Here is a 50574-nt window from a genome sequence, read left to right as displayed (position 1 = left end):
TGTCTCCCAGTTGTAGTGTCCTCTAATCCCACTGTTACGTCTTATTTCACGTGACACTGTACTTGGACTTACATTTATCGCTTTGGCAATGTCTTTTTGTTTCATTCCGTTTTGGAGTAGCACAGAAATTGTGTACCTTTGCTCCGAGGTTAATTGTTTGTACATAGCAATGCAAATTTAATTAATCTTTGGGAGACAGAGGTCTCCCTTTTTCATTTTTATGCATTGCTTGCTGATTTTTCCACTCATGGGGGCTGCTCGCCCCCCACCCCCTCGGTGTTTTCAGGTATAGATTATTAAGCTACACCCGTACTTGGGATTGCAGTTCTATGTTGAACTTGCGATTAACACATGACCAAAGGTCATCTTTCGAAGTGCAATAGGTGAGCTTTTAACTGACAAAAGATAAGCTTTTGAATAAGAATACATAACATCTTCATTTTCAATTCAAAAATATTATATCAATAAAGTAAATTTGTAAAGGATTTTCCTGTAAGTTAAAGGTTATATTAGTCTATCCGAAAAATCCAAATCCCCTTCTCTCCAAAGCGATAATTTATCACTGTTTTCATTTTCTCTACTTGCCGACGAGACCGACAACCCCAAAAGGCGAATGGAGCGTTTCTTATAATCAGTCTCTTGTAACAATTTTTTCGCTAACGGCAGAATTTCCTCTTTTGTACAGATTGACTGGTCAACCGTTACGCTTCGTGTAATTTGAGAATCAGCACTCCATTTAATCTTCAAGGTCAATGTCCTACCCTCGAAATCACTCTTCTTAATCCGTTCGGCCAGTTCAAGTGCGATATGATATAATTCTATGATAATCTGCGAAAAACGATGAATATCCTCTTTAAAGGTCTGTTCACATCCTACAGATTTTCTTTCCCTGCCAACAGCTACTGGTCGGTCGTCAACACCGCGTGCAAACGAATAGTAAATGTTACCTGTTTTGCCAAATACCTGAGTGAGATGTTCCAATGAAACCTGTCGCAGTTGTTCACCTTTAAAAATACCCATCTTATGCATCTGAAGTGCCGTTTTTGGTCCTACACCCCAAAATCTCTCAATAGGCAGACTACCTATAAAATCCATTGCCTTAGCTGGATGCACCGTAAAAATACCGTCTGGTTTCCTGTAGTCAGAAGCTATCTTCGCCAAAAATTTATTATAACTGATGCCAGCCGAAGCCGTCAGTTGGATTCTCTCGGATATTTTCCTCTTGATTTCCTTGGCAATATTGACTGCAAATTTCACTCCCACATTATTTTCAGTAACGTCAAGGAAAGCTTCGTCCAATGACAAAGGCTCTATGACATCCGTATATTCCGAAAATATATCATGGATTTGCGATGAGACCTCTTTATATTTCTCAAAATGAGGTTCCACTATCTGCAAATGTGGGCAACAGCGTTTAGCCTGAAAAACTGGCATCGCAGAATGAACGCCGAAAGACCGCGCCTCGTAACTGGCAGTTGTTACCACACTACGCAAGTCATCATAGCATACGGCTATGGGCAACCCTTTCAACCGTGGATTGTCTCGCTGCTCAACAGATGCATAAAAAGCATCCATGTCAATATGAATTATCTTCCGCATTTACCCGTTAACATCAACTTCGCACAAGAATATACCAAAAGGAACGCTCTCTCGAGGTTCTGTATCACTTTAGTATGCAAAGATAGCTAAAAAAAATCATAAGAATTAAATAAAATATAGTATCTTTGCAACAAATTACGAACTACTGAGTTATTATAAAAAACGAAGAGAGAATATTTGACAATGGAGCAAGCTAATACTTATGATGGCATGGGGATTTTCCAACGAATATGCAAAAGAGCCTTGGATATCTTCTTCGCATTATCAGGTTTAGTTCTCTTGTCTCCTGTGTTCCTCATTATTGCCATAATGCTGAAAAGGCAAGATAATGGACCAGTCTTTTTCCGGCAGATACGACTCGGATATAAGGGTAAGCCATTTGTCATTTTCAAGTTTCGGACTATGAGCAGTATCGTTGAGGAATATGGGCCCCAGTTAGTTGCAACCTGTGATGATTCGAACTCAACCAAACTTGAGCAATTCCTTAGAAGTCATCATATGGATGAGCTGCCTCAGCTTTGGAATGTGTTGATTGGTACTATGTCGTTTGTTGGGCCAAGGCCAGAACGCAAGTATTTCATTGACCAAATCATGCAACATACTGACCAATATCCACTTATATTCCAAATGCGACCAGGTTTGACATCCGAGGCAACCCTATACAACGGATATACAGATACAATGGGAAAAATGCTGAAGCGTATGGAAATGGATATTCGATATCTTGAGAAGCGTTCATTATGGTTGGACTTTAAAATTGTCATGAAAACTTTTACTTCAATTATTAGCGGAAAGAAATTTTAAGATAAAATGAAAAAATACATACTTTTATTCTTGATGGTTATAACGGGATTCCAAGTTACCTATGGACAGTCTTCAATGACAGACACACAGGTAATGGAATTTGTTGTAAAAGAACAAGGGAAAGGAACGTCCCAGGCACAGATAGTAACCAAATTGATGCAAAACGGTGTGGATATTTCCCAAATCAGACGCGTGAGAAATACCTACGAGAAGATGAAAAAAGGTAATGCCACATTGGGAGAGACCACCACTAAAGAATACGACCGCGGCAGAAAGAATAATGGGCAAAAAAGACCTGGGGTAAGCAAGCGACAGATTGCCGACGAGACGCTAGAGGATTACAAGGATGCGCAAGATGAAGCTGCCAGATATTCCAACCAACGCATAAATTCAAAATCCACAAACAAGAACACTTACGATGAGGAGGATGGAGAATACCTGATGATGCAAGAGGAGTTAGACAATTGGATGCCACAAGATACGGCAACGATGTATAAGAACCTCCTGAAGAAATTGAAGAAAAACAAAAAGGAGGTTTGGGGTAGAGACATTTTCAACAACCGCAATCTCTCTTTCGAGCCTAACATGAACATGGCTCTTCCAGCCAATTACAGACTAGGACCAGGAGATGCCGTTTTCATTGACATCTATGGGGCTTCACAGAAATCGTATGAAACGACAGTAGCTCCAGATGGCATCGTCACCATTGAGGGATTCGGCCCAATACAAGTCAGCGGACTTACCGTTAAGCAAGCTAACAATAAGATTCGGCGGATACTGGGTAAAAGATACAGCAGTTCCAACATTCGTCTGTCAGTTGGGCAGACACACACCATTATGGTGAATGTTGTAGGAGAAGTGAAGACACCCGGCACCTATACCTTGTCAGCCTTTGCTACAGTGTTCAACGCACTATATATGGCTGGAGGAATAGGAGAATTGGGAACTCTGAGGAACATCAAAGTCTATAGAAGGGGCTCACTGATAAGCACTGTTGACATTTACGATTTTTTAAGACGAGGACATCTGAGTGGCAATGTGCGACTTACCGACAACGACGTCATTGTTGTCGGTGCTTACGATATGTTAGTCAATGTCAGCGGTAAGGTTAAACGGCCGATGTACTATGAAATGAAACGCAATGAGAGTCTCGGCGCCCTGATTGGCTATGCCGGCGGTTTCTCAGGCGATGCCTACACAAAATCGGTAAGGGTTAGACGCAAGACCGGCAGACAATATTCTATTTTCAATGTAAACGAATTTGACATGAATCGGTTCACCCTTTCGGATGAGGATTCTGTTAGCGTTGACTCAGTAATTCCCCGTTACGAGAACATGGTAGAAATCAAAGGTGCCGTATTCCGTCCAGGCATGTATGAGGTCGGAGGCCAAATCAACAGCGTCAGGGCCCTTGTCGAGGCAGCGGAAGGCCTCACCGAAGTAGCTTTTGCTCCCCATGCAGTCATGCATAGGATGAAGGCGGACAGGACATTGGAGGTAATTTCTGTTGATATCGAAGGTATTTTGCTCGGCAGAGTGGCCGATATACCGCTTCAAAATGAAGATGTACTGTTCGTTCCGACAAGGAGTGACGTTCAGGAAGAGCGAACCATCGCTATTCACGGTGAAGTACAATTTCCTGGCACATATAAATATGCAGATAATGAAACATTAGAAGACTTTATCCTTCAGGCTGGAGGTTTGAAACAGACCGCCTCAACGGTAAGAGTCGATGTATCAAGAAGAATCATCAATCCAGAGGCATTGGCAACCGATTCTATTATCGCACACAGCTATTCATTTGCATTGAAAGATGGTTTTGTAATCAACGGCGAGGCTGGCTTTACGTTAGCTCCGTTCGATGAGGTTTTTATCAGAAAGAGTCCTGGTACAACAAAACAACAGAACATTACTATTGAAGGTGAGGTTTTATTTGCTGGAAACTATGCCTTAACAGGCCGCAACACCCGCCTAAGCGATATTTTCAAAGCTGCTGGCGGAGCCACGGAATTAGCTTACATCAAGGGGGCCAGACTTGAGAGGAAGCCAACAGAAGTTGAGCGGATGCGTATGGAAGCCGCTTACAAAATGCAAATGGAGCAAGAAAGCAAAAACATGCTCGACCTTGCAGCCAAGAGTTCCAACGCTGCTGGTATTATACAAGCTTCGCAACAAACTCAGAATACCCGTCTTAAGAAATTCCAACTTCCTGAGACCTACCCCGTTGGTATAGAGTTAGATAAAGCATTAGAGATGCCTGGCAGCGATGCCGACCTGATTCTTCGAGAGGGCGATCGCATCATCGTGCCCCAATACAACGGAACCGTAAGAATCAATGGAGCCGTGATGTATCCTAATGCCGTAAGCTATCGAGAGGGCAAAAACGTAGCTTACTACATCGATCAAGCCGGTGGTTTCTCGTCCGATGCAAAAAAGAGTCGCACCTACATCATGTACATGAACGGCACCCTCGCGAAAGTGGGACATAACGCGAAAGTACGTCCCGGGTGCGAGATTATCGTCCCAACAAAATCACGCGCCAAGATGAGTTTGGCAGAGCTTGTTACTATTGGCTCAAGTGCAGCAAGTATGGCAGCGGTGATCGCTACTATCGCAAATATTTTGAAATAACAAAAAATGTCATTGGGAATTTTCAGAATGATAATCAACAAGGGTATAAATCAATTTATAAGTACAGATGGCAGAAGTAAAATGCTCAAAAGCAACATCTTATATTCTGCTATTTTAAAAGTTATTGGATTAATAACCTCGCTCCTTGTTGTAACAATCACGCTAAACTATCTTAATTCTGAACTTTATGGAGTTTGGCTGACAATAACCTCTATCTTATATTGGTTTTCATTCTTTGATATAGGATTAGGAAATGGCATGCGCAACTATCTTACCGAAGCCGTTTCAAAAGGCAATTATAAAGAAGCCCAATCCTATTTAAGTACAACAATTATAGCATTGACAATGATAGCAAGTATCATTGCGATTGTAGGATTTATTTTATTAAAGCTATTAAATCTTAATAGTGTTTTTAACACAAATACGATAAGCAATACAGAACTACAAAACGTATTATTCGTTGCAATCGGATTTACCCTTATTTTATTTGTACTCAAGAATATTGGTTATGTTTTTGTAGCTCTGCAAAAATATGCTTTGTGGGATTTCATAAATACTTTGGGAAATATAATAGGGTTATTAATTATTTTTTTATTAACGAAGTTTACAAACGGAAAATTAATCTATGTTGTATTTGCATTCACTTGTACGCCTGCAATAATTTATATCCTCGCAGCAATACCAATCTTCAGCAAGTACCCAGAGTTTCGTCCTACAATTCAATCATTTAGAAAAGATTTTTTATCAACTATAGTAGGCAAAGGATTAGGATTCTTTTTAATTCAAATAACAAGCTGCTTGGTTATTTATGGAAGCTCAAACCTTTTTATCACCCAATTTTGCGGACCAGAATCAGTAACAACTTACAATATAGCCTATAAATTTTTTAATTTACTTGCTATCGGATATTTAGTCTTTATTTCTCCAATGTGGAATGCCTACACCGATGCGTATGTAAAACAAGACTTCAATTGGATAGAAAAAGCATTTAAATCAGCACTAAAGATTTGGTTGTTCACAGAATTTGCAGGAATTATTATGCTGATAGTTTCACAATACTTTTACCTTTTTTGGGTAGGCAAAGCGGTTCATGTACCTTTTATGGTATCACTATCTGTTTTCCTATATATTTCTTTTTTTAATCTTAATAATTGTGTAACCTATTTGCTAAATGGATTAAATAAGATTTATATTCAAATAATTACTTCCATAACTGCAACATTCATTTATTTAACAATAATGTTTGTTTGGGGGAAAAATATGAATATACAAGAAATTGTATTCTATATGTCAGCAGCCTATGGGACAATGACAGCAATACATTTTTACCAATGCAGGAAATTAATAAAACAAAAAGCAACAGGAATTTGGAATAAATAAAATATGGCAAATAAAGTTAGCGTCATAACAGTCGTTTTCAATGATGTTGCTCACATCAGAGAAACTATTGAAAGTTATCTCTCACAAACATGGGAGGATAAGGAATATATTGTCATTGACGGAGGAAGCACAGACGGAACATTAGATGTTATCAAAGAATATGCTGATAATATAAATTATTGGATTTCAGAAAAGGACAATGGTATGTATGATGCCATGAATAAAGGCATTCTTCATTCAACAGGAGATTGGATTAATATACTTAACAGCGGGGACACTTTTGCCAGTCCAACAGCCATAGAATATGCCTTAAAAAGCATTGATTTAAATAAAATAGACATTATTTACGGAGATAGCATAGAGATTGACAAAGGAAGCAAGAGAATTATAACAGCTCCGAACACTCCCAAATTATTGGAATATTATCCCATTTACAGGCATGGTTCATCATTCGTAAGGAGCAATGTTCACAAAAAATATCTTTACGACATAAATCGCAAAAAAGATCTAGGATTTGCCTTAGATTGGCACATGATATTTTCAGTATATAAAGCAGGATATAAATTCCAAAAAACAAAAACTATCATACAAACTTACGAAAGAGAAGGAATATCAAACAAGCCTTTTCAAAGTTTAATTTATAATTATAAAATAACCTCACAAGGAAAATTTAGTTACAAGAAAGCATTATTCTTCATCAAATCACTGATTTTATTTTCCTTCAAACAAAGTTCATTGTATAAGTGGATTTACGCTTTTGCAATGGAATATGTTGTAAACGACATTCTTCCCCATATTCCTTTTTGGAATATTCGCAAGAAGTACTTACAAGCTGTAAGAATGCAGATTGGCAAGCAATCGTTTATCATGAAAAAATGCTATATAAATAATGCAAATAAAATTATCATAGGTAATTATTCGCATATAAATCGCAATTGCCTTTTGGATGGACGAGGAGGCATCACAATAGGAAACAATGTTTCCATTTCGCATAATGTTCAAATTATTACGGGCAGTCATGACGTTAATAGCAAAACTTTTGATGCCTCGTATCTTCCTATCCTGATTAACGATTTTGCATGGATTGGTATAGGTGCAACTATTTTGCAAGGAATTGAAATTGGAGAGGGAGCAGTTGTCTGTGCTAATGCAGTCGTCACTAAGGGTGTAGCCCCTTACACTATTGTTGGTGGAGTTCCTGCAAAACAAATTGGAAATAGAAATAAGGATTTAGACTATCATTGCATTTGGGAGTCCCCTTTTACATAAAACCCATATAGAAAACCAGAATTATAAAGAAAGAATGATAAAGATATGAAAGATAATGAGAAATCAAATGAATTTGATATTATTTTAGCGATGAAGCAAATATTAAGAAGAAAATATCTACTGGTTTCCTTCTTAACCGTTTTCTCAGTTTTGGGTATTGTCATTGCATTAAATAGTCCGAAGGAATATACAGCCGAATCCATTTTAGCCCCTGAAATACAAAGCACAGGCTTATCAGGAAGCCTTTCTGATATGGCCGCAAATTTTGGTTTGGATTTAGACACAAAAAAATCTGTGGACGCTATATACCCTGAATTGTATCCAATAGTGGTGGGCTCAAATGATTTTATCAGAAATTTATTTGACATAAAAGTTAGAACAACAAAAAGTGATTCAGTAACAACTTATTTTAACCACTTAAAGTATCAAACCAAAGTTCCATTTTGGCAAACATGGAAACTAAAGTTGATACATGCATTAATAAAGAAAAATGACACAGCAAATTTAGTTGGCAACGTTGACAAATTTCAAATGCCTAAAAAAGAATTTGAAACTTGTGAAGGCATTAGAAACAATATTGCTTGTTTGGTTGATAACAAAACAAGCATCATTACTATAACCTGCACGGATCAAGACCCACTGGTGGCAGCCATTTTAGTGGATACTGTTCAAAATCGTCTTCAGGAGTATATCAACAAATATAAGACAAAAAAGAATAAAAATGATGTCTTTTATTATAACAAATTAAAGAATGAGGCACTCAATAATTATAAGACAGCTCAAAAGAAATACGCAAAATTTGCTGATGCCAACATTGATTTATCATTGCAAAGCCTACAATCAAAACAGGAAGAATTAGAAAACGATATGCAATTGAAATACAACACATATACCCAAATGACAGCTCAATACCAAGCATCATTGGCAAAATTACAAGAATCAACTCCAGCATACACCATACTTCAGCGTCCCATTATGCCTTATAAGGCATCAAGTACCCCACGTTTCGTCATTGTTTTGTTATTTGTTACTATAGGATTTTTCTTAGACGCAGTATGGGTTTTACTTATTTCTCCAAATCGAAGAAGGTTAGAGAATAACCAAGAGCGAGACAAAAGCGAAGATAAGAATCAGGAGGAATAACAAGCCTGATAATCTTATTGATAAAAAGCAAAGATGATATTTCCAATTCCATACCTCGTTGAAGTTGCCATCTTAGAAATTTGTGCCTGTATTTGTGCAGCACCAAGTGCGACAGAAACTAATCGAAAATATAGCATATTTGTCGCAATTACAACTTTCTTTGTATTCTTTGCATTTAGAGGATTCATTTTCAGTGATTGGATTATTTATTATCAATATTTTTATCATTGCGAATGGAGCGATATTTTCAAGTATAAGATTGGTTCCGTAGTATCCTTTGAACCCGGATTTACCATTTTAAACCTTTTATGCAAAAATATCGCCAATAATTACTTTTTCTTCCAAGCTGTTATTTGTTTTATTAATTTAATTCTACTTTTAAACTTCTTCAAACAACGCACCAACAATATTCCTTTAGGATTAACCCTTTATTTTGTATTTGGAGGGGTAGAAATAAGTACCAATTTACTTAGAAATTCTATTTCAATAATGCTCTTCTTAAATGCTTTACCATATCTTAAAAACAGAAAAATCATTCCTTATTTTTCATTGTGCCTCTTGGGAGCTTCTTTCCACTCATCGGCATTAATATATTTACCGCTTTATTTCTTCTTCCACAAGAAGTTGAATAAATGGATTTTTTTAGTAGTCGTTATAATATGCAATCTCATTTTCCTGCTCAAAATTTCAGTTGTATTGAGCGTTGTAAACATCATAGGATTGGATCAACAATTTGCTGAAAAATTAAAAGCCTATACCGAACTTTTCAATAAGGCCACCCCACTCTCTATAGGTTATATTGAAAGATTGTTTACCAGCATATTGGTTTTTACCTATTATAAGAAAATACAAAGTGAAGAATTTACGAAAGATGGCGCAATTATTATCAATGCTTTTTTGGCTTACCTCATTGCTTTCTTTTTCTTCAGTGAATTTGATACATTAAGTAAGCGAATCGGCATGCTCTTTATTTTCTCTTATTGGATTATATGGAAATCCCTTATGGATTGTTTCAATAATCACAATAACAGAGAACTCTTTAAAGCCTTTGTCTATTTTTATTGTCTCATCAAGATATGGTCAATGACCCAACTCCCAAGCATGGAATACGATAACATCTTATTTGGTCATAAATCTTATCAAGAAAGATTGATGATTTTCAATAGAACTTTTAAAGAACCGTAACAATTTGAAACCATAAGAGAAGTACGGATAGTATCTTTACTTATAAGTTCGTTGTATAATATCTAAACCATTCCTAAATGTTGGTTCTGTTCTTTATGGTAGATATTTAGAGTAGCCAATTCATTTTCACAGAACAATAATACATCTTAATCAGCTAAAGACTGATAAACTTTTAGGTGTTCATTGGCACATCGCTCCCAAGAAAACTTCTTCAGGCGTTCAGTTCCCCTTTGCCTCAAAGTTTCTTTTAAAGCATCATCTTCTATAACTTTCATAATTTGTGAAAACATTTCATCTACTGAATCAGGAGCAAAATACAATCCAGCGTCAGCTGCAATTTCAGGAAAACAACTTGCTGTTGATAAAACTACCGGACAATTACAACTCCAAGATTCTAAAATAGGCATTCCAAAGCCTTCGTAAAAGCTAGGGAAAACAAAAGCTATCGCATCTCTATATAATCTCACCATGTCTGCCTCGTCACAGCAGATTGCCTTCATATTATCTTCGATCCCCAAAGACTTAAACTTTGAATACTCTTTGTTTGAAAAACATGATGACGTGCAAACGACTTGAATATCTGGGAATGTACTGATTACTAAAGAACATGCTTTTACAAAATTATCAAAATTCTTATAGAATGTTCGCCTTCCGACATACAAAATATAAGGACGTTCTACTATTCTTTCGTGATTGAGTTTTGACAAATCTGGTATTTCAATCCCATGATAAATCACCGAAACCTTAGTCTCATCTACCTTAAAAAGCTGCAATAAATCTTTTTTAGTATTCTCACTTACAACAATAACGGAATCAGCACGTTCAAGCGATACTCTCTGCTGTTCTACTAATTCGGGATGTGGATCAATAGTTGATAGGTTGGCGTCATGATAAGTTGTTACCATAGGTTTACTACCTATTTTATCTAAACAATATGTTCCAAAATTGGTTTGATGAAAGATATCATAACATTTCTTTTTTATCATGAAATTACTATATGGTCTGTTTAAATATTCTTGCAAGACCGTCTGCCCCCTAAAATATTTTTTAAGAGTAAATGGCATTAACTTTTCAGCCCGTACATATTCATTACTTGTTAATAGCGTTGTCGTATCCCAGCACTCACGAGGTAGATACTTTAGAAGCATTGTAAAATATTTAGATGCGCCACCATAAACATAGCTAAAAATTTGATGGTCAAAAAGTACTTTCATATATTATATTCCACTATCGACAAAAATAACTAACCACGCAGCTGCAAAGATAAAACTTTTAATTGGAAATCTCAAAATAATGATTAACTTTGCAGTTGTTTATCAACAATATATTCAAAATGTCATCAACAGATAACATCGCTATTGCATTTGTACTCTTCAATCCTGAAGAAAACGAGTTGATACATATTCAAAGAATTGCCAATATTTATAAAGGAAGTATAGTTGATAACTCTTCACAAAGCAACTTTTCTGGTAATACAGTCGGGAAAATGAGCTATATAAGCCTCCATAAGAACACCGGCATTGCCAAAGCGCAAAACATAGCAATAAAAAGCATTCTTTTAGATCACACCATAGAACATATCATCTTCTTTGACCAAGATAGCTGTTTTGGAGAAAATTATCCAAAACAAATACTCAACGAGTTTGTACAAATAAAAAAAACTTATCCGAATTTAGCCATTTTAGGTCCCACTATCATCAATAAAGACAACAAAAAAGAATACAAATCCATCATCCACAAAGATATAAAAGGAGACAACGGATTTATTTTTAAAAAAGAAATAATATCTTCAGGCTCATGTGTTTGCATAAAAACCTTCTATGACGTGGGCTTCTTTGAAGAAAAATTATTTATTGATTTTGTAGATTGTGAGTGGTGTTTCAGAGCCATTTCTAAAGGATACCTATGTGGAATTACCTCACATTTGAAAATTGAACATCAAGTAGGCAAAAACCAGAAAAACATAGGAGGCCACACTATAATATTTTCTGCTCCGCCAAGATATTATTATCAATATCGAAACTTTTTAATATTATTGACAAGAAACTACACTCCACTTGCCTTCAAATTAGGAAAAGGAACTAAATTTTTATTACGTCTTATCTATTTCCCATTCATCAAAGGTGGCTTCCAAAGATGGAAATATATGTGGAAAGGTATATTTGCATGGTTTAAATTAAAACTTTAGGACTATGATTTCAGTATGCATTGCAACTTATAATGGTGAGAAATATATAGAAGAACAAATTGCTTCTATACTTCCACAACTAAAAGAAAATGATGAAATTATTATTTCAGACGATTATTCCACAGATAATACTATCCAAGTACTGACCAAAATAAATAGCGAAAAGATAAAAATTTTCAAAAACCAAGGCGAAAAAGGTTATACAAGCAACTTTGAAAATGCCATAAAACAGGCTAAAGGCAATTATATATTTCTTTGCGACCAAGACGATGTATGGTTACCTAACAAAATAGAAGTGTGCATGCAATATCTGTTGAAATACGACATGGTGATTTCCGATGCAATAGTGGTAGATCACAATATGAATACGATAGAACCATCGTTTTTTGCAATCAGAAATACAAAACATGGATTTATAAATAATCTCATTAAATTCAGCTACTTAGGTTGTTGTCTTTCATTTAGAAAAGAACTTTTAAAAAAAATTCTCCCCTTTCCACCCAATCATACATTATGCACTCATGATAATTGGATTTCAATAGTTGCATTAGCCTTCTACAAAGTGAAAGTTTTGAATATACCTTTAATAAAATACAGAAGACATTCTAATAATACATCTTCAGGAGGCATAAAAAAAACCACCACCTTATTCTTTAAAATCAAATATAGATGTTATTTAATCTATTTCCTCTTAAAAAAAATATAATATCAAAAAACTACAAACAACATTTCAATAAGTATGCCTACGTACTAGGATATGAAAACACCTATAAAAAATATCGAGGACGATTATGCAGGCAATTAAGAATATCAGTCATATCGGTTCTGGCGATTTAATAAATTGTTCAGCTGTTTCGTTTTCACTTACATTCATACCTGTAGCCTTGAGAAAAGCTTTTAATTCTGTCAGACTTCCGTCATTAACCGATTTCCATGGATCGCGTTTAACTGATAAATATAGTATTTGAGCATAAAGTTCTTCCACACGAAACAACAATGTTTCGTCGTCTTTAACACTTTCTTTTGCTTTCTTAAGAATATGTCTTCCGGCTTTTATAAAGTCTTTTGTGTAAATGTCGCTATCATAGTGGGTATCAAACATAAGATGTTTTCCCTCATCCTTGAGAAGGTTGGCAGTGAGGTCGTAATACTCACGCACATACGGTGCAGCTGCTCCATAAAAATCGGTTATAAATGTAGTTATCAAATTGTCAAGGTTAGCATTGGGATTCCACAATAATTTAGAAAACACCCATTGCTTCAATTCATAAAATTCACCTCCATAATTTTGATATTGACCTTGGTTCATTACACCAATAACATTATTTTCCTTGAAAGTTTTTAAGTTTTCAGACACTGCATATATATTGGGAAAAGGTGCAAGGTATTGAAAAAATCCAGTTGCATAGTCCCAAATATAAATATTATCGGTTAATTTCTTCCATTGTTTCAAATCATTGAGAAACAAACGATTATGTCCTTGTTCGTATGCTATTGGGTGTCCGAAACAACATTCAACATCGCATAAACGGATAACAACATTCTCTCTCGGTGTTATATGCTTTGGAGGTGTTTGCGTTTTATGGTAAGCAAACGTTCCTATCTTTACATTGGGATATGTTTTTTTTACTTCATCAGCAACTTGATTAATTGCCCAAATCAATATTCCTGAATAGCCTCCATATTTCTGCATCAATATTTGACAGTTATCACACTCGCAAAACATGTCATTGTCTTTCTGTGAAACACTATAACACCAATGACTAGGATTTTCCATTATCATTTTCAAGGTTTCTCTTTTCAACAAATCTATAACTTCTTTGTTAGATAAGCATAATTGCCCCTCTTTGTTTCGTTCTCCATTTATTAAAGCAAAATATTCTGGGTGTGTTGAAAACATTTCCTGCGTTACCATGTTTTGCATTGTATGAATACCCCAATAAGATGTTAAACCGCCATATTTATTTTTAATATTCAACCCCATAGTTGTATTCAACTTATTGTGTGCATTCCAATCATGATTGATACGCGATGTGTAAAAGAATACATGTCGATATTTAAAAGCTGGCTTTTCAGTAACACTGAGCGTTGAAGGCAATATCCATTGTGTTAACTTTGGTATTTTTACATAATCTTTTGTGTACCAATGAATGCCCAATTGGTCTTCTAAAAAAGAGAAAACACCATACATAGTTCCTAATTGTTTTCCTCCAAAAATATATAAATCCTCTCCAATAGTTTTATAAACAAATCCTTCGTTAGAATCAGAGGGTTGCTTTATCCCTAATTTCCTTAATTCTTTGTTATATCCTATGTAGATATGTTTTCTATTAGTCTGCTCTTTGGGATTGATTGGAAGCATTACTCCATTTATCTTCTGTATATAAGCTTGCATTTCCATTGCTGACGTATATTCAGAAGAGCCCTTAGGAGCATTACAAATGATAATATAATCAGACTTGCCATCTTTAAAAAGATAGTTGTCAGCCAATAAAGACAAGGGAAACAGTGTCAAAAGTAAAGCTGTCAATAGTCTTAATTCTTTGATATTCAATAGATGCAATATCATAATTTAAATTCAAAAACTTTGTATATATATTTCAACAAAACAAACAAAGGGTGGGTGTATATACCGTTTGATTTACAAGCTCTTGTGTCTTCCTTCAACAATAGGAAATGACTCCCTACCCCATTTGTACTTGCTCCCCCCATGCGCATCGTAACAACGTCTTTATGAATATACTTATAGCTTATGTGATGATTTTTGAATAATCGCACCATCATTTCAAAATCTGACCCTATTTTATAATCTAAACTATAAAAACCAGCCTTTTGGTAAACCTCACGACGAAGATAAAAAGAGGGATGAGCAGGCATAAATCCAAAACGCAACAACGAAGGACGAAATATTTTTGATGAGTAATAGCGTGCTACCTTGTTAGGTTCACCTTCGCGAATAAAGTGTACATCTCCAAAGACAGCGTCAACGTCTGATTCCTTAAAAGCCTTAACATATGTAGAGAGCACATCGCTACTCGTATAATAATCATCTGAATTGAGAATACCCACTACATCGCCTGTTGACATCATAATCCCTTTGTTCATAGCATCATAGATTCCTTTATCTTTTTCGGAGATCCATTTCAGTCTGCCGTCAAAACGAAGTGCGTATTCTTTTATAATATCTAATGTCTCATCTGTTGACCCACCATCAACTATAATGTATTCAATATTCTTATAATCTTGCCCTAAAACCGATTTAATGGTGTCAACGAGGGTTGCTGCACTATTATATGTTGCTGTGATAATGGATAATTTCATGTTTGTTGTATAATATTTCTCCTTGAGTAATATAACTCAAAAAAATAATTTTTATTTTAATTATACAGTGCAAATATTTTGCAAAAGGGCTGAATCATAAACTTTTGGAGAAAGTTCAGCATTGGGCTTGCGATAGATGACCTTTTATGACACAAAGTCTGACCTTTCGCATTGTGAAAGCTCACCCTTTGATATTCATTCGGTATATCACTGTAATTCAGATGGTTACTGCATAAGATTCTAACCATTGCTTATCTGGTTAGATTTCATGGTAGCCAAACCGGAATGATTCATCAAAGTCACTACCTATTTTACGGATTGACGTTCAGAAATATTGATTGATTAATCGAATGCGATGCAAACTAAGTAGGAAGTAAGACGTTTGACGTAATTTTTGTTTATTCAAACACAATAAAACAACTGTATTTGTTGTTTTAATTTATAAAAAACAAATTATGTCAGTATATATCATCATCTGCTTGTTGGCCTTTCTTCTAAGTTGTATTTGTGGCTTCCTCATTATACCACAGATAATGAACTTTTGTAAAGAAAAGCAACTATATGATATTCCTAATATGCGTAAAGTACACAAAAATGCCATTCCAAGATTGGGAGGAATCTCGTTTCTTCCAAGTATTTTGGCTTCAACGATTGTGGCATTGCTCGTCTGGGCCTATGCCTATAACGGAAAAAAGATTGACATTAGCCCATGGACCATATTCTTTGCCATCGGATTAGGAATCATTTATGCGATGGGGCTCATTGACGATGTTTTTGGAATGAAGGCAAGAGTGAAATTCTTTATTCAAATCATCGCTTCCTGTCTGTTGCCCTTGTCATGGCTATATATAAACAATTTATATGGATTTTTTGGGATATATGAGATCCCATATTGGATAGGTGCTCCTCTAACTGTTTTTCTGTTGGTGTTCATCATGAATGCGATGAACCTTATAGATGGTATTGACGGCCTGTCTGCCAGCCTGTCTTTTATTGCTCTATGTGGTTTTTTACACAGCTTCTTTCTTGAGCAGCTATGGGTATATTGCATTTTGATTGCAGGTCTCATCGGAGTTTTGATACCTTTTCTCTATTATAACATATTTGGTAAAATTGAAAATAATAGAAAAATATTCATGGGAGATTCTGGTTCTCTGACCATTGGCTATATACTTGGGGTTCTCTTTGTGAAATTCTGCATGTATAACCCTAACGTCATGGGGTATCGAAGGGAATCGATGTTTCTCTCCTTCACGCTACTGATTGTACCAACATTCGACGTTTGCAGGATTATCATTACAAGAATTTTGCATGGTCATAAGATTTTCCAACCTGATAAAAATCATATCCACCACAAACTCATGAGGGCTGGACTCTCCCAGCACCAAACTTTGTTGGCAATAATCTCATTGGCGATATTCTATATCGTATTCAATGCTGTTTTCTATGATTTTATCAGCATAACTCTTTTGGTCTTGATAGATATTATTCTCTATATTTGCTTACACCTATTCGTCATAAATAGATACATAAAGAAGAAGAACGAACAACCGTTTCAAGAGTTTTAAAACTTCTCAAACGTCATTTTAGTCTGACCGTTCTCTAAAATAAGTTGATTGCCATCCAACCTATAAGTAAATGTTTCTGACAGGGAATTAATCCCATAAAATGTCAAAAGTGAGGTATCTGTCAACAACTCATCGCCATTTTCTCTGTCATACCTAAAAGGTTTCTCTAATATCAATTGTGATCCGTCTTTCAAATAGTGATAAATAATTCTATGATGACGAGCAGTCTTGTCTTCAATTTGCAACAACTTGGCCTGAAAAGACCAAAAGACACGTTTATCGGCATAATTTGCTATGGAGTCATTATCAATTCTAATTGATGTGAGATGCCACATTCCCTCCAATTCCTGAGGTGCGTTGTCGGTCTCAAATGAGCAGCTGAACAACATGAATGCCATTATAGGCAGAATTGCTATAAGTATAAAATGATGATTTATGCTTTTCATATCCTTATAAATTAAATAGCCCGACCTTGCTTATTGTCAATTGGAATCCATAATTTATTCCCCCCAAAATAGATCCAAAATCCATTCCATAGCCACCTTTCACATTTATGCCTTTCATCCATTTGTGCTTTCTGCTATGTAGATTGTAAGTAGTTTCGGCCAACAAGCTTACATTGTGACGCATCTTAGTGAACGGGTTAGAGTATGTTCCCCACCCTTTTTGATAAGTGGCCAAAAATCGCCAGTTGGCAAATTCATTCGGGTGACCACCGATTCCCAAATGAAAGGCTACAAATCGATTGTTGTTGACTGAGATTTTACCGTCCGTATTGTAAATGGGTGAACGATATAAAGGATTTCCCATAACCTGCCCCCAATGCTGATAGCCTGTGTAAATATAGTGGTTGTAGTAATCATCTTGTCCTCCGATGTGGTCAGCTATTGTCTTCGTGTGGTCGTGATAGATTGGACCACTTTGATATTTTGAATAAACATATTCAAAAACAACATCGTTAATCCAATGGTCAGGATGATAATTATACTCAAAGCCCAACAACCAGTCTTTCAAGTCATAAACCAAATATTTTCTTTCCTTTTTATCCTGCCAATCGTCGCCCGTGCCATATCCATCATAATCTAACTGCAACATCGAGGAATGGTCTTCAAAGAATTTGTCAGCATAGATAGAGAAACTCTGTGAGTCACCTGTATATTTAATTTTCATGAGCCAACTGCCAAGTTGGTCTCCCTGAACATTTTGATATGTCGTTTCTTCCACATCTGCTCCACCAGGAATGAAGGCATTCCAAAAGTCCTTTATTCCCGTCCCTCCTTTCAATTCACGCATCGTTCCATCGCCATCAGGTACATAAGAAGTACCACCGAAGAGTGCAACCATCTCCAATCCCATCTCAACTGACCAAGGGCTGAAAACTTCTTCGTTACCAATCTTAAGATATCCAGCCTTCGAATGATAAAGAACCTTGTCGGAATACTTGCTGTTCTTATTGGTAAAGCCGTGCTGCCAGCTATCATCAGTCATCATTCCGTACGCAATATGTCCCTTCAGGTGTAACCAACCATTAACAAAAGGAAGTGTCCAATATTCTGGTAAAGCGATACGAACCTGTGGAACGGGGCGCGCATTGATGCCTAATGTCTGAGCACCGGTACTGAGACTCATGTTCTTCAACTCCATTGGTTGTTCTTTAGCACCGATGGTCAGTGATCCATTCCACCATCTTCCTTCTACGTATGCCTGTTGAATTACAACATTACTGGTATAGTTTACAGGAAATGCCACGTCAACACCATATCCCAATCCCCACTTCCGACCATCGTCTGTGGACAAAGGGCGCTCCAAAGTACCTCGAATATATCCATTAACCTTCTCCAATGAACTAAGTCCGTACCTATTAGCATTGAGCCACAAAGGAGTCTTGTTACCGGAAAAAGAGCTTTGCATCTCCACTTTATATTGAATATTCCTCAAAACTCTTAACTTTGTTGTATCGCTTTCTTGAGGCATTAAGGGCGAAGCCTCTGATGACAGAATGAGCAAACCTAAGACAAGGGCAAATAAATATCGTTTCATATTATATAATAATGATGCCACAAAGTTAATAAAAAAAAATGTAAAATCAAATATTTTGAATGATGATATAACCTGCTTTACCGAGCCAAAATTGATTAGCAATGCTATCATCAGTAAGCAAGAACACAAAAATAGAATTGAGATAATCAACAAGAAACCAACGTATAAACGAAGCATGGAATCAAGAATGACAAAGCTTTTGCCAGGCATGGAATATGACTATTGACAAACGATAATTGGTCTTTAGGGAAATTCCTCATCGGTTTAGGGAAAATCCTTTTTATATGCTATCTTTTATTCGTTCCTTTGTACCGTGAACAAAAAAGAAAACGTCACAAACTAGATAAAGAAGAAAGGAAATACTATTATGAAGAAGTTACTTTTCACTTTCATTGCATTATTCACAATAGTGATGTCGTCAAGTGCTATGAGTTACGAACAAGCACGCAATCAAGCGTTATTCTTGACTGACAAGATGGCATACGAATTAAACCTCACTGAAGAACAGTACGAGGCTGCATACGAAATCAACTTGGACTACCTGATGAGTGTCAACACAATAGATGACCTCTATGGAGCTTACTGGAATCAACGGAATATGGATTTAAGCTATATTCTTCTTGATTGGCAGTATCGTTCATTTGTTGATGCAGTTTATTTCTATCGCCCTCTTAGGTGGGATGCAGGCTATTGGCATTTCGGCATTTATGCCCGCTATCCCTGTCGTGACTATTTCTATTTCGGCAGACCACGTTTCTACACAGTTTATCGTGGCGGACACAGTTGGAGGATGAATGGTGGCCGCAGTTGGTATAATGGCCGTCGCTTCTCAAGTCCGCGAAACAATGGCAGACAATTCGGTATGCGTGATGGGTTCCAACGCGGAGATTATAGCAATGGGGGCATTAATAGAGTACAAAACTACGGACCACGTTCCTTTGGGAATCAGCAGAGTCGTAATTTCGGAGTCAACCGTGGTTTCGGAAGCAATGACTCGCCTCGCAGAAGCTCGACCCGAACAACTGTGAGAAGAGGATCTGGCCTATTTGGAAATGGTTCCACAACCAATAACAGATTCGGTGGAAGCCGCAGCTTTGGAGGGAATACTACCCGCCAGGTGCCAAACAGGTCTTTCTCACCGTCGAATGGCAATAGGTCATTCAATACACCAAGTCGCAGTTTCGTCGGAAACTCTCGTTCTATGGCAGGCTCAAGCAACTCGCGGTTCGGCGGACACAGATAATAAAGCTTGTTTTGAAAACAAATATTATAAATAAGATAAAGCCACTTAGACTACTACATATAATACAAAAATGGCCAAAGTTTGACCAGGTCATGCCATAAAAATGACAATTTAGAGAGTTATTAAGATGATAGAGAGGAGCAGTATGCGATGTACAGCTCCTCTTATTTTTTATAATTCCAATATTCTGATTTCCGCATTGGCCATTACCTTAATTTCATTCATAGGTTTTTTGTAATAAACACTCTGAATCGCCTTGTTGATAATACCGTGACCGACAGCCAAGATTCTCTGTTCTGGATAAGATTCCCTGACCCATTGCAGAAACATCGCAGCTCGTTTCTTCAGCTCGTCCAGCGTTTCGATGTCAACTGGCCATTTGGAAGGATCGTTTAAATGAGCAAGGGAAGGTATGTATTGCCCTGTGAAACTTCCCCAATCACGTTCGCGTAGCAACTGTGTGGTAACGATTTCTTTGTGGTGTGGAGCTGCTATTATCCTACAGGTTTCAATGCTTCTGTGTAAATCGCTTGAAACAAAATTGTCTATTGGTTCTCCTTTCAACTCACCAGCAACCACTTTTGCCTGTTCGATTCCCTTGTCATTTAACTTTCCTGGAGTAATACCTTGCATTACTTTCCTCTCGTTGTCAAATGTTTCCCCATGCCTGACCAAATATAATACCGTCATACTTCTATTTTTAGACAAAAGTAATAAAATATAAAGAGTTTAGGCACATAGTTGAGATTATTTTGTATTTTTGTATCGATATTGGTAATAGCAAAGTTCCTCACAAACAAAAATATTATTATGAAAGTATTACAGATTTCAATTATTCGAGCCATTTTTGCCATGGTCGTTGGTGTTTTACTGATAAAGTACAGAGAAGAGACAATGTGGTGGATGACCATAACGGTCGGGGTGCTATTTTTCCTTTCAGGAATCATCTCCTGTATTATCTATTATTTTGAAAAAAACAAGTTTGAAAAGGCAGCCTCTCAGATAGACGACTCTGAGAATGCCTCGCCAGTAAAGAGACCCATGCTCCCGATCGTCGGTATTGGCTCTGCCATCTTGGGCATAATTCTTGCCATGATGCCAGGAGACTTCATCAAATGGGTCGTCTATATATTGGCAGCCATCCTTATACTTGGCGCCATCAATCAGTTCATGAATTTAGCATATGCAAAAAGGTATGCCCATGTACCTGTCTTGTTTTGGTTTTTCCCTATCATCACTCTTGGCATAGGCATTCTTATCATTTCAAAGCCGATAGAGGCAGCCACCCTCCCACTAAAGATTATAGGCTGGTGTCTCATTTTCTACGGTGTTGTTGAGATGCTAAATGCCATCAAAATATCCCAGATGAAACGTGCTTTTGATAAGAATGAACAGAGTAAAATCGTCACAGGCACAAGATTACAGGAGGTTAATGATATTGAAGATGCAGTAATTGTTGAGGATGACAATAAAGAAAGTAAATGACCGTTGATGAGCGGTGAAAGAATAGTTACATAAAGGATATATCAGACAACTGCAATTGGAAGAAGACTTCTGATTTCCGCCATGTAAAATCTGCCTTCAAGCCTCTGTCATTTCCAACTGATTATCGAGCAGATTATTTGACAGTTGTCATACAGACCAGAGCAATCCTTTATGAAAGCTCATCAATCGCACTGCAATAGATGAGCTTTCACACCGTAAAAGGTGACCTTTTGCACGATGAAGTCAAACCTTTAGAATTACATTCGCTAACACATTGATAACAAATAAATTACAGTAGTATATTCAGATTGTAGTTTATATGTTTATAGATTCATAAAGACTACCATATTTCAACACAAACGGAGTCGCCCTATCGATGACAAGCGACTCCGTTTATGATGAATAGGATTTCAATGATTACACTTGTGGAACCAGCCCCTGGATATACTTGCATAAGATACCTATTCCCTTGGCATTCTCACCACCTTGAGGGATAATCAAATCGGCAAAGCGTTTGGTTGGCTCAATGAATTGCTCATGCATGGGCTTGAGCACCTTCAGGTAACGATCAACCACCATTGAGACGGTTCGCCCCCTATCAATTGTGTCACGTTCAATATTTCTGATGAGACGTTCGTCAGAGTCGCAATCCACAAATATCTTCAAATCCATTATCTCCCTCAACTTTTTGTTGATAAGAGTCATGATACCTTCAATGATAATAACAGGTTTGGGTTCTACATGAATTGTTTCGGGTAAACGATTGCACAACAGATAGCTATAAGTGGGTTGCTCTACCGGCAGACCATTGCGTAAGTCGTTTACTTGCGTTGTCAAGAGCTTCCAATCAAAAGCATCGGGATGGTCGAAATTTATGTCCTTGCGTTCATCATCTGTCATCCCCGTTGTGTCATTATAATATGAATCAAGTGGTACTACAGCAACAAAGTGTGGTGGCAAGGCTTCAACGATTTTCTTTACGACCGTTGTCTTTCCTGACCCTGTTCCTCCTGCTATACCAATAATTGTTACATTATCATCCATACTAAAAATTCCTAAAATTTCATACTGAAACAGGCAAATCAAAGAATATTGATTTCCTCAAACATTGTTTGGTAATAATCGGCTTTAGTTTCAATTTTCATCGGATATGCACGGCTGCTGCTCGGCTGACGGTAAAGACGGATAATGCGTCCCTCAAAGTTGAAATCTACATGATCACCCATCTTTATCCGCTTGGCATCTACATGATAATGCTCCGAGAATATCTGTGTAGCCAGCTGCCCAGCCGTCAAAACAGCTTCGCAGTCGGGCAGTTTTCTTAGCATCACATCCAAATCAGCAACCTCTATTATCTTCAAATCCTTGTCAGATGCAGTCCCTGTCGTACGGCAAATACGAAGTGCCGTGTCGAAAATGGCAATTCCCTTCTCCCTTAGAAAGGGCTTCAACAAATCCAATTTGTAGGTTTTGTTTTCTTCATCTACAAAATGAGACTTGTCTTTGAAAAAGATAAGTCCAAATATTCGCCACATGTCATTGGTAAAATTCGGATAATACCACTCTATACACCACCGTTTCGATGCAGGTGGGAATGTTCCCAACATCAACAGCTTAGCATTGGAAGGCAACCAAGGCTCGAAGGGATGGGTCTCTATCTTCATCTATTTCTGTTCCTTCACAAAATAGGTTACCACTGGTAAGTGGTCAGAATATCCATTCAACCATACGCCACCAGCTGTTGTTCGCTTAGTGTTGCCTTTATATTTTCCGCTCTCTTGGAAAAGATAGTCACGACGGAAAATTTGATTCTTCCAATATTTCAACTCTGAAAAGTCCTTGCTGCCTGTTTTATCCAGCAAATTAGGTGTCATGACTATCTGGTCAAAAAGATTCCATTTCCCTTGGTATTGTAATGTTCCTCGACCCTCTTTTACAAGGATATTATACCATGGATTATACATATCGCCTTCGCCAACCTCATCAATATTGGCTTTCGCAGACAGACATTCTTTCATACTCTTGTTGGTTGGATCGTCATTCATATCGCCCATAACGAGGACTTTAATGCTTGGGTTCACACGCAGCAAAGAGTCTTTAACGGCTTTTACCTGTTTGCCACCAAGCTCACGATAATATGAGCCAGCAGCACGGCTTGGCCAGTGGCAAACGATGACAGCCACTGGCTCATCGGCGAGTGTGCCAGTTACGGTCAAGAAACCACGGGTTGCCCTATTGCTGTCTGATGGAAGTTCGTAAACATAAGGCACAAGTTTGGTGTCATTTACAGTAAACAACTTTGGATTATAGAGCAAAGCACAGTCAATTCCACGATGGTCTGGACCTTCAATGTGTACATATTTATATCTTCGTGCGGCTAAGGCTGGCTGGGCAGTCAAATCTTCTAATACATGGGCATTCTCCACCTCACTCAAACCAATAATAGCACACCCAACATTAGGCAATACGTCAGTTCCCATCTCCGAAAGCACTTTTGACATATTCTGAAGCTTATGATTATATTTCATTTCGTTCCATCTGTACGAGCCGTTTGGAAGGAAATCGTAGTCATTCTTGCCCTCATCGTGGGTATAATCGAAGAGATTCTCTTGATTATAAAATCCAATTGCATAAACTGAATACTTCCTTTGAGCAAATGTTGTATTGGAGAACAAAATTGCACTTAATAGGAAAAACAAATATTTTTTCATTCTCTTTAAAATTGATTAATTCACGTTACTTCGCCCAATAATAAGGTTGTCTTGTATCAAAACAACTTAAAAAAGGCTTTGCAAATATCGGCATTTAATCTGGAAATAAAGCAAAAATGATAAATTTTTTATCAAAAATTACTTCATTGTTTAAAATATATTTCGTTACTTTGCATCTACAAATAATTATTTTAATAAAATTTCAACTATGCAGAAAAAGCTGAAACTTACTATCCTCGCAATTTGCAGCTCTTCTATGGTGTTCGCACAAAATACGAACACCAAGGTTGACAAACAGGGCGAAGTAGCAAATGCAATGAACGAATCAGCCTTCACATTCACAGAGGCACAATTAGGAGAGGATAACGACAGAAGTGAAAACATTACAATTCTGAACTCAAACAGCAATGTATATGCATCGGAAGTTGGTTATTTATACTCACCTATGCGTTTCCGTTATCGTGCTCTTAATCAAAAGTTCAACGAAGTTTACATCAATGGTGCACCGATGAACGACATGGAGACAGGTCAATTTCGCTATTCGTTAGTTGGCGGTCTGAATCAACAGACACGAAACGTTGACTTTGCCTTGCCATTCGAGAACAATAATTTCTCTATGACAGGTATGGCGGGTAGTAACAATTACGACTTCCGTGCAGGTTCGATGGCCGGTGGACATCGTATAACTCTTTCGGCAGCCAATCGCAACTACTTATTGCGTGGGATGTACACTTATGCAAGTGGTTTCAATAGTAAAGGTTGGGCTTTTGCAGCCAATGTGACTTACCGTTGGGCCAACCGCGGATATGTAGAGGGAACATTCTATAATGCCCTTTCATATTTCTTCGGTGTTCAGAAAAAATGGAACAATGGTCACTCTTTGAGCGTCTCCACCTGGGGTAACCCAACTGAACGAGCATCACAAGGAGCAAGTACCGATGAAGCATATTGGCTTGCCAACGACTATCAGTACAATCCATATTGGGGATATCAGAACGGACATAAGCGAAACAGTCGCGTAGTAAATGATTTTACCCCAGCAGCTATTGTGACATGGGATTGGGACATCAACGACAAGATGAAACTGACAACCAGTGTATTCGGCAAACACTCAATGTATAAAAGTACAAAACTGAATTACAACAACAGCGACAACCCACATCCGGACTACTGGAAGAATCTACCCAGCAGCTATTATGACGTATGGGACGAGACCGACTTAAGATATAGAACAGCACAGGCTTTTACAGATTGGAATTCGGCTGTCAGCTGGTGGGGCAAGAAAGAAAACAGACAGATTCAATGGGATCGCCTGTATTACGCAAACCGTCAGGCAGCAAAGAACGGACAAGATGCCCTGTATTACATTCAGGCAAAGCATAATGACAATACCATGCTCTCATTCTCGTCATCGTTTACAAACCACATTGGAAAGGACAAGCTCTTGAATCTGGGCATAATGCTGGGACAAAATTTCGGGCACCATTATCAGACAATGGAAGATTTGTTAGGAGCCAAGAGTTTTCATAATATAAACACGTATGCTATCGGCACTTATGCAAGCAACGATCCGCGCATACAGTATGACTTAAACACAATGGGTACACAAAGATTGGGCGCTCTTGTCTATGAAGGGGATAAGTTTGGTTACGACTACAACCTCAATGTGCGCAGGGGAACATTATGGAGTAACTTTGCCCAAACCATCGGAAGCATTCATTACATCATTGCTGGTAAGATTGCATACGATAACATGTATCGTAAAGGATTTATGCGCAACGGAATGTTCGCCGATAACTCATACGGAAAGAGCAAGCATGCAGACTTCGTATCTGGCGGTGGCAAATTTAGTGGCATTTGGACTATCGGCCGTGGCAACACCGTTTCCCTCGGTTTAGGCTACGAGCATCGTGCCCCACAAGTCAGCACAGCTTTCGTTTCACCAGAGATGAACAACAACTTCATTCAGAATCTACGAAACGAGCGCATCTTCTCAAGCGAATTTAGTTATCAATACGCAGGAAGCTGGTTACATGCAAACCTGAGTGCGTATTACAACCACCTCACCCATGTAACAGAATGGCAAAACTTTTACTTTGATGATGCCAACTCATTCACATATGTGAGTATGACAGGAATGAAGAAAAATTATTACGGTGTTGAATTGGGACTTGACTTCAAGCTGACGAGCTTCTTGAATTTCAAAGCTCTTGGTACTTGGAGTGATGCCAAAAATATCAATAATGCAGATGTCATTTATATGAATTCTACAAAGAGTACATATTATAAGGATGTTGTATATAACAAGGGTATGCGCGAAAGTGGTACGCCACTCTCAGCCTACAGCGGCATTTTGAGCTTCCATCAAAGAGGATGGTTCATAGATATTAGCGGAAATTATTATGACCGCATTTATCTTTCATACGCTCCAAGCCTCCGTTACAAGAGCACATTGGAAACAATGGGTACTAAATTTGGTGGCATTGATGCAGATGGAAACTACACACCTTATGCCCAAAGCAAAGGTCATGGAGGATTTATGCTCGATGCTTCAATCGGAAAAAGCATTTACTTGCGACATGGAAGTCTCTCTATCAACCTCATGATAACCAATCTACTGAATAACCAAAAGATTGTAAGTGGTGGTTACGAACAAAGCAGAAGTAGCTATACGGTAAACAAAAATACTGGCGAAGCTACTGCACGAGCTTATGACTTTTTTAGAAACACCAAGAAATATTATGTCAATGGTATTAATGGTATGTTAAATCTTGCATATAAATTCTAAATGCACTAACTAAATATATGATGAAAATAAAATATTTAATCATGGTTGCTATCTGTGCTCTCTTTGCATCTTGCATGGGAGACAGCTACGCAGAAACCGACGAAAATAGTCCGGCTCCATTTGGCAACAATGAGATTCAGGAAACAAATGTAGTCTCTATTGCCCAATTAAAGGATATGTATTCTAGCGTTATATCGACTGATTATCGTAATGGAATAAGCTATAAGCAAGTAACAGAAGCACTTCAAATCAAAGGTGTTGTAACCAGTACTGACATACAAGGCAATATCTATAATGAAATTGCCTTGCAGGACAAGACAGGCGCTATCATCGTATCTGTGGCCCAAGGAGGTCTATACAGTTTCTTGCCTATCGGCACAGAAATCATTCTTGATTTGAAAGATTTATATGTTGGTAACTATGGCCTTCAGGCACAAATTGGTGTACCCTCAATGAATGCAAAGGGACAGACTTCTATTGGCCGTATAAGCAGGGCTACATGGGATCAGCATTTCAAAATCTTATCGACTGGAAACGTCGTGGAACCTGAAGAATTTGCTAATGGCAACGCTGCCACAACATGGGATATCAATAAAGACGGTGGCAAGTTGGGGATTATTCGCAACGTAAGTTTCAAAAGCAACAACTCCACTGTTGACTCTACTTATGCAAATGCAAATGGTGGCGCAGGAAGTGTAAGCTGGACTTTAAATGAGCAAGACGGGAAACGGGTCATTGTTTATAATAGCAACTTTGCTGACTTTGCCAATGCGAAAATACCAACAGGCAAGGTGAACATCACTGGTATCTTCAAGAGATTCAACAATCAGTGGGAAATCATTATCCGAACCCTCAATGATGTACAGCCAGCGTCAGCTGAAAGTAAATCTTACTATTCTAATGATTTAACTACTGAGCCAACAGACTGGACTTACGAACAAGGAACACTTCCAGAAGGTATCAGCTATGTTTGGAAATGGGCATCACCAGCATATGGTATGAAGGGCACGGCTTATGTTGCGGGAACCAGCTATGAGACACATGCTCGTGCTATTACTCCACAGATCGACCTCACTTCGGCAACGAAGGCAACACTTACATTCGACCATGCTGCGCGTTTCTTCTCCGACTTTGACAATGAGCTGAAAGTTCAGGTTTCAACAGACAAGAAGAATTGGACCACCGTCGGAATCACAGAAAAACCATCGGGTGCCGATTGGAAATTTGTGAGCACAAAGGCTGATCTGAAAGCGTTCTGTGGGAAGAAAATCTATATCGCATTCTTCTACAACAGCTCATCGAAAGCTGCTGCTACATGGGAAATTAAGAATTTAGTAGTAAAATAATAATCAACGAAAAAAAACAAGCAACAATATGAAAAAGTTATTTTATTCAATAATAGCATTAGCTATAGCGGGACTTAGTTTCACAAGCTGTGAAGACGTGCCAATGCCATACGACATGACTATCGAAGAGCATGGAGGTACAAATCCAGCAGAAATGGTTGCAAAAGGTTCTGGGACTGCTGCCGATCCGTTCAATATCGTAGCAGCACAGAATTTCATCAATGCAGGCCAAAATCTTGACCAAGTTGTTTATGTCAAAGGTATCATCAGTAGCATCAAGGAGATAGACTCTTCCAACTTTGGCAATGCTACCTATTACATATCAGATGATGGTTCAAGCAAAAATCAGTTCTATGTTTACCGTGGTTATTCACTTGGGAACAAGAAGTTTAAATCGGCTGATGAAATCAAGAAAGGAGACGAAGTTATTGTTTGTGGAAAACTCGTTAACTTCAATGGAACCAAAGAGTTTACTCAAGGCAACTACATTTATTCGCTCAATGGCAAGACAGAAGGCGGTACAGGTGGAACCACCACAGTCACCCCAACTGGTGAAGGAACTGAAGCATCGCCATATAATGTCGCAAAGGCACATGAAGTTATAAAGACCGCAACATTACCAACTGAAGAAGTTTTCGTTAGTGGTATCATTTCAGAGATAAAGAGTGTAGAAACCGCTACTTATGGCAGTGCAGAATATTACATCTCTGACAATGGAAAAACTGATGGTCAGCTGTACATTTTCCATGGCAAGTATCTTAATGGACAAAAATTCACCTCAGCAGAGCAAATTAAGGTTGGCGATAAAGTCGTTGTGAAAGGTAAACTTGACAATTACAAGGGAAACTCGCCACAGGTGGCCTACGGTGTTTTGGTTAGCCTGAATAATCAGGGCGGCTCTACTCCTACCAAAGTTGGATTGAATGCGCCATTCGATAAAGACATGGCTGGTTTTACTATCGAGAATATTTCCGTCCCAGCTGAACTTGGAAAAGTTTGGGCACTTGACACCAAATATGCGAATATGAAAGCCACCGCAGCCAAGAAAGATGCGAGCGGTGCTTATTACGTAAAACACGCTGCTAAAAGCCGTCTCGTCTCTCCTGCATTCAGCCTTGCAGGACTTAGCAAAGCTACACTCAGCTTCCAGCATTGCGGTAAATATTTTGGAAAAATAGAAGACGAATGCAAGGTTTTCGCATCAGAGGATGGCAAAAATTGGAAAGAAATTGCAATTGCAACCTATCCAGCTCCAGATTTTAAATTTGTTGATACTACTTGTGATCTCACTGCTTATGCAGGAAAAAGCAAGGTGTATATCTCATTCTTATATACAAGTACAACAGATGCAGCCCCCACTTGGGAAGTTAAGAATGTTGTAGTAAAATAAAAAAACAAACTAAATATTTGGCAGGGTGCAGAATTATTCGTAATTTTGCACCCTGTTGAGTATCTACCGATTAACCCATTTGTGGGAGAAGGTAAATAAATCAATGATATTAATATTAACAAACATATAAAACAAAATGAAACAAGGTATTCATCCAGAAAACTATCGCCCCGTCGTATTCAAAGATATGTCCAACGGCGATATGTTCCTTTCAAAATCTACATGCAAGACTAACGATACAGTAGAATTTGAAGGCGAAACTTACCCAGTGGTTAAAATCGAAATTTCAAGCTCTTCTCACCCATTCTACACAGGTAAGAGCAAGCTTGTTGATACTGCAGGCCGTGTTGACCGCTTCATGAACCGTTACGGTAAGTTGACGAAGTAAGGCGATTACCCACAATACTATAAAGTGTGGTCAAGCGTAGTTGCATATGCGTTTGGTCACACTTTTTTTTATCTACCAACACTTAACTACGTTATCTTACTATTCTTTTTACGGATAAACATTTCTAAAAAACTTAACAATGAAGGATAATAAATGAAACTATTAAACATTCCCACCTTGACAATACCTTTTGTTGCGCTAATCTCGTTTACTCTGATTGGCTGCGGTAGCGAAGATGATCATTCCAGCGACAACGGCAACAAGATCATAAACACCAGCAATATCAATTCAAATTTAGAAGAAAGAAATCCATATACACACAGAATTGAATTTCCACGCATTAAAGGTGGTCGCAGTATCATAGTCACGCATGGTCTTGAAAATGGTGAGGTGAACTATTGTTTGGAATGGGATACGGAGAAGAAATCCAACCGGTGGACATGCTATCAGATGTATGCCGACAACAGCACTGCAAGAACCAGCCGCTGGTATGGAAATCCACAATATCCGTTCGATCCTTCGATTTCGTCTTCTTACATGTTCAGTACCGATCATTATTATGGTACGGGTTATGATCACGGACACCTTTGTCCTTCGGGAGATAGACTGAACACTAAAGAAGCCAATATTCAAACCTTTTATATCAGCAACATGCAGCCACAATTGAAGAAATTCAATGGAAGCGATAAGGGCGGAGGAATTTGGCTAACAATGGAGAACAAGATTCGTTCGGCACTGAACAAAAATTCCAACGATACGCTTTTTATATGTCGAGGCGGTACAATTGACAGGCTTGACCAAATTAAAGAAAAACGAAAAGATGGTTTCATCGTGCCAGGCTATTTCTTCTCTGCGGCATACATGAAATACTACAACAAGTATTTAAAAAAATGGGAACACAAAGCTATCGGTTTCTGGTTTAAGCATGAGAACAACCAAGGCGTATCACTGAAGCCCTACGTTGTCAACATTGACCAATTGGAGCAACTTACTGGTATCGACTTCTTCTGTAATCTTCCCGACGATATAGAAAACAAAATAGAAAGCCTCGATAGAGAGACCATTATCACCGTCTGGAATATACTCTAATGGTTTTCAAATCCAAGAAATGCGGCAAGCCCTTTGTTGGTTTTGCCGCATCTCTTTTTTATTCTATCCGTACAAAGCTGAACTCTCGCCTTGCGAAAGCTGACCTTTTGGAGTGCGATATGTCATGAATGGAAGTGCAAAAGCTCACCTTTTACGCACCAATCAATTTCTCTCTGATTATCAACAAATTACAAGACATACCGCTAACACTGATTTTTAGTCATATAATCATTGCGAATTGAAGTCTATTCTGACAAAAAAACCGCCTGCACTGTATGCGCAGACGGTATTCGAATTTTAGATATTTACAATAATTTTATTTCTCCCTTAATTTCTTGATTGCAGTCTCCTTATATTGTGCTGCCACATTCTTGGTTGCCTGACCGAATGACTTGCCGGCCAGTTTGCCAGACAATGCGCGTGTCTTGGCCATTACGCCCTTGGCATTCGTTGCCTGACGTGCGAGGTCAATGTAGAAAACGTCTTGGGTATTCGTACTTATGGCAACTCCAAAGAACGTATCAAAGCCTTTCTGATCCTCGTAACCCAAATGGAAGCCATTGGTCTTTGAATCTGCGTCCATTACGAAGATTGTACCTGACTTGGTGTACTTGATGTAGATATCACCATGTTTATCCACATACCATGAGAAATCCAATGTCTGTGATGCGCCATCGTCGGCAGTATCTACCTCAACACCGTTCCCACTCAAGGAATTTGCAGAAGAATTGTACTGGAAGAACTTCATGTTTGCAGTGAAAGTCTCTCGAATTCTTTGCTTTGATTTATCATCTGTATATTCATACACCATAGGACCTTCCCACTCGCCACATAACGTCTGGGCCTCGCTGAGCAGAAGAGCTTCCTGTGTGGTGACTTCGTTGTCATAAGTATTATCCCAACCATAACCTCCATTATTATATTCATCCCAATATGGTGTACCACCATAGCCAACTGCCCTCATAAACGCAATGAACTGAGCATCTGATGCCTGCGGGTAGTAGTAGTAAAACCAATTGTAAGTAGTATAATAATCTGCACCACCACGATACACATACCAATAATTATGCACAGCTTCAGATACAAGATCTGTAGAATCTACATAATAATCATTGTTATCGCTACAACTTGTAAAAGTCAAAGGCACCGAAACAATCATCAATGCCAACAAAAACTTATTAATTGTCCTCATATTTTATGTATTTAATTGTTCTTCCTATCATGTTGTATTGCAAAATTAATCAAATAGCACGATTCAAAAGTTGTAAATTCTCTATTTTAAAGTAGGGAAATCCCTATTCCATCAACGAAGCACCTCTAAGCACTGTAAAACATTTTTTAGGACTTTTAATAAATGTGAGAAAAGAAATAAAAATAAAATTCGTACATTTGCATTCACTACAATTGTAGTCATTTAACAAAAGAATATAATAAAAATGAAAACAGTTTATGATTTCACTGTCAAGGACAGGAAGGGTGGTGATTTCTCTTTGAAGGAGTTTGCCAATGAAGTGTTATTGATTGTAAATACAGCTACTAAATGTGGCTTCACTCCTACGTATGAAGAGTTGGAGGCAACTTATAAAAAGTATCATGCAAAGGGTTTTGAAATTCTTGATTTCCCTTGCAACCAATTTGGCCAGCAGGCGCCAGGTACTGACGAGAGCATTCATGAGTTCTGCAAACTCAACTATGGAACCGAATTTCCACGCTTCAAGAAAATCAAGGTGAATGGCGAGGAGGCTGATCCTCTCTACAAGTTCCTTAAAGAGCAGAAAGGCTTTGCTGGATGGGATGAGAGCCATCCTATCTATCCAATTCTTGACAAAATGCTTTCCGAAGCTGATCCAAACTACAAGGAAAGTCCAGAAATCAAATGGAACTTCACAAAGTTCTTAATCAACAAGAAGGGGCAGGTTGTAGCTCGCTTCGAGCCAACAGAGAAAATTGCAAACATAGAAGCAGAGATTGAAAAACTTCTTGCAGAATAAGACACATAAGGATAAAACTCATATATAATCCGAAATTATAAGGAGAAAAGTAAAGTGCATCGCCGCATTATCTTTTCTCCTTTTACTATATCGCTAATACTTGCATTTCTCTTTATCCTATAGCTTCAACTTCGTCAGCATAAGCCCGATAAAAGTCAAGACACCGTTGAGCATCAATAATTCATATCCGAACTTATAATTCCATAATAGAGAGGCTATAGTGTCAAGCGCAAAGCAGATTATGGGACTCAGCACGGCGACATACGGCACCAGCCTGTCATTGACTTCTCTTTTCGAAAGTAGGCCAAAAGCGAAAAGGCCAAGCAATGGCCCGTAGGTGTATGAGCAGAGAATATAGATTGCATCTATTAGGCTGGTTGAGTTAATCATACGGAAAAGAAGAATGAAGAAGATGAAAATAACGGAAACAGCCACATGGGCCTTCCTTCTTAATTTCTCATTTTCAGGTTGTTGTCTTATGTCAACACAATAGCTTGTTGTTAGAGCCGTCAATGCCGAGTCAGCACTTGAGAAGCATGCTGCCACAACACCAATGGTAAAAAGGACAACCACCCCACTACCCAGCATTCCACCTGCCGTCGGAAGCAACATCAACTCATCAGGTACTGCGGGTATAGGCTGTCCGACTCTCTGCATATAATGCAACAACAAAACTCCAAGTCCCATGAAAAGCAAGTTCGCAGGAAGAAAGGCCAAACCGTATGTACACATGTTTTTCTGTGCCCCACGCAAAGTCTTGCAAGTAAGATTCTTCTGCATCATATCCTGATCCAGGCCCGTCATCACAACCACAATGAATATTCCGCTAAGAAACTGTTTCCAGAAATTATACCTTGACAACCAATCATTGAAGACAAATATCTGCGAATGCTTGTCCATAATGACAGTATTTATTGCCTGAGAAACGTTCATGTCCAATGCGTCCAATAACCTATATATGATAAGAAGAAGGGCTGCGAACATACAAAAAGTCTGGAATGTGTCCGTAAATACCAATATTTTTATTCCACTTCTACGCGTGTAAAGCCATATCAATAAGACCATTACAATAACCGTAACGGGAAAAGGGATATGAAAGGCTTCGAGAACAAATCGCTGAAGAATCATACATACGACATAAAACCGCACTGCAGCACCAGTCATTTTTGAGATAAGAAAGAAATATGCTCCAGTCTTATAGCTCCGATTTCCCAGCCTATTCTTGAGATACGAGTAGATTGTAGTGAGATTGAGTTTGTAATAAATGGGTAATAATAGAAATGCTACCAAAAAATAACCGAAGATAAAGCCTATACATGTTTGAGCATAGGCCATATTCTGGTTAATAACCATGCCCGGAACACTGACAAAAGTAACTCCAGAAATGCTGGCACCAATCATTCCAAAGGCTACCAAATACCAAGGCGATTTTCTGTTTGCCCGAAAGAAAGCATCATTATCTCCCACACGACCGATAACCCTGCTCAATAAAAGTAGCACACAAAAATAAGCAAGTATAGTTCCTATTATAATCATTGGAAGTACAAAATCACAAAATTTGTTTTTGTATTATGTTCAATTCTATTTCGTTTCCGTAACCTTGTATGCGTTTTAGATATAACAAATCTTTTATGAATCATCTACCCTCAATAACACACAACACATAGAAAGCAGGCGAAAGTATGAATTTCATACACTTCAAGGTATCCACTTGGTCCTCAAACATCAACCCCAGATTGTAGTGCGGCCCCAATAGCAGTGCAAAACTCTGAATATTTCGGTATAACAAAGTTTACCCCGTACAATTTTTCCATCATAGGAAACAATCTTTTACATTGAGGCAAGAGCGTGAGATTTCCAATCAATACAAAGTCTTTGATTCCGCTATTGAGCGAACTTAGAATAGTAGCAGATCCAATAGACTGTAGCACAAGACAAATCAAACCTAACGCAATGTCCTCCCTGCTCGCATGCCCTTGCGCATTAGCAAAGAGCGATGCGGTTGCATCCATAGGCAGACCAGGCAGCGGATGGACAGAGATATCTCCAATCTGAAGATTTATTTTTGATATATCACCTTTCATTGCCATAGCTGATATTTGTTTGATGTCATCTGTATTCAGCAACAACCTTGACAAACCATTCAGAGTTCCTCCTCCGATTCCAATACCTCCAATATGATTAATTTTATCTCCGTCACACTGAACGATGGACGTTCCAGTCCCCATAGATACGACTATCATGCGTTCGAGATGAGACTCGAACCGTGCTCCCAGGCCATCCGCAAGAAATTCTTCTGCTTTTTCAGTTGGAAGACCGTACACAGGCTTGTCAATATATGCCGATCCCACTCCGGTAATCATTACCTTATCAACATCATATAACTCTATTTTATTGTCATACAGGTATTTACCAAATGCACCATAAAGAGATGTCACAGGATCAGTAGCCTTAATTCTCAATGGTTTTACTATTTTACCATCCTTTATACCAACTATTTTGGTAGTAGATATTCCAACGTCAATTCCAATTGCTATTTTCATACACCTTATATTAATATAGCGCAAAGTTACAAAAAAATGAAGAGTAGATAGCCTCATATTATACTTTTTGCAAAAAAATAGTAAAAATATTTCTGTATTTATCTGAAAATGAGTATCTTTGCACTCCGTTATAACAAAGATAGAAAGATTATATAACATTTAAGTATAAATAAAAATGACTAAAGCAGATATCATCAATGAGATTGCAGCATCAACTGGCATTGCCAAAAAAGACGTGTCAGCAGTTGTAGAATCTTTTATGGACGCTATCAAGGACAGCTTGCTGGACAGAAAAGAGAATGTGTACCTCCGTGGTTTTGGTAGTTTCATCGTAAAGCACCGTGCAGAGAAAACAGCTCGTAATATTTCAAAGAATACGACTATTACTATCCCTGCTCATGACTTTCCAAGCTTCAAGCCTGCCAAGACTTTTATCGAGGACATGAAAAAATAACAAACAAAAGTTTAAAGTAATAATTTAAAATCAAGAACTATGCCTAACGGAAAGAAGAAAAAGGGACACAAGATGGCTACGCACAAGCGTAAGAAGAGATTAAGAAAGAACAGACATAAGAGCAAGTAAGCCCCACGGGCTGAAAGCGCTCACAACTCTTTCACAACTTGACGGGGCATGTTATCGCATCAGACTCCTTTCCCTGGGAGTGCGACAACACGTCTCGTTTTTTATGAAATATAAGTACGGAATACTTATAACAAACAGAAGAAAATGACAAGCGAAGTTATTATTGATGCCCAGCCGAAAGAGATTTCGATAGCATTACTTGAGGACAAGCGCCTGGTGGAATACCAACGCGAGCCAAGAGAAGCGAATTTCTCTGTGGGAAACATCTACGTGGCAAAAGTGAAGAAACTGATGCCGGGTTTGAATGCTTGTTTCGTAGATGTAGGTTTCGAACGCGACGCATTTCTTCATTATCTTGATTTAGGAAGTCAGTTCAACTCCTTTGCTAAATACCTCAAACAGGTACAAAGCGACAGGAAAAAGCTTTATCCTATCCAAAAAGCCAGTCGCCTACCCGACTTGCAGAAAGACGGAAGCATACAAAACACTCTACAAGTAGGGCAAGAGGTAATGGTGCAAATAGTTAAAGAACCCATATCCACCAAAGGGCCTCGCCTCACGGGAGAAATCTCCTTTGCAGGAAGGTACCTAGTGCTCATACCATTTGGGGATAAAGTGAATGTTTCCTCAAAAATTAAAAGCGGTGAGGAACGCGCTCGCCTGAAACAACTGATTCAGAGCATACGCCCAAAGAATTTTGGAGTGATTGTTCGTACGGTTGCGCAAGGAAAACGGGTGGCGGAGCTCGACTCTGAGATGAAAGTTCTGCTGAACAGATGGAAGGAAGCCATCACAAAAGTTCAGAAAACTCAGGATCGTCCACAGCTCATCTTCGAAGAGACAGGACGTGCGGTAGCCATGCTCCGCGACCTCTTCAACCCAACCTATGAGAATATTTATGTCAACGACGAGGAAATTTGTACTGCAGTCAAACACTATGTTTCACTTATTGCCCCTGAAAAGGCAAGCATAGTAAAGAAATACAACGGCAAGGTGCCTATCTTCGACAACTTCGATGTGACAAGGCAAATCAAATCAGGCTTCGGCAAGACCATCAACTATGGTCACGGTTGTTACCTAATCATTGAACACACGGAGGCCATGCATGTTGTTGACGTGAACAGTGGAAACCGTACCAAGGAAAAAGGACAGGAACAAAATGCACTGGACACCAACCTGGGTGCAGCAGACGAACTTGCCAGACAATTGAGACTGAGAGATATGGGAGGTATCATCGTTGTTGATTTCATCGACATGAACCTTGCGGAAGACCGTCAGATGCTATACGAGCGCATGTGCAAAGCGATGCAGAAAGACCGCTCTCGTCATAACATTCTACCACTGAGCAAGTTTGGTCTCATGCAAATCACTCGACAGCGCGTTCGTCCAGTAATGGATGTGGATGTGGATGAGGAGTGTCCCACATGCTTTGGCACTGGAAAAATTCGATCGAGCATATTATTTACTGATCAGCTGGAACGCAAAATTGACCGTCTCGTTAACAAGATAGGTATTAAGAAATTCTATTTGCACGTACATCCTTACGTTGCGGCCTACATCAACCAAGGAATGATTTCCATGAAACGAAGATGGCAAATGAAGTATGGAATTGGCGTGCATATCATCCCTTCGCAGAAACTCGGCTTCCTGCAATATGAGTTCTACGATGCAAAGCAACAGTTCCTTGATATGAAGGAAACAAACGACAAGTCATGATTCAAGGGCTTATCGGAAAAGATAATGAAAAGAACAATGTGTTTCTATAGTAAAGAGGCTATATCATTCAGATATAGTCTCTTTTCATTTCAAAAACTATGTAAAGAAATTCTCTATCCTTTATCTTTTTGACAATAAAACCGTACCTTTACGCTGACAAAATTAAACAAAAACAATAGAAAAAAATGATCATAGGAGATTTAAGAGAGGTTAACAGGTATTTTTCACTTCATCTTCGGATGCGCAAAGTATTCGAATACGCTTCACAACATGACTTCACGACGATGAAAGCTGGGCGCATTGAATTAGATGCCAAGCAACTATTCATCAATTTGGAAGAAGTGGAACTGAAGGAAAAAGACGAACAGTTAATCGAAGTTCACCGTAAATACATTGATGTTCACATTCCTCTTATCGCAGAAGAAGCCATCGGATGGAAGGCTTTAGCCGACCTGGGAGAACCTGATATTCAGTATGACGAGGACAAGGATTTTGCATTCTACCAACAGTTGGCTGACCAATACTTCCACATAAAGCCTGGACAATTTGCAATTTGTTTCCCAGAAGATGGTCACGCACCACTGATTGGAATTGGCAAGCAGAGAAAGTTGATTGCCAAGATTCTGATTTAGGAAAAAGTTTTAAATATCTGCAATATATGCACACCCATCAACTCACTATAATTCAATACAATAGATTTTACATATCCAAAGCTCATCTTTCACAATGCGAAAGGTAAGGTTTCAGCGGACCATACCTCACCTTTTAGAAAGCTTGAGTTCAGTGTTCGGTATTGTCTATGGGCTAATCTTTCAACGTAAGCATCCAAGATTAGCCGTCGTTCATAAAAACAAATATGTCTGCAAATACTTAAGAAAGGGGTAAGCTCTGGCCTTTCGTTCCGTCTTCACTCCCTCAGGTGGCGCTTTCTTGTATCTGAGATTGTCAGTATTCGCATTTAAAACAAACGAGCGTGTGCAAGATATGCACGCGCTCGTTCTTATGAATATTATACTATTTTTATCTTATCCTATCAGCTGCTCTAACCAATGCTTCGTCTGCTTTTATTCCCCGTCTTGCCAAAAATATAAGAATCAGCGTTAGTAAAGGCAGAAAAGATGCTAATTGAGCGTGATATATCATTCCGCTACTTAAAGTTTTACTAAGCACACCATAGGCAATATACCACACAATAATCAATATGAGAGCAATGCTACAAGTCGTTATCTGACGTTTGCGATGGTGATAGTCGAAAATTGCAAACAATTGGAGAGGAACTGTCGATAATAGAATGGCAAACAATGGCCATACGCTGAAATCTTTGGTTCCGCTGCTGTCAATTACCCATAAATTAAGCATTCTGTTTTCCCCTCCCATCCCTTGTGGCTCGAACAAGGCTATCGGCATTGACAAGCATATCAACGTAGCTATCAGTGACAGGAATAGAAAGACAGTCTGTTTACGTTGTATCATAGTTAGAAGTCCTCTTCGTCTAAATTATCCTTGGATGGATCGCGCCAATATATATTACCCTCCAAAAACTCTTGAGTTGCCAACAAAGTGGGCTTCGGCAGTTTCTCATAATAGCGACTGATTTCTATCTGTTCTCTATTTTCAAATACCTCTTCAAGCGAATCATTGTAAGAAGCAAATTCTGCCAATTTCTTACTCAAGTCCTGTTTAATCTCAATAGAAATTTGGTTGGCACGTTTTGCTATAATAGCAACACTCTCATAAACATTGTCTGTTTCTTTCCAAAGTTCTAAAACATCACGAGTAACCGTGTTTACAGGTGATTTTGATTTTTTGTAATCCATTCTATATTGTATGTATTAAATTTGCGTTTTGATAATTACTCCTTCGTGTATGCCTTACATTTCTCGATATATTTTTCGGCTGTCTCACGCTCTTTGGAGTCAGGGTATTCATTAATGAATCCATAACATTCATCTTCTGCATCCTGATAGCGTTGTATCTTTTTTTCCTCGACGCTCATTTGTGCCAGTTCAAACTTGCTTTTCATGACAAGTATGGCAAAATCTTCGCGTAATGGAGTATAAGGAAAATCGTTTAATGCGTTCTCGGCGGTGATAATACAAGCCTCATAATTATTACCACCATTAGTGCAATTTCCGAAATAGGAACCGAGATTGTAGTACAATTTAGCATTCAAAAATTCCTTGCGAATCAATTTGTCCTGCAATTCAAACAATCTTTGCTGTGCCGTACCTTTCATTTTCCCATCAGGGTAAACATCAAGATAGTCCTGAAAAGCAGCTATTGCAGCAACTGTGGGGGTTTGATCAAGTCTTGGCTCTGGCGTTCCAGCATAAAGACTCTGCCCAATGTAAAAAGAAGCCATTTCGGCATAATCGCCATTGGGATATGTCTGATAATATTTCTTGAATGTTTCCGATGCTGCCTCATAGTCTTTCAATCTATATTCAGACATAGCCAGCATATACAAACATTCCTGTGCATTATCAGTTCCTTTTTGGATTGTCACAAGATCTTGTAGTAGTGGTACGGCAAAACTGTATTTGCCATTAGCAAAACATTCTTTTGCAAATTCATACTTGTATGAATAATTTGTGCTCTTATAGACCCGATTGTATTCCTGAGCACATCCGGTAAAGAGCAATACCAATGCGATAATAATGAAAAGATTCTTCTTCATAAATCAAATTTGATTTGCAAAGTTACACATTATTCTATAAATACCAAAAGCACCTTGTAAATTTTAGCAAAAAATCACCTTTTATACAAATGTATCTGTAGTTTTTAGTAACTTTGCGAATAATAATGAAATTCAAGCTAAAATCGAAATATAAACCCACAGGCGATCAGCCAGAGGCTATCAAGGAACTGACCGAGGGCATAGAACGAGGCGACAAGAGCCAGGTGCTTTTGGGAGTTACTGGTTCTGGTAAAACTTTCACAATGGCCAACGTCATAGCCAATGTGAACAGGCCAACCCTTATTCTTTCACACAACAAGACATTGGCTGCTCAACTATATGAGGAAATGAAAGGATTTTTTCCTCAAAATGCCGTCGAATATTATGTTTCGTACTATGATTATTATCAGCCTGAAGCTTATATGCCATCAACAGATACATATATAGAGAAGGATTTGACAATCAATGAGGAGATTGACAAGTTACGTTTATCTGCTGTTTCCTCATTACTTTCTGGCCGCAAGGACGTTGTAGTCGTCTCGTCAGTTTCATGCATTTATGGTATGGGCGGACCAGTTGCAATGAAAGATAGTGTCATAAAAATCAAGAAGGGATTAATACTTGAGCGAAACGAATTTTTAAGACGTCTCGTTAATGCACTTTATGTCAGAAATGATATAGATTTGCAACGAGGAAATTTCAGGGTTAAAGGAGATACGGTTGATGTTGCTATGGCGTATAGCGATAATGTCCTCCGTATCACCTGGTGGGATGATGAAATTGATGAGATTGAAGAGGTGGACTCCATCACTTATCATCGACTTGCATCATTCGAAGCTTATGAGATATATCCAGCAAACCTTTTCGTTACTTCAAAAGAACAGACTGAGGCTGCTATTCAAATGATTCAGGACGATTTGACAATGCAGATTAATTTCTTTAACGAAATTGGAGATAACATTAAGGCCCAGAGAATTAAAGAGCGCGTAGAATATGACTTAGAGATGATAAAAGAACTGGGGCATTGTTCTGGAATTGAGAATTATTCTCGTTATTTTGATAAGCGCGAAGCAGGACAGAGACCTTACTGTTTACTCGATTTCTTTCCAAAAAACAATCTTATAATCATCGATGAGAGCCATGTCAGTGTTCCTCAAATCTCTGCAATGTATGGTGGGGACAGAGCACGCAAGAAAAATCTTGTAGAATTTGGTTTCCGTTTACCAGCAGCTTTTGACAATCGCCCGTTAAAATTTGAGGAATTCCACAGCCTTATCAACCAAATTATATACGTTTCTGCTACACCTGCTAACTTTGAGTTGCAAGAAGCTGAAGGGGTTGTGGTTGAGCAATTGATTCGCCCGACGGGACTTCTTGATCCTGAGATAGAAATCCGGCCTTCAGAAAATCAGATAGACAATCTTCTGGAAGAAATTATCCTAAGAAGTGATAAAGATGAAAGGGTGCTCATCACTACTCTAACCAAACGGATGGCAGAGGAATTAACAGAATATTTGCTCAATCACGATATCCGCACCGCATATATTCATAGCGATGTTGCAAGTTTGGATAGAATTAAAATCATTAATGATTTAAGAACAGGGGGTTATGATGTTTTGGTTGGAGTAAATCTTCTACGTGAAGGACTCGATTTGCCTGAAGTTTCATTAGTTGCAATTCTTGATGCTGACAAAGAAGGTTTTTTGAGAAGCCATCGGAGTTTAACACAGACTGCTGGTCGGGCAGCAAGAAATGTCAATGGAAAAGTTATTATGTATGCTGATACTATCACGGAAAGCATGCAAAAGACAATTGATGAAACTGCGCGCCGACGTGAGAAACAATTGAAATACAATGCTGCACACAATATAACACCAACAAAAATTGTCCGCGCTATCAAAGGTACACTTCCAATGCCCAATGGTAATCAAACATCTCAAAGCACAGCAGGAAAAAAAGCACAAGTTGCCTACATCGAGCCACCTCAAGATGCGACTTTTGCTGCCGACCCTATCATTTTGCAAATGTCGCGCGAACAGTTGGAACGAAGTATTCAAAATACAACAGCCTTAATGAAACAAGCTGCGAAAGATCTAGACTTCTTACAGGCAGCGCAGTACCGTGATGAGATTATACGATTGCAGAAAGAACTAGAACAGAAATAGTTAAAAGTTAAAGTTAAAACGTTAAAAACCTTATAACCGTTTAACGATAAACTATTTTTTCATACCTTTGCTTGATATAAAGAAGTCTTAATTTATTTATGAGAACGATATTGATTACGTTAATGGTGTGCCTTCCTATGGTTATGTCTGCCCAGAGTACATTAACCCCGGAGCAACAACTTGAGCAAGCTCAACTTCAGCTTGCAAAAGCACAAGCAGAATTAAAACAGGCACAAGAAAATGTTGTCAAAGCCCGACTCAATGCCAAGGCAAAAACAAAAGAAACGCAGCAAGAAGAAACTAAGAACAAAACGTTAGCTATTAAAAAGAAAATAGAAGAAACAAAAGCTGAAGCTGATCGACTCAATACCGAGGCAGCTCGGTTGAATCAAGAATCAGTAAAAAGCCTTAAGAACTCTCAAGAAAGGAATATTGTTGAGTCATCAGAAGAAGAGACTATAGCCCCTACTCCTAATACTTGGTCAGTTCCAACTAAAAACAATGTTGAGGATAGGGCAACTACTGTTCCTAATAACGAAGTAAACAATAAGACATATTATTTGCAGGAAGGTATAGTCCCGTTTGTGAATAATGAAGTTATCTGGTCACAAAAATTTGATGCCCCAGGTAAAAGTGCCAAAGAACTGTATGGCAAGGCTTTTGAATATTTGACAAAAATTACGCAAGGAAAGAATCAGTTGGAAGGAAGTCAGATCTCATTAGTTAATCCAGAAAGGCATGGAATCGTTGCATCGATGAAAGAATATTTAATTTTCTCATCAAATTTCTTTTCAGTCGATAGAGCCAAATTTACTTATATCTTACAGGTCTCTTGTTCTGATGGGCAAGCAGAACTAATTATGAACCGATTGAATTATGCTTATGAAGTTTCGGGTTCTGTGACTAACTATAAAGCTGAAGAAATGATAACTGACAAATATGCTGTCAACAAGAAACGTACTCGTCTTTTACCTATTGCGGGTAAATTCCGCAGAACAACTATAGATCGTAAAAATGAAATCTTTGAAGGATTTGCAACTGCTTTAAAATAAAATGATGACCGAAGAAAGACAAAATAGCACAATTCGTCGCCCTAACCATAGATTACGGCCTCAAAAGGAACAGGATCGTTTCTTAGGTATACGTCAATGGCTCAATTCGATATTTATGCTGGGGGCAATTGTTGGAATTATTTTTTACCTTATTCCTGAATACCAGAATACGGGAACAATCATTGTTCTTGTCTCAATGGTATTTAAATTTATAGAAGTTATACTCCGTATATTCCGTTAATGAAGAGATATTTCTTTGTAATTGTAACACTGATGGTTTTCTTAACCATCAAAGCGCAGAACAATAATGAAATAACCAATGATGACACTTTCAGTGCAAATGGTTATGGTAACAACCGACAGTTAGGCAGGTCTGACTCTATCCAAAGTCAGCATAAGGAAATTCCTCGTGGTTTGAAGGTGTGGACTATCGATGAGCGTTTCGGCGACAGAAAGAATGTTACTCCTGACACTCTTTCTGAAATGTATATGAACACCATATTCAATACAGGACTACGAGGTGAGTACAATTCACTGGGCAATCTTGGATCTCCACGTCAGAACCGCATTTTTATTGATCGGAAGAATCCACTAGAATTTCTATTTCTAAATCCTTATGATCAAGTTATTGTTGATCAAGCGAATTTTCGTTATACATCAACTCTTTCTCCTATAACTAATCTCTCATATAATGGAGCTGGGAACCGAACAAACGGCGAGGACCATTTCAAAGCATTATTTGCCATTAATGCAGGAAAAAGATGGGGGTTTGGTTTTAAGTTTGACTATCTCTATGGACGAGGATATTATACTAATCAGAGTACCTCTCACATACATTATTCTATATGGGGAAGCTATACGGGTGAGAAATATAAGGCCCATCTTGCCTTTTCGCTCAATCATCAAAAAGTAGCAGAAGGTGGTGGAATAACAAACGATGCATATATCACTCATCCAGAGTCATTCAAAGATTCGTATGGAACGAATGAGATTCCGACAGTTCTTTCAAAAAACTGGAACAGAAATGATAATCAGCACGTATTTTTTAACCACAGATATAGTCTTGGATTCTATAGAAAAGTTCCTATGACTGAAGACGAAATCAACGCCAAAAAGTTCGCGATTAAATCCAAGGAAGCACAAAAAGCTGAAGAGGCAAAACAAAAAGCAAGACGGGAATCAGAACGAAGCGGTGAGGAGTTCAACGAGAAAGAATACGATAAGAACAAAAAAACAGTAGGACGACCTGATGATGCAAAGATTATGGGAGAGGCTCCTTCTTCAGACGCCCCCCCTATCAGCAATCAAAAGAATGACAACACCAGTAGCCAAGATTCTGTTCAGACTTCTAAAGCACTCAAATCCCCTGAGAATAAGGGTGATGCCAACCAATGGATGAAAGATGAATACGTACCTGTAACGAGTTTTATTCATACAGCACGCTTTAGTAATTATCGCCGAATATACCAAGCATATCAGACACCAGACAAATACTATTTAAATGATTATTATAGGCAACAGATAAATTCGGGTGATTCCATCTACGATGTAACCAAACATTGGACTCTTAAAAACACATTTGCAATAGCTCTCCTCGAAGGCTTCAACAAATGGGCTAAAGCCGGAGTTAAGGCTTTTGTGTCATACGAGTTGCGCCATTACGAGTTGCCAAGTATATTGGCTGCCACAGGTTCAACAGTTGCAACATTTTCGGGGTTTGAGAAGTGGAATCAACATGATGTATCTGTTGGAGGACAATTAATTAAGACCGAAGGAAAGACTCTACATTATGATGTGAGTGCAGAAGCTTGGGTAGCTGGTGAGAGGTCAGGACAATTGCATGTTGACGGACATACCGATTTAAATTTTCCTTTATTCGGAGACACTGTTCAACTGGCTGCTACAGCATTTTTCCATCGGTCTGCTCCTTCATTCTACATGAACACATTCCGTTCTCGCCATTATTGGTGGGACAACAACCTGAATCAACTTATTCACTCACGAATCATAGGCGAATTTTCTTTGAAGAAAACCAATACAAGGCTTCGTGTTGGATATGACCTCATAAAAAATTATACTTATTTTGGACTGCAAAACAACAGGGTAACGAATGGTGATAATTTCCTTATTGAAGCAAATGATGTAAATGTAAGGCAGCACAGTGGAGCAATCAGCTTGCTTACTCTCCAACTCCTTCAAAACTTCAGGCTGGGAATTTTTAATTGGCAAAATGTTATCACTCTACAGAAATCGAGTGATGATGCAGTTCTACCTACCCCAACTCTGAACATTTATTCCAATTTATTTACCCGTTTTACAATTGCCAAGGTCTTAAAGTGTGATTTAGGGATTGATATGCGTTACTTCACAAAGTACAATGCGCCCGAATATATTCCAGGAGTTGGATCATTTGGTATTCAAGAAAACACCGAAAGCCAAACAAAAATAGGTGGTTATCCGGTTCTTAATGCATATGCAAACTTCCAATTGCAACACACTCGTTTCTTCGTAATGATTTCGCACGTGAATAGCAGTAATGGAGGAAACTACTTCTTCACTCCCCACTATCCACTTAATGAACGCATATTTAGATTCGGAGTAAGCTGGAACTTCTTTAATTAAATTAATAGCGAATACATAAAGACTAATCATTTTTATCATTGATGAAATCTGACATTGAGACAAATTCTTTTAGAGCATGGGTACTTGCCGCACGTCCAAAAACACTTACTGGAGCTGCAGTGCCTGTAATGATCGGAGTTTCATTAGCAGCTAAGGATGTGGGATGGGAAAACTTTCAAGTAATTCCAGCAATTTTTTGTTTTTTCTTTGCATTTGTAATGCAGATTGACGCAAACTTTATTAACGACTATTTTGACTGTATTAAAGGAAACGATGACAAAGAGACAAGACTTGGGCCGAAACGTGCATGTTCTGAAGGCTGGATAACTCTCCCAGCGATGCGCCGAGGACTTATCATTACAACAATTACTGCTGCAATTTTGGGATTGCCACTCATAATCTATGGTGGATTAGAAATGATAATTATAGGATTAGTATGCGTTATTTTCTGTTTTCTCTATACAACAACCTTATCTTATTGGGGATTAGGCGACTTGCTCGTTCTCATCTTTTTTGGCATTATTCCTGTTTGTATGAGTTATTATTTATCCCTACCCGAACACTTTCAAACTGTCACGATGCAAGTAATTATAGCCTCAATAGCTTGTGGATTGGTAATAGACACATTGCTTGTTGTAAATAATTACCGCGACCGAGTTAACGACAAACGAGATGAGAAAATGACACTTGTAGTAAGAATAGGTGAGCAGAATGCCGAACGCCTTTATCTGTTGTTAGGTTTAATAGGAACCTTTCTTATGGTAATAGCCTATCTTCTTGATAGAAGTCCACTAAGCTTCATTGCTATGGGGCTCTTGCTAACATATTTTTTGTTCCACTTGTGTACTTATAAACAGATGATAAGAATTAAACAAGGAAAGGAACTTAACAAAATCCTTGGACAAACTGCACGAAACATGTTCGTCTTTGGCGTTCTCTCCACGATAGGAATATTATTTTTAGCAATCTAAAATCTGTATGGCAAAAGATGTCAATTTGGAAATAATGGAGTTTGTTGAACAGCAAATCCTCCCTCGGTACAATGCATTTGGCAAATCACACGGACTTATACATGCACAGAGAGTTATAAAAAACTCACTTGACTTGGTGCCAGTTACGGGCGCTGACTGCAATATGGTCTATGTTATTGCAGCTTACCATGACCTTGGAATGGAAGGGCCACGGGCCATTCATCATCTAACAAGTGGGAAGATACTATTGAACGATGCACGGTTGAGGAAGTGGTTCTCACCCGAACAAATCCGCATAATGAAAGAAGCTGTTGAAGACCATCGTGCCAGCAGCTCTCGTGTCCCCCGAAGCATTTATGGTAAGATTGTTGCAGAAGCTGACAGAGATCTTACCCCAGAAATCGTTTTCACTCGTGCCATTGAGTTCGGAATAGAGAATTACCCTGAAAAGGGAAAAGAAGAACAATGGATACGATTCTTAGAGCACATGAAAACAAAATATAGTCGAACGGGGTATATGCGACTTTGGATTCCCAATTCTCCCAATGCTAAAAACTTAGATTCGATTCGTGAAACAATAGACGATGAATCTAAATTACGGGCGGAGTTCGAAAGGCTTTTCCCTCAAAAATAAAAAAACTGCCTGTGGAATGAGCTGATAGGTCATATCACAGACAGAATGATTCTCACTGACTATTTAATATTCTGTCTTATCTTCTTTCTTCTCCCACATTCTGAAAGCATTAATAGCCTCATTACGAAGGAGAATTTCAGATGGCTTTTTGCGATATTGAGGCTTTACCGCAATCTCTTCATATATAAAATCATCATCAAAACCAATCTTTCCTGCATCCTTACGGTCGTTTGCATAATATATCTTTTCGAGATGTGCCCAATAAATAGCACCGAAACACATCGGGCAAGGCTCGCATGAAGTATAAATAACACAACCACTCAAGTCGAAAGTTCCTAATTTCTTGCAAGCTTTCCGAATGGTAGAGACCTCAGCATGGGCCGTAGGATCCATGTCGATTGTGACATTGTTGCTACCTTCGGCTATAATTTCACCATCACGAGCAATGACCGCACCAAAGGGACCGCCACCACTTTTAACACTATTCTCTGAGAGCTCAATAGCCCTCCGCATTAATTCTTCGTTTGTCATTATTATTTATTTTTATTGAGTAGCTTTGAAATTCTGACAGAAGTCAAGTTTATCCAACTTTATTTTATAAAATTAAACAGAAACTAAAGTCATTATGAATTATGCACCTGATAATCAATATTATTTGTCTCTTATTTATCACGTCATTAAATATGGCCTAAAACTCTAAGAAGGTAGAGAACTACAACAAGCGCAACAAGTGTAATTGCTGCCTTGAAAATACAGCCTGCTACCTCTTTGATGAGGAAAACACCAATTACAACAACTGCAATGATAGCAAGGTAATATTCTAAATTAGCCATATAATTTATCTTTTAGCAAATACTTTCCTGAAACTTATAGGAATTGAAGTTGAAAACTCCATCGGCTGATGCGTCAAGGGGTGATAGAAACAGAGCACATAAGCATGAAGTGCCAGTCTATGGATAGGGTCATCGCCGTTTCCATATTTAATGTCACCACAAACAGGATGGTTCATATCGGCAGCATGAACACGGATTTGATTTTTTCGGCCAGTTTCCAATTTAAATTCTACAAGAGAGTAGTTGGCAGAACGATCCAACACATGAAAATGTGAGACTGCATATTTACCTCCATTGTCAACTGGTGAACTATAGGTGACATAAGCCTTGTTGTCTTTCAGCCAATTGGCAATAACTCCCTCATTATCCTCCATCTGCCCACTCAACACAGCAATATATCTACGATCGTACACAATATTATGCCAGTCGTGCTCAAGAAGTTGCTCAACCTCCATGCTCTTTGCGTAAATCATTAAGCCAGATGTATCGCGGTCAAGACGATGAACGACATGTGCCGTACATTTCTGATGAGATTTGTGGAAATAATCATCCAGTACCTTTTTAACATTAAGAGACATATGTCCAGCGGCCATTGACAATATTCCGTTATTTTTCTCTACGACAACCAAGTAGCGGTCCTCATAGACCAACTTGACATGTTTGCTTTGAAACGTATCATTTTTCTTGCTTGTACTAATAGAAACATGATCTCCTGGCTTGAGCATATAGTCGAATTTTGTCACCAAACGCCTATTCACCTTTACGCCATGATTATGTAAGGTTGCCTTGGTCTTTGACTTGCTTTGACTCAAGTTTGCAAGCAGCCACTCCAGCAAAGGAGCTTCCTCGCGGACTTCCATTTGTTCGTACCGTGCTTTGCGAAAGAATGGGTTTTGCTTTTTTATCATAACTGCAAAGGTACAATGTTTTAAAACCAAAACCATGAAAACAAAAGCGCAAGTTCAACATAGAACTGCAATCCCAAGTACGGGTGTAGCTTAATAATCTATGCCTGAAAACCCCGAGGGGTTTGGGGGCGAGCAGCCCCCATGAGTGGAAAAATCAGCAAGCAATGCATAAAAATGAAAAAGGGAGACCTCTGTCTCCCAAAGATTAATTAAATATGCATTGCTATGTACAAACAATTAACCTCGGAGCAAAGGTACACAATTTCTGTGCTACTCCAAAACGGAATGAAACAAAAAGACATTGCCAAAGC

Annotated in this window: 47 protein-coding genes; 27 read left to right on the top strand and 20 right to left on the bottom strand. The window is 38.4% G+C overall.

The features are described 5' to 3' along the window. Together H515_RS15200 and dinB are read right to left on the bottom strand one after the other, a co-directional pair. Positions 1-165, bottom strand: a 165-nt coding sequence (locus H515_RS15200) for a helix-turn-helix domain-containing protein (protein ID WP_154653652.1), incomplete at its 3' end; no start/stop codon positions are given. Between the two features lie 339 nt (positions 166-504). Further along, positions 505-1599 carry a DNA polymerase IV gene (gene dinB / locus H515_RS0105520; RefSeq protein ID WP_025876157.1) on the bottom strand — a complete coding sequence of 365 codons (1095 nt, stop codon included), beginning with the start codon at positions 1597-1599 and terminating at the stop codon, positions 505-507. A 183-nt stretch (positions 1600-1782) separates the two neighbouring features. Between dinB and H515_RS0105515 the strand changes: the two genes are divergently transcribed. The 6 genes from H515_RS0105515 to H515_RS0105490 are packed head-to-tail and all read left to right on the top strand — an operon-like array spanning position 1783 to position 10011. Next, positions 1783-2403, top strand: coding sequence for a sugar transferase (locus H515_RS0105515; protein WP_025876159.1), 621 nt, complete (start codon positions 1783-1785; stop codon positions 2401-2403). Between the two features lie 6 nt (positions 2404-2409). Beyond that, positions 2410-5034: an SLBB domain-containing protein gene (locus H515_RS0105510; protein WP_025876161.1), complete on the top strand. Its 2625-nt coding sequence runs from the start codon at positions 2410-2412 to the stop codon at positions 5032-5034. 27 nt (positions 5035-5061) lie between these two features. Next, positions 5062-6414 (top strand): lipopolysaccharide biosynthesis protein, encoded by a 1353-nt coding sequence (locus H515_RS0105505; RefSeq protein ID WP_036891531.1) that lies wholly within the window; start codon positions 5062-5064, stop codon positions 6412-6414. Positions 6415-6417: 3 nt separating this feature from the next. Next, complete coding sequence (locus tag H515_RS0105500) at positions 6418-7683, top strand: glycosyltransferase (RefSeq protein WP_025876163.1); 1266 nt, start codon at positions 6418-6420, stop codon at positions 7681-7683. 45 nt (positions 7684-7728) lie between these two features. Continuing rightward, positions 7729-8826, top strand: a complete 1098-nt coding sequence (locus H515_RS13030) for a GumC domain-containing protein (protein ID WP_025876165.1) — start codon at positions 7729-7731, stop codon at positions 8824-8826. Positions 8827-8859: 33 nt separating this feature from the next. After that, positions 8860-10011: an EpsG family protein gene (locus H515_RS0105490; RefSeq protein WP_025876167.1), complete on the top strand. Its 1152-nt coding sequence runs from the start codon at positions 8860-8862 to the stop codon at positions 10009-10011. 146 nt (positions 10012-10157) lie between these two features. Here H515_RS0105490 and H515_RS0105485 read toward each other — a convergent pair whose 3' ends face one another. Next, complete coding sequence (locus tag H515_RS0105485; RefSeq protein ID WP_025876169.1) at positions 10158-11225, bottom strand: glycosyltransferase family 4 protein; 1068 nt, start codon at positions 11223-11225, stop codon at positions 10158-10160. A gap of 119 nt (positions 11226-11344) precedes the next feature. Here H515_RS0105485 and H515_RS0105480 point away from each other — a divergent pair, with 119 nt between their 5' ends. Both H515_RS0105480 and H515_RS0105475 read left to right on the top strand, forming a co-directional pair. Continuing rightward, a complete protein-coding gene (locus tag H515_RS0105480; protein WP_025876171.1) occupies positions 11345-12199 on the top strand; it encodes a glycosyltransferase family protein in 855 nt (284 codons plus the stop codon). 4 nt (positions 12200-12203) lie between these two features. After that, on the top strand, positions 12204-12905 hold the full coding sequence (locus tag H515_RS0105475; protein ID WP_025876173.1) for a glycosyltransferase family 2 protein: 702 nt from the start codon (positions 12204-12206) through the stop codon (positions 12903-12905). 108 nt (positions 12906-13013) lie between these two features. Here H515_RS0105475 and H515_RS0105470 read toward each other — a convergent pair whose 3' ends face one another. Together H515_RS0105470 and H515_RS0105465 are read right to left on the bottom strand one after the other, a co-directional pair. Next, a complete protein-coding gene (locus tag H515_RS0105470) occupies positions 13014-14768 on the bottom strand; it encodes a DUF4838 domain-containing protein (protein ID WP_025876175.1) in 1755 nt (584 codons plus the stop codon). Further along, complete coding sequence (locus H515_RS0105465) at positions 14765-15520, bottom strand: glycosyltransferase family 2 protein (protein ID WP_025876177.1); 756 nt, start codon at positions 15518-15520, stop codon at positions 14765-14767. The genes H515_RS0105470 and H515_RS0105465 overlap by 4 nt, the downstream gene beginning before the upstream one ends. 455 nt (positions 15521-15975) lie before the next feature. Here H515_RS0105465 and H515_RS0105460 point away from each other — a divergent pair, with 455 nt between their 5' ends. Then, entirely contained in the window at positions 15976-17088 is a 1113-nt protein-coding gene (locus tag H515_RS0105460) for an MraY family glycosyltransferase (protein WP_028901684.1), read from the top strand. On the opposite strand, the gene H515_RS0105455 is transcribed toward H515_RS0105460, so the two are convergent. Together H515_RS0105455 and H515_RS0105450 are read right to left on the bottom strand one after the other, a co-directional pair. Then, complete coding sequence (locus H515_RS0105455) at positions 17085-17534, bottom strand: lipocalin-like domain-containing protein (protein WP_025876179.1); 450 nt, start codon at positions 17532-17534, stop codon at positions 17085-17087. The genes H515_RS0105460 and H515_RS0105455 overlap by 4 nt on opposite strands. 4 nt (positions 17535-17538) lie before the next feature. Further along, a complete protein-coding gene (locus H515_RS0105450) occupies positions 17539-19128 on the bottom strand; it encodes a capsule assembly Wzi family protein (protein WP_025876182.1) in 1590 nt (529 codons plus the stop codon). Positions 19129-19495: 367 nt separating this feature from the next. Between H515_RS0105450 and H515_RS0105440 the strand changes: the two genes are divergently transcribed. Further along, complete coding sequence (locus tag H515_RS0105440; protein ID WP_025876183.1) at positions 19496-20371, top strand: hypothetical protein; 876 nt, start codon at positions 19496-19498, stop codon at positions 20369-20371. A gap of 171 nt (positions 20372-20542) precedes the next feature. Here the strand turns inward: H515_RS0105440 and H515_RS0105435 are convergent, their stop codons facing one another. Then, positions 20543-21061 (bottom strand): histidine phosphatase family protein, encoded by a 519-nt coding sequence (locus tag H515_RS0105435; RefSeq protein WP_025876185.1) that lies wholly within the window; start codon positions 21059-21061, stop codon positions 20543-20545. Positions 21062-21181: 120 nt separating this feature from the next. Here H515_RS0105435 and H515_RS0105430 point away from each other — a divergent pair, with 120 nt between their 5' ends. Beyond that, positions 21182-21856, top strand: a complete 675-nt coding sequence (locus H515_RS0105430) for a DUF308 domain-containing protein (protein ID WP_028901683.1) — start codon at positions 21182-21184, stop codon at positions 21854-21856. Between the two features lie 417 nt (positions 21857-22273). Here H515_RS0105430 and udk read toward each other — a convergent pair whose 3' ends face one another. From udk to H515_RS0105415, 3 genes are read right to left on the bottom strand one after another with little or no spacing between them, the layout of a single operon-like run. After that, positions 22274-22900 (bottom strand): uridine kinase, encoded by a 627-nt coding sequence (gene udk / locus H515_RS0105425; protein WP_025876187.1) that lies wholly within the window; start codon positions 22898-22900, stop codon positions 22274-22276. Positions 22901-22938: 38 nt separating this feature from the next. Continuing rightward, positions 22939-23520 carry a uracil-DNA glycosylase family protein gene (locus H515_RS0105420; protein ID WP_025876189.1) on the bottom strand — a complete coding sequence of 194 codons (582 nt, stop codon included), beginning with the start codon at positions 23518-23520 and terminating at the stop codon, positions 22939-22941. Then, positions 23521-24567: an endonuclease/exonuclease/phosphatase family protein gene (locus H515_RS0105415; RefSeq protein ID WP_028901682.1), complete on the bottom strand. Its 1047-nt coding sequence runs from the start codon at positions 24565-24567 to the stop codon at positions 23521-23523. It abuts the gene before it with no gap. A 208-nt stretch (positions 24568-24775) separates the two neighbouring features. Between H515_RS0105415 and H515_RS0105410 the strand changes: the two genes are divergently transcribed. From H515_RS0105410 to H515_RS0105390, 5 genes are all read left to right on the top strand, one after another. Next, positions 24776-27355, top strand: coding sequence for a TonB-dependent receptor (locus H515_RS0105410; protein ID WP_028901681.1), 2580 nt, complete (start codon positions 24776-24778; stop codon positions 27353-27355). A 17-nt stretch (positions 27356-27372) separates the two neighbouring features. Beyond that, entirely contained in the window at positions 27373-28701 is a 1329-nt protein-coding gene (locus H515_RS0105405; protein ID WP_025876191.1) for a DUF5689 domain-containing protein, read from the top strand. A 28-nt stretch (positions 28702-28729) separates the two neighbouring features. After that, a complete protein-coding gene (locus H515_RS0105400) occupies positions 28730-30091 on the top strand; it encodes a choice-of-anchor J domain-containing protein (protein ID WP_025876193.1) in 1362 nt (453 codons plus the stop codon). 136 nt (positions 30092-30227) lie between these two features. Continuing rightward, complete coding sequence (locus tag H515_RS0105395; RefSeq protein ID WP_025876194.1) at positions 30228-30479, top strand: type B 50S ribosomal protein L31; 252 nt, start codon at positions 30228-30230, stop codon at positions 30477-30479. A gap of 153 nt (positions 30480-30632) precedes the next feature. Next, positions 30633-31568, top strand: coding sequence for a DNA/RNA non-specific endonuclease (locus tag H515_RS0105390; RefSeq protein ID WP_025876195.1), 936 nt, complete (start codon positions 30633-30635; stop codon positions 31566-31568). 316 nt (positions 31569-31884) lie between these two features. On the opposite strand, the gene H515_RS0105375 is transcribed toward H515_RS0105390, so the two are convergent. Beyond that, positions 31885-32760 carry a hypothetical protein gene (locus H515_RS0105375; protein WP_025876196.1) on the bottom strand — a complete coding sequence of 292 codons (876 nt, stop codon included), beginning with the start codon at positions 32758-32760 and terminating at the stop codon, positions 31885-31887. A gap of 244 nt (positions 32761-33004) precedes the next feature. Here H515_RS0105375 and H515_RS0105370 point away from each other — a divergent pair, with 244 nt between their 5' ends. Next, complete coding sequence (locus tag H515_RS0105370) at positions 33005-33559, top strand: glutathione peroxidase (protein WP_025876197.1); 555 nt, start codon at positions 33005-33007, stop codon at positions 33557-33559. A gap of 117 nt (positions 33560-33676) precedes the next feature. Here the strand turns inward: H515_RS0105370 and H515_RS0105365 are convergent, their stop codons facing one another. Together H515_RS0105365 and coaW are read right to left on the bottom strand one after the other, a co-directional pair. After that, complete coding sequence (locus H515_RS0105365; protein ID WP_025876199.1) at positions 33677-35095, bottom strand: sodium:solute symporter; 1419 nt, start codon at positions 35093-35095, stop codon at positions 33677-33679. A 182-nt stretch (positions 35096-35277) separates the two neighbouring features. Beyond that, a complete protein-coding gene (coaW, locus tag H515_RS0105355; protein WP_025876201.1) occupies positions 35278-36102 on the bottom strand; it encodes a type II pantothenate kinase in 825 nt (274 codons plus the stop codon). A 175-nt stretch (positions 36103-36277) separates the two neighbouring features. Here coaW and H515_RS0105350 point away from each other — a divergent pair, with 175 nt between their 5' ends. The 3 genes from H515_RS0105350 to H515_RS0105340 all read left to right on the top strand — a co-directional run bounded on the left by H515_RS0105350 (position 36278) and on the right by H515_RS0105340 (position 39033). Then, the gene (locus H515_RS0105350; protein ID WP_025876203.1) at positions 36278-36556 is read left to right on the top strand and encodes an HU family DNA-binding protein; all 279 of its coding nucleotides are present in this window, start codon (positions 36278-36280) and stop codon (positions 36554-36556) included. 273 nt (positions 36557-36829) lie between these two features. After that, positions 36830-38401, top strand: coding sequence for an Rne/Rng family ribonuclease (locus H515_RS0105345; protein ID WP_025876205.1), 1572 nt, complete (start codon positions 36830-36832; stop codon positions 38399-38401). Positions 38402-38586: 185 nt separating this feature from the next. After that, complete coding sequence (locus H515_RS0105340; RefSeq protein WP_025876208.1) at positions 38587-39033, top strand: NanQ anomerase/TabA/YiaL family protein; 447 nt, start codon at positions 38587-38589, stop codon at positions 39031-39033. A 388-nt stretch (positions 39034-39421) separates the two neighbouring features. On the opposite strand, the gene H515_RS0105335 is transcribed toward H515_RS0105340, so the two are convergent. The 3 genes from H515_RS0105335 to H515_RS0105325 are packed head-to-tail and all read right to left on the bottom strand — an operon-like array spanning position 39422 to position 41078. Then, entirely contained in the window at positions 39422-39874 is a 453-nt protein-coding gene (locus H515_RS0105335; protein WP_028901680.1) for a DUF4293 domain-containing protein, read from the bottom strand. A gap of 2 nt (positions 39875-39876) precedes the next feature. Beyond that, on the bottom strand, positions 39877-40218 hold the full coding sequence (locus tag H515_RS0105330; RefSeq protein WP_025876211.1) for a DNA-directed RNA polymerase subunit omega: 342 nt from the start codon (positions 40216-40218) through the stop codon (positions 39877-39879). Between the two features lie 35 nt (positions 40219-40253). Further along, the gene (locus H515_RS0105325; protein WP_028901679.1) at positions 40254-41078 is read right to left on the bottom strand and encodes an outer membrane protein assembly factor BamD; all 825 of its coding nucleotides are present in this window, start codon (positions 41076-41078) and stop codon (positions 40254-40256) included. Between the two features lie 125 nt (positions 41079-41203). Here H515_RS0105325 and uvrB point away from each other — a divergent pair, with 125 nt between their 5' ends. The 6 genes from uvrB (at position 41204) to H515_RS0105295 (ending at position 48522) form a co-directional block, all read left to right on the top strand. After that, positions 41204-43243, top strand: a complete 2040-nt coding sequence (gene uvrB / locus H515_RS0105320; protein ID WP_025876212.1) for an excinuclease ABC subunit UvrB — start codon at positions 41204-41206, stop codon at positions 43241-43243. Positions 43244-43341: 98 nt separating this feature from the next. Beyond that, positions 43342-44295: a DUF4468 domain-containing protein gene (locus tag H515_RS0105315; RefSeq protein WP_025876213.1), complete on the top strand. Its 954-nt coding sequence runs from the start codon at positions 43342-43344 to the stop codon at positions 44293-44295. Between the two features lie 4 nt (positions 44296-44299). Further along, entirely contained in the window at positions 44300-44536 is a 237-nt protein-coding gene (locus tag H515_RS15035; RefSeq protein WP_025876214.1) for a hypothetical protein, read from the top strand. Next, on the top strand, positions 44536-46917 hold the full coding sequence (locus tag H515_RS0105305) for a putative porin (RefSeq protein WP_025876215.1): 2382 nt from the start codon (positions 44536-44538) through the stop codon (positions 46915-46917). Before H515_RS15035 ends, H515_RS0105305 begins: the two co-directional genes overlap by 1 nt. A gap of 41 nt (positions 46918-46958) precedes the next feature. After that, the gene (gene menA, locus H515_RS0105300; protein ID WP_036890744.1) at positions 46959-47888 is read left to right on the top strand and encodes a 1,4-dihydroxy-2-naphthoate octaprenyltransferase; all 930 of its coding nucleotides are present in this window, start codon (positions 46959-46961) and stop codon (positions 47886-47888) included. A 7-nt stretch (positions 47889-47895) separates the two neighbouring features. Next, entirely contained in the window at positions 47896-48522 is a 627-nt protein-coding gene (locus H515_RS0105295) for an HD domain-containing protein (protein ID WP_028901678.1), read from the top strand. A gap of 63 nt (positions 48523-48585) precedes the next feature. On the opposite strand, the gene H515_RS0105290 is transcribed toward H515_RS0105295, so the two are convergent. The 3 genes from H515_RS0105290 to H515_RS0105280 all read right to left on the bottom strand — a co-directional run bounded on the left by H515_RS0105290 (position 48586) and on the right by H515_RS0105280 (position 50263). Then, positions 48586-49053 carry a nucleoside deaminase gene (locus H515_RS0105290; RefSeq protein ID WP_025876219.1) on the bottom strand — a complete coding sequence of 156 codons (468 nt, stop codon included), beginning with the start codon at positions 49051-49053 and terminating at the stop codon, positions 48586-48588. Positions 49054-49199: 146 nt separating this feature from the next. Next, positions 49200-49355, bottom strand: a complete 156-nt coding sequence (locus H515_RS14815; protein WP_169719586.1) for a hypothetical protein — start codon at positions 49353-49355, stop codon at positions 49200-49202. Between the two features lie 5 nt (positions 49356-49360). After that, complete coding sequence (locus tag H515_RS0105280) at positions 49361-50263, bottom strand: RluA family pseudouridine synthase (protein ID WP_028901677.1); 903 nt, start codon at positions 50261-50263, stop codon at positions 49361-49363. Positions 50264-50488: 225 nt separating this feature from the next. Here H515_RS0105280 and H515_RS15240 point away from each other — a divergent pair. Continuing rightward, positions 50489-50574 (top strand): helix-turn-helix domain-containing protein (locus H515_RS15240; protein ID WP_154653653.1); only part of this gene is annotated, 86 nt, incomplete at its 3' end.

The organism is Prevotella corporis DSM 18810 = JCM 8529, assembly GCF_000430525.1.
Classification (GTDB): domain Bacteria; phylum Bacteroidota; class Bacteroidia; order Bacteroidales; family Bacteroidaceae; genus Prevotella; species Prevotella corporis.
This window is presented reverse-complemented; position numbering and strand designations above follow the sequence as displayed.

Bases quoted from the DNA above. Each gene is read 5' to 3' on its own strand.
- H515_RS0105465 (WP_025876177.1), bottom strand. From the start codon at position 15,520: ATGAAATTATCCATTATCACAGCAACATATAATAGTGCAGCAACCCTC.
- H515_RS0105370 (WP_025876197.1), top strand. From the start codon at position 33,005: ATGAAAACAGTTTATGATTTCACTGTCAAGGACAGGAAGGGTGGTGAT.
- H515_RS0105375 (WP_025876196.1), bottom strand. From the start codon at position 32,760: ATGAGGACAATTAATAAGTTTTTGTTGGCATTGATGATTGTTTCGGTG.
- H515_RS0105505 (WP_036891531.1), top strand. From the start codon at position 5,062: ATGATAATCAACAAGGGTATAAATCAATTTATAAGTACAGATGGCAGA.
- H515_RS0105460 (WP_028901684.1), top strand. From the start codon at position 15,976: ATGTCAGTATATATCATCATCTGCTTGTTGGCCTTTCTTCTAAGTTGT.
- H515_RS14815 (WP_169719586.1), bottom strand. From the start codon at position 49,355: ATGGCTAATTTAGAATATTACCTTGCTATCATTGCAGTTGTTGTAATT.
- H515_RS0105395 (WP_025876194.1), top strand. From the start codon at position 30,228: ATGAAACAAGGTATTCATCCAGAAAACTATCGCCCCGTCGTATTCAAA.
- H515_RS0105475 (WP_025876173.1), top strand. From the start codon at position 12,204: ATGATTTCAGTATGCATTGCAACTTATAATGGTGAGAAATATATAGAA.
- H515_RS13030 (WP_025876165.1), top strand. From the start codon at position 7,729: ATGAAAGATAATGAGAAATCAAATGAATTTGATATTATTTTAGCGATG.
- H515_RS0105340 (WP_025876208.1), top strand. From the start codon at position 38,587: ATGATCATAGGAGATTTAAGAGAGGTTAACAGGTATTTTTCACTTCAT.
- dinB (WP_025876157.1), bottom strand. From the start codon at position 1,599: ATGCGGAAGATAATTCATATTGACATGGATGCTTTTTATGCATCTGTT.
- H515_RS0105420 (WP_025876189.1), bottom strand. From the start codon at position 23,520: ATGAAGATAGAGACCCATCCCTTCGAGCCTTGGTTGCCTTCCAATGCT.
- H515_RS0105500 (WP_025876163.1), top strand. From the start codon at position 6,418: ATGGCAAATAAAGTTAGCGTCATAACAGTCGTTTTCAATGATGTTGCT.
- H515_RS0105345 (WP_025876205.1), top strand. From the start codon at position 36,830: ATGACAAGCGAAGTTATTATTGATGCCCAGCCGAAAGAGATTTCGATA.
- H515_RS0105295 (WP_028901678.1), top strand. From the start codon at position 47,896: ATGGCAAAAGATGTCAATTTGGAAATAATGGAGTTTGTTGAACAGCAA.
- H515_RS0105490 (WP_025876167.1), top strand. From the start codon at position 8,860: ATGATATTTCCAATTCCATACCTCGTTGAAGTTGCCATCTTAGAAATT.
- H515_RS0105405 (WP_025876191.1), top strand. From the start codon at position 27,373: ATGATGAAAATAAAATATTTAATCATGGTTGCTATCTGTGCTCTCTTT.
- H515_RS0105480 (WP_025876171.1), top strand. From the start codon at position 11,345: ATGTCATCAACAGATAACATCGCTATTGCATTTGTACTCTTCAATCCT.
- H515_RS0105455 (WP_025876179.1), bottom strand. From the start codon at position 17,534: ATGAAAAGCATAAATCATCATTTTATACTTATAGCAATTCTGCCTATA.
- H515_RS0105280 (WP_028901677.1), bottom strand. From the start codon at position 50,263: ATGATAAAAAAGCAAAACCCATTCTTTCGCAAAGCACGGTACGAACAA.
- H515_RS0105325 (WP_028901679.1), bottom strand. From the start codon at position 41,078: ATGAAGAAGAATCTTTTCATTATTATCGCATTGGTATTGCTCTTTACC.
- uvrB (WP_025876212.1), top strand. From the start codon at position 41,204: ATGAAATTCAAGCTAAAATCGAAATATAAACCCACAGGCGATCAGCCA.
- H515_RS0105410 (WP_028901681.1), top strand. From the start codon at position 24,776: ATGCAGAAAAAGCTGAAACTTACTATCCTCGCAATTTGCAGCTCTTCT.
- H515_RS0105365 (WP_025876199.1), bottom strand. From the start codon at position 35,095: ATGATTATAATAGGAACTATACTTGCTTATTTTTGTGTGCTACTTTTA.
- menA (WP_036890744.1), top strand. From the start codon at position 46,959: ATGAAATCTGACATTGAGACAAATTCTTTTAGAGCATGGGTACTTGCC.
- H515_RS0105350 (WP_025876203.1), top strand. From the start codon at position 36,278: ATGACTAAAGCAGATATCATCAATGAGATTGCAGCATCAACTGGCATT.
- udk (WP_025876187.1), bottom strand. From the start codon at position 22,900: ATGGATGATAATGTAACAATTATTGGTATAGCAGGAGGAACAGGGTCA.
- H515_RS15035 (WP_025876214.1), top strand. From the start codon at position 44,300: ATGACCGAAGAAAGACAAAATAGCACAATTCGTCGCCCTAACCATAGA.
- H515_RS0105435 (WP_025876185.1), bottom strand. From the start codon at position 21,061: ATGACGGTATTATATTTGGTCAGGCATGGGGAAACATTTGACAACGAG.
- H515_RS0105440 (WP_025876183.1), top strand. From the start codon at position 19,496: ATGAAGAAGTTACTTTTCACTTTCATTGCATTATTCACAATAGTGATG.
- H515_RS0105305 (WP_025876215.1), top strand. From the start codon at position 44,536: ATGAAGAGATATTTCTTTGTAATTGTAACACTGATGGTTTTCTTAACC.
- H515_RS0105415 (WP_028901682.1), bottom strand. From the start codon at position 24,567: ATGAAAAAATATTTGTTTTTCCTATTAAGTGCAATTTTGTTCTCCAAT.
- H515_RS0105315 (WP_025876213.1), top strand. From the start codon at position 43,342: ATGAGAACGATATTGATTACGTTAATGGTGTGCCTTCCTATGGTTATG.
- H515_RS0105335 (WP_028901680.1), bottom strand. From the start codon at position 39,874: ATGATACAACGTAAACAGACTGTCTTTCTATTCCTGTCACTGATAGCT.
- H515_RS0105450 (WP_025876182.1), bottom strand. From the start codon at position 19,128: ATGAAACGATATTTATTTGCCCTTGTCTTAGGTTTGCTCATTCTGTCA.
- coaW (WP_025876201.1), bottom strand. From the start codon at position 36,102: ATGAAAATAGCAATTGGAATTGACGTTGGAATATCTACTACCAAAATA.
- H515_RS0105510 (WP_025876161.1), top strand. From the start codon at position 2,410: ATGAAAAAATACATACTTTTATTCTTGATGGTTATAACGGGATTCCAA.
- H515_RS0105430 (WP_028901683.1), top strand. From the start codon at position 21,182: ATGAAAGTATTACAGATTTCAATTATTCGAGCCATTTTTGCCATGGTC.
- H515_RS0105400 (WP_025876193.1), top strand. From the start codon at position 28,730: ATGAAAAAGTTATTTTATTCAATAATAGCATTAGCTATAGCGGGACTT.
- H515_RS0105390 (WP_025876195.1), top strand. From the start codon at position 30,633: ATGAAACTATTAAACATTCCCACCTTGACAATACCTTTTGTTGCGCTA.
- H515_RS0105515 (WP_025876159.1), top strand. From the start codon at position 1,783: ATGGAGCAAGCTAATACTTATGATGGCATGGGGATTTTCCAACGAATA.
- H515_RS0105485 (WP_025876169.1), bottom strand. From the start codon at position 11,225: ATGAAAGTACTTTTTGACCATCAAATTTTTAGCTATGTTTATGGTGGC.
- H515_RS0105330 (WP_025876211.1), bottom strand. From the start codon at position 40,218: ATGGATTACAAAAAATCAAAATCACCTGTAAACACGGTTACTCGTGAT.
- H515_RS0105290 (WP_025876219.1), bottom strand. From the start codon at position 49,053: ATGACAAACGAAGAATTAATGCGGAGGGCTATTGAGCTCTCAGAGAAT.
- H515_RS0105470 (WP_025876175.1), bottom strand. From the start codon at position 14,768: ATGATATTGCATCTATTGAATATCAAAGAATTAAGACTATTGACAGCT.